This window comes from Clostridium sp. (genome assembly GCF_051278035.1).
In the GTDB taxonomy this organism is placed as follows: Bacteria; Bacillota; Clostridia; order Clostridiales; family Clostridiaceae; genus Clostridium_AD.
The window spans coordinates 1-57,671 of the sequence record NZ_JBNMNU010000004.1 but is presented as its reverse complement, the minus strand read 5'-3'; the positions used below and the strand labels follow the sequence as shown (position 1 = coordinate 57,671).

General features: G+C 32.7%; 53 protein-coding genes and 3 pseudogenes (1 of these 56 running past the window's edge). 23 read left to right on the top strand and 33 right to left on the bottom strand.

The features are described 5' to 3' along the window. Positions 1-66, top strand: the final stretch of a protein-coding gene (locus ACJAX4_RS01650) for a M15 family metallopeptidase (protein ID WP_435787710.1). The gene continues 675 nt to the left of window position 1, outside the view; only the last 66 of its 741 coding nucleotides appear in the window; its start codon lies off the left edge, out of view; it ends in the stop codon at positions 64-66. Between the two features lie 121 nt (positions 67-187). Next, positions 188-769, top strand: a complete 582-nt coding sequence (locus tag ACJAX4_RS01645; protein WP_435787709.1) for a hypothetical protein — start codon at positions 188-190, stop codon at positions 767-769. Positions 770-863: 94 nt separating this feature from the next. Here the strand turns inward: ACJAX4_RS01645 and gltS are convergent, their stop codons facing one another. After that, entirely contained in the window at positions 864-2,063 is a 1,200-nt protein-coding gene (gene gltS / locus ACJAX4_RS01640; RefSeq protein ID WP_435787708.1) for a sodium/glutamate symporter, read from the bottom strand. A gap of 415 nt (positions 2,064-2,478) precedes the next feature. Between gltS and ACJAX4_RS01635 the strand changes: the two genes are divergently transcribed. After that, positions 2,479-3,132 (top strand): pentapeptide repeat-containing protein, encoded by a 654-nt coding sequence (locus tag ACJAX4_RS01635; RefSeq protein ID WP_435787707.1) that lies wholly within the window; start codon positions 2,479-2,481, stop codon positions 3,130-3,132. A 40-nt stretch (positions 3,133-3,172) separates the two neighbouring features. Here the strand turns inward: ACJAX4_RS01635 and hydG are convergent, their stop codons facing one another. From hydG to ACJAX4_RS01610, 5 genes and pseudogenes are all read right to left on the bottom strand, one after another. Then, a complete protein-coding gene (hydG, locus tag ACJAX4_RS01630) occupies positions 3,173-4,588 on the bottom strand; it encodes a [FeFe] hydrogenase H-cluster radical SAM maturase HydG (protein ID WP_435787706.1) in 1,416 nt (471 codons plus the stop codon). A 135-nt stretch (positions 4,589-4,723) separates the two neighbouring features. Then, positions 4,724-5,497: an ABC transporter permease gene (locus tag ACJAX4_RS01625; RefSeq protein ID WP_435787705.1), complete on the bottom strand. Its 774-nt coding sequence runs from the start codon at positions 5,495-5,497 to the stop codon at positions 4,724-4,726. Positions 5,498-5,522: 25 nt separating this feature from the next. Beyond that, positions 5,523-5,891, bottom strand: coding sequence for a hypothetical protein (locus tag ACJAX4_RS01620; RefSeq protein WP_435787704.1), 369 nt, complete (start codon positions 5,889-5,891; stop codon positions 5,523-5,525). After that, the gene (locus tag ACJAX4_RS01615) at positions 5,878-6,228 is read right to left on the bottom strand and encodes an ABC transporter permease (RefSeq protein WP_435787703.1); all 351 of its coding nucleotides are present in this window, start codon (positions 6,226-6,228) and stop codon (positions 5,878-5,880) included. The genes ACJAX4_RS01620 and ACJAX4_RS01615 overlap by 14 nt, the downstream gene beginning before the upstream one ends. Before the next feature lie 52 nt (positions 6,229-6,280). Beyond that, positions 6,281-6,679, bottom strand: a pseudogene (locus ACJAX4_RS01610) (ATP-binding cassette domain-containing protein); the annotation flags it as partial. A 73-nt stretch (positions 6,680-6,752) separates the two neighbouring features. Here ACJAX4_RS01610 and ACJAX4_RS01605 point away from each other — a divergent pair. Further along, the gene (locus ACJAX4_RS01605; protein WP_435787715.1) at positions 6,753-7,487 is read left to right on the top strand and encodes a sensor histidine kinase; all 735 of its coding nucleotides are present in this window, start codon (positions 6,753-6,755) and stop codon (positions 7,485-7,487) included. Then, positions 7,484-8,104, top strand: a complete 621-nt coding sequence (locus tag ACJAX4_RS01600; RefSeq protein ID WP_435787702.1) for a response regulator — start codon at positions 7,484-7,486, stop codon at positions 8,102-8,104. The genes ACJAX4_RS01605 and ACJAX4_RS01600 overlap by 4 nt, the downstream gene beginning before the upstream one ends. A gap of 47 nt (positions 8,105-8,151) precedes the next feature. On the opposite strand, the gene ACJAX4_RS01595 is transcribed toward ACJAX4_RS01600, so the two are convergent. Beyond that, positions 8,152-9,564 carry an ATP-binding protein gene (locus tag ACJAX4_RS01595; RefSeq protein ID WP_435787701.1) on the bottom strand — a complete coding sequence of 471 codons (1,413 nt, stop codon included), beginning with the start codon at positions 9,562-9,564 and terminating at the stop codon, positions 8,152-8,154. Between the two features lie 243 nt (positions 9,565-9,807). On the opposite strand from ACJAX4_RS01595, the gene ACJAX4_RS01590 reads away from it, so the two are divergent. Both ACJAX4_RS01590 and ACJAX4_RS01585 read left to right on the top strand, forming a co-directional pair. Beyond that, positions 9,808-10,983, top strand: a complete 1,176-nt coding sequence (locus ACJAX4_RS01590; protein WP_435787700.1) for an exonuclease SbcCD subunit D — start codon at positions 9,808-9,810, stop codon at positions 10,981-10,983. Between the two features lie 2 nt (positions 10,984-10,985). Then, on the top strand, positions 10,986-14,120 hold the full coding sequence (locus ACJAX4_RS01585) for an AAA family ATPase (RefSeq protein WP_435787699.1): 3,135 nt from the start codon (positions 10,986-10,988) through the stop codon (positions 14,118-14,120). Between the two features lie 71 nt (positions 14,121-14,191). Here the strand turns inward: ACJAX4_RS01585 and ACJAX4_RS01580 are convergent, their stop codons facing one another. Both ACJAX4_RS01580 and ACJAX4_RS01575 read right to left on the bottom strand, forming a co-directional pair. Next, positions 14,192-14,851 (bottom strand): hypothetical protein, encoded by a 660-nt coding sequence (locus ACJAX4_RS01580; protein WP_435787698.1) that lies wholly within the window; start codon positions 14,849-14,851, stop codon positions 14,192-14,194. A gap of 29 nt (positions 14,852-14,880) precedes the next feature. Then, positions 14,881-15,435 carry a hemerythrin domain-containing protein gene (locus ACJAX4_RS01575; protein ID WP_435787697.1) on the bottom strand — a complete coding sequence of 185 codons (555 nt, stop codon included), beginning with the start codon at positions 15,433-15,435 and terminating at the stop codon, positions 14,881-14,883. Between the two features lie 217 nt (positions 15,436-15,652). Between ACJAX4_RS01575 and ACJAX4_RS01570 the strand changes: the two are divergent. Continuing rightward, positions 15,653-16,156, top strand: a pseudogene (locus ACJAX4_RS01570) (3-deoxy-7-phosphoheptulonate synthase); the annotation flags it as partial. A gap of 42 nt (positions 16,157-16,198) precedes the next feature. Here the strand turns inward: ACJAX4_RS01570 and ACJAX4_RS01565 are convergent. Beyond that, positions 16,199-17,845: a GGDEF domain-containing protein gene (locus ACJAX4_RS01565; RefSeq protein ID WP_435787696.1), complete on the bottom strand. Its 1,647-nt coding sequence runs from the start codon at positions 17,843-17,845 to the stop codon at positions 16,199-16,201. 225 nt (positions 17,846-18,070) lie between these two features. Here ACJAX4_RS01565 and ACJAX4_RS01560 point away from each other — a divergent pair, with 225 nt between their 5' ends. Beyond that, entirely contained in the window at positions 18,071-18,577 is a 507-nt protein-coding gene (locus ACJAX4_RS01560) for a hypothetical protein (RefSeq protein ID WP_435787695.1), read from the top strand. After that, positions 18,561-19,337: a protein-glutamine gamma-glutamyltransferase gene (locus tag ACJAX4_RS01555; protein ID WP_435787694.1), complete on the top strand. Its 777-nt coding sequence runs from the start codon at positions 18,561-18,563 to the stop codon at positions 19,335-19,337. The genes ACJAX4_RS01560 and ACJAX4_RS01555 overlap by 17 nt, the downstream gene beginning before the upstream one ends. Before the next feature lie 66 nt (positions 19,338-19,403). Here ACJAX4_RS01555 and ACJAX4_RS01550 read toward each other — a convergent pair whose 3' ends face one another. From ACJAX4_RS01550 to ACJAX4_RS01515, 8 genes are all read right to left on the bottom strand, one after another. Continuing rightward, a complete protein-coding gene (locus ACJAX4_RS01550; protein WP_435787693.1) occupies positions 19,404-19,751 on the bottom strand; it encodes a hypothetical protein in 348 nt (115 codons plus the stop codon). A 112-nt stretch (positions 19,752-19,863) separates the two neighbouring features. After that, a complete protein-coding gene (dapB, locus tag ACJAX4_RS01545; protein ID WP_435787692.1) occupies positions 19,864-20,679 on the bottom strand; it encodes a 4-hydroxy-tetrahydrodipicolinate reductase in 816 nt (271 codons plus the stop codon). Positions 20,680-20,733: 54 nt separating this feature from the next. Next, complete coding sequence (locus ACJAX4_RS01540; RefSeq protein WP_435787691.1) at positions 20,734-21,942, bottom strand: NAD(P)/FAD-dependent oxidoreductase; 1,209 nt, start codon at positions 21,940-21,942, stop codon at positions 20,734-20,736. Then, positions 21,923-22,195, bottom strand: a complete 273-nt coding sequence (locus ACJAX4_RS01535) for a (2Fe-2S)-binding protein (protein ID WP_435787690.1) — start codon at positions 22,193-22,195, stop codon at positions 21,923-21,925. Before ACJAX4_RS01535 ends, ACJAX4_RS01540 begins: the two co-directional genes overlap by 20 nt. A gap of 13 nt (positions 22,196-22,208) precedes the next feature. Further along, the gene (locus tag ACJAX4_RS01530) at positions 22,209-22,661 is read right to left on the bottom strand and encodes a 4Fe-4S dicluster domain-containing protein (RefSeq protein ID WP_435787689.1); all 453 of its coding nucleotides are present in this window, start codon (positions 22,659-22,661) and stop codon (positions 22,209-22,211) included. Next, positions 22,661-23,707, bottom strand: a complete 1,047-nt coding sequence (locus ACJAX4_RS01525; RefSeq protein ID WP_435787688.1) for an NAD(P)/FAD-dependent oxidoreductase — start codon at positions 23,705-23,707, stop codon at positions 22,661-22,663. Before ACJAX4_RS01525 ends, ACJAX4_RS01530 begins: the two co-directional genes overlap by 1 nt. Beyond that, positions 23,700-24,020 (bottom strand): (2Fe-2S)-binding protein, encoded by a 321-nt coding sequence (locus ACJAX4_RS01520; RefSeq protein ID WP_435787687.1) that lies wholly within the window; start codon positions 24,018-24,020, stop codon positions 23,700-23,702. The genes ACJAX4_RS01525 and ACJAX4_RS01520 overlap by 8 nt, the downstream gene beginning before the upstream one ends. 144 nt (positions 24,021-24,164) lie before the next feature. After that, positions 24,165-25,019 (bottom strand): pirin family protein, encoded by an 855-nt coding sequence (locus ACJAX4_RS01515; RefSeq protein WP_435787686.1) that lies wholly within the window; start codon positions 25,017-25,019, stop codon positions 24,165-24,167. Positions 25,020-25,572: 553 nt separating this feature from the next. Between ACJAX4_RS01515 and ACJAX4_RS01510 the strand changes: the two genes are divergently transcribed. The 3 genes from ACJAX4_RS01510 (at position 25,573) to ACJAX4_RS01500 (ending at position 29,199) form a co-directional block, all read left to right on the top strand. After that, positions 25,573-26,571 carry a TAXI family TRAP transporter solute-binding subunit gene (locus ACJAX4_RS01510; RefSeq protein ID WP_435787685.1) on the top strand — a complete coding sequence of 333 codons (999 nt, stop codon included), beginning with the start codon at positions 25,573-25,575 and terminating at the stop codon, positions 26,569-26,571. Positions 26,572-26,586: 15 nt separating this feature from the next. Then, entirely contained in the window at positions 26,587-27,111 is a 525-nt protein-coding gene (locus ACJAX4_RS01505) for a DUF1850 domain-containing protein (RefSeq protein WP_435787684.1), read from the top strand. A 123-nt stretch (positions 27,112-27,234) separates the two neighbouring features. After that, positions 27,235-29,199, top strand: a complete 1,965-nt coding sequence (locus tag ACJAX4_RS01500; protein ID WP_435787683.1) for a TRAP transporter permease — start codon at positions 27,235-27,237, stop codon at positions 29,197-29,199. 82 nt (positions 29,200-29,281) lie between these two features. Here the strand turns inward: ACJAX4_RS01500 and ACJAX4_RS01495 are convergent, their stop codons facing one another. The 4 genes from ACJAX4_RS01495 to ACJAX4_RS01480 are packed head-to-tail and all read right to left on the bottom strand — an operon-like array spanning position 29,282 to position 31,957. Next, positions 29,282-29,800: a 2-oxoacid:acceptor oxidoreductase family protein gene (locus ACJAX4_RS01495; RefSeq protein ID WP_435787682.1), complete on the bottom strand. Its 519-nt coding sequence runs from the start codon at positions 29,798-29,800 to the stop codon at positions 29,282-29,284. After that, positions 29,800-30,615 (bottom strand): 2-oxoacid:ferredoxin oxidoreductase subunit beta, encoded by an 816-nt coding sequence (locus ACJAX4_RS01490; protein WP_435787681.1) that lies wholly within the window; start codon positions 30,613-30,615, stop codon positions 29,800-29,802. Before ACJAX4_RS01490 ends, ACJAX4_RS01495 begins: the two co-directional genes overlap by 1 nt. Further along, a complete protein-coding gene (locus tag ACJAX4_RS01485) occupies positions 30,612-31,760 on the bottom strand; it encodes a 2-oxoacid:acceptor oxidoreductase subunit alpha (RefSeq protein WP_435787680.1) in 1,149 nt (382 codons plus the stop codon). The genes ACJAX4_RS01490 and ACJAX4_RS01485 overlap by 4 nt, the downstream gene beginning before the upstream one ends. Further along, complete coding sequence (locus tag ACJAX4_RS01480; protein WP_435787679.1) at positions 31,757-31,957, bottom strand: 4Fe-4S binding protein; 201 nt, start codon at positions 31,955-31,957, stop codon at positions 31,757-31,759. The genes ACJAX4_RS01485 and ACJAX4_RS01480 overlap by 4 nt, the downstream gene beginning before the upstream one ends. Before the next feature lie 239 nt (positions 31,958-32,196). Between ACJAX4_RS01480 and sigK the strand changes: the two genes are divergently transcribed. The 5 genes from sigK (at position 32,197) to ACJAX4_RS01455 (ending at position 38,462) form a co-directional block, all read left to right on the top strand. Further along, positions 32,197-32,904 carry an RNA polymerase sporulation sigma factor SigK gene (gene sigK, locus ACJAX4_RS01475; RefSeq protein ID WP_435787678.1) on the top strand — a complete coding sequence of 236 codons (708 nt, stop codon included), beginning with the start codon at positions 32,197-32,199 and terminating at the stop codon, positions 32,902-32,904. Between the two features lie 240 nt (positions 32,905-33,144). Beyond that, complete coding sequence (locus ACJAX4_RS01470) at positions 33,145-34,590, top strand: ATP-binding protein (protein ID WP_435787677.1); 1,446 nt, start codon at positions 33,145-33,147, stop codon at positions 34,588-34,590. A 187-nt stretch (positions 34,591-34,777) separates the two neighbouring features. Continuing rightward, positions 34,778-37,384: a CheR family methyltransferase gene (locus ACJAX4_RS01465; RefSeq protein WP_435787676.1), complete on the top strand. Its 2,607-nt coding sequence runs from the start codon at positions 34,778-34,780 to the stop codon at positions 37,382-37,384. Positions 37,385-37,469: 85 nt separating this feature from the next. Then, the gene (locus tag ACJAX4_RS01460; protein WP_435787675.1) at positions 37,470-38,120 is read left to right on the top strand and encodes a hypothetical protein; all 651 of its coding nucleotides are present in this window, start codon (positions 37,470-37,472) and stop codon (positions 38,118-38,120) included. Positions 38,121-38,189: 69 nt separating this feature from the next. Beyond that, positions 38,190-38,462 carry a hypothetical protein gene (locus ACJAX4_RS01455; RefSeq protein ID WP_435787674.1) on the top strand — a complete coding sequence of 91 codons (273 nt, stop codon included), beginning with the start codon at positions 38,190-38,192 and terminating at the stop codon, positions 38,460-38,462. A 44-nt stretch (positions 38,463-38,506) separates the two neighbouring features. Here the strand turns inward: ACJAX4_RS01455 and pyk are convergent. Together pyk and ACJAX4_RS01445 are read right to left on the bottom strand one after the other, a co-directional pair. Beyond that, a pseudogene (gene pyk / locus ACJAX4_RS01450) lies at positions 38,507-39,923 on the bottom strand (pyruvate kinase). Between the two features lie 212 nt (positions 39,924-40,135). Beyond that, positions 40,136-41,428, bottom strand: coding sequence for a 2-hydroxycarboxylate transporter family protein (locus tag ACJAX4_RS01445; protein ID WP_435787673.1), 1,293 nt, complete (start codon positions 41,426-41,428; stop codon positions 40,136-40,138). Positions 41,429-41,642: 214 nt separating this feature from the next. On the opposite strand from ACJAX4_RS01445, the gene ACJAX4_RS01440 reads away from it, so the two are divergent. Both ACJAX4_RS01440 and ACJAX4_RS01435 read left to right on the top strand, forming a co-directional pair. After that, positions 41,643-41,828, top strand: a complete 186-nt coding sequence (locus tag ACJAX4_RS01440; protein ID WP_435787672.1) for an alpha/beta-type small acid-soluble spore protein — start codon at positions 41,643-41,645, stop codon at positions 41,826-41,828. A 258-nt stretch (positions 41,829-42,086) separates the two neighbouring features. Continuing rightward, on the top strand, positions 42,087-43,124 hold the full coding sequence (locus ACJAX4_RS01435) for an HD-GYP domain-containing protein (protein WP_435787671.1): 1,038 nt from the start codon (positions 42,087-42,089) through the stop codon (positions 43,122-43,124). 31 nt (positions 43,125-43,155) lie between these two features. On the opposite strand, the gene ACJAX4_RS01430 is transcribed toward ACJAX4_RS01435, so the two are convergent. From ACJAX4_RS01430 to ACJAX4_RS01410, 5 genes are all read right to left on the bottom strand, one after another. Continuing rightward, entirely contained in the window at positions 43,156-43,515 is a 360-nt protein-coding gene (locus ACJAX4_RS01430) for an Hpt domain-containing protein (protein WP_435787670.1), read from the bottom strand. Further along, a complete protein-coding gene (locus tag ACJAX4_RS01425) occupies positions 43,496-45,868 on the bottom strand; it encodes an ATP-binding protein (RefSeq protein ID WP_435787669.1) in 2,373 nt (790 codons plus the stop codon). The genes ACJAX4_RS01430 and ACJAX4_RS01425 overlap by 20 nt, the downstream gene beginning before the upstream one ends. Positions 45,869-45,884: 16 nt before the next feature. Then, entirely contained in the window at positions 45,885-46,862 is a 978-nt protein-coding gene (locus ACJAX4_RS01420) for a substrate-binding domain-containing protein (protein WP_435787668.1), read from the bottom strand. Positions 46,863-47,129: 267 nt separating this feature from the next. Next, entirely contained in the window at positions 47,130-48,215 is a 1,086-nt protein-coding gene (locus ACJAX4_RS01415) for a hypothetical protein (RefSeq protein WP_435787667.1), read from the bottom strand. A gap of 16 nt (positions 48,216-48,231) precedes the next feature. Continuing rightward, positions 48,232-49,305 (bottom strand): hypothetical protein, encoded by a 1,074-nt coding sequence (locus ACJAX4_RS01410; protein WP_435787666.1) that lies wholly within the window; start codon positions 49,303-49,305, stop codon positions 48,232-48,234. Positions 49,306-49,977: 672 nt separating this feature from the next. Between ACJAX4_RS01410 and arcA the strand changes: the two genes are divergently transcribed. Both arcA and ACJAX4_RS01400 read left to right on the top strand, forming a co-directional pair. Then, positions 49,978-51,201 (top strand): arginine deiminase, encoded by a 1,224-nt coding sequence (arcA, locus tag ACJAX4_RS01405; protein WP_435787665.1) that lies wholly within the window; start codon positions 49,978-49,980, stop codon positions 51,199-51,201. A gap of 268 nt (positions 51,202-51,469) precedes the next feature. Continuing rightward, positions 51,470-51,673: a DUF6440 family protein gene (locus ACJAX4_RS01400; protein WP_435787664.1), complete on the top strand. Its 204-nt coding sequence runs from the start codon at positions 51,470-51,472 to the stop codon at positions 51,671-51,673. A gap of 224 nt (positions 51,674-51,897) precedes the next feature. Here the strand turns inward: ACJAX4_RS01400 and ACJAX4_RS01395 are convergent, their stop codons facing one another. The 4 genes from ACJAX4_RS01395 to ftsH form a co-directional block, all read right to left on the bottom strand. Continuing rightward, positions 51,898-53,340 carry a TrkH family potassium uptake protein gene (locus ACJAX4_RS01395; protein ID WP_435787663.1) on the bottom strand — a complete coding sequence of 481 codons (1,443 nt, stop codon included), beginning with the start codon at positions 53,338-53,340 and terminating at the stop codon, positions 51,898-51,900. A 1-nt stretch (position 53,341) separates the two neighbouring features. After that, positions 53,342-54,694 (bottom strand): Trk system potassium transporter TrkA, encoded by a 1,353-nt coding sequence (trkA, locus tag ACJAX4_RS01390; protein ID WP_435787662.1) that lies wholly within the window; start codon positions 54,692-54,694, stop codon positions 53,342-53,344. A gap of 19 nt (positions 54,695-54,713) precedes the next feature. Then, the gene (locus ACJAX4_RS01385; protein WP_435787661.1) at positions 54,714-55,175 is read right to left on the bottom strand and encodes a hypothetical protein; all 462 of its coding nucleotides are present in this window, start codon (positions 55,173-55,175) and stop codon (positions 54,714-54,716) included. 225 nt (positions 55,176-55,400) lie between these two features. Then, complete coding sequence (gene ftsH, locus ACJAX4_RS01380; protein ID WP_435787714.1) at positions 55,401-57,203, bottom strand: ATP-dependent zinc metalloprotease FtsH; 1,803 nt, start codon at positions 57,201-57,203, stop codon at positions 55,401-55,403. 264 nt (positions 57,204-57,467) lie between these two features. Here ftsH and ACJAX4_RS01375 point away from each other — a divergent pair. Continuing rightward, a partial coding sequence (locus tag ACJAX4_RS01375) for a Gfo/Idh/MocA family oxidoreductase (RefSeq protein ID WP_435787660.1) occupies positions 57,468-57,671 on the top strand: 204 nt, incomplete at its 3' end.

The window sequence follows — 57,671 nt, the reverse complement described above, 5'->3', positions numbered from 1 at the left end:
AGTCAAATTGCGTGCAATGGGATTACATTAGAGGAATATTTAAATATAAGTATTGCAAATAAATAAAAAAAATTTGGTGCACTGCTAAATAAATTTTAGCAGTTTTTTTTATTTTTTGTCAATATGATAAATTGTACTTTTGATGAATATTATAGTAATGGAATTATAAGGGAGGATTGAATGTTTTATGAGTTCTATTTTAGATAAACACAAAGTAAAGGTTATAATTGTACTAGCTGTAATAGCTTTGGTGGTTATTTTAGGAGTAACTGCTAATTTTATAAAAATTAATGGGGCACAAAATTTTACCGAAACTGATCAAAATCATAAAAAAAATATAAAAATGCAAGTTATTGTTAAGTCGAAGCCAATAGTAAAATCAAAGCAAATTGGTTATATAGCTAAGGTATATGAAGAAGACGGAAAGAAATATTTGAAATTTGACGATGTACAATTTCTGATGGGCAAAGAAGCTATTGAAGCAGCTAAAAAAAATGGAGATGCAGAATATGAGAATGGCGAATACTTTGTATATGATGATTACTATATTGTTAATAGCAACCAAGAGAGAAAGAGCTATATTATAGCTGATAATGCCTCACTAAATATTCTAGGATGTTGGATAGATCCATTTAACGGTGATGGTTATAACCATTCTGTTTCTTATAATGATTTTAAAAATATTTCTAGTGAGAATGAGAATATGTTATGTTATATCTATGCTGAAAATAATGTTGTTGTAAAAGTAGAAGGACAATATACACCTTAAGAAATATAAAAGATATTAATAAAGGTATAGACTTAAAAGCCTATACCTTTGTTAATAGAAAAATATATGTTAGTAATATTTACTCATGTACTATTTAGCCAAAGAAATTCATAAACGTTGTTATAATACCAGCGTTGAAGAAATCTATGAATAAACTTCCTACTAGTGGAACAATAAAGAACGCCCTTGGTGCAATACCATAGTTTTTTGTAAGAGCTTCCATATTTGCCATAGCATTAGGTGTAGCACCCATACCAAATCCGCAAGTACCACCAGACATTACTGCTGCTTCATAATCTCTTCCCATAACATTAAATGTTATAAAGTAAGCAACAAGTGCAATTATTAATGCTTGAGCTGCGAGCATCACTATAAGTGGTAATGCTAAATCAGCTAATTGCCATAATTTTAATCCCATTAAAGCCATAGATAAGAATATAGATAATGATACATTTCCTATAATATCAATTTCATCTGCATAAATCTTAAATATATTTGTTGAATCTGAGAAGTTTCTTATAATTGCAGCTGCAAACATTGCCCCAATATATGCAGGGAATGTAACCCCTGTTTTTTCTAAAAAATAAGATATTATTGTTCCAATACCCATAGCTATAAAAAGCTGAGTTGTAGCATGCATAAAGTTATCGGGTACCAATTTCTTAGAATTAATTTCTTTCGTTGCGGCAACTTCTGATTCGGATTTAATCGATTGCATTGAAGGCGCAAGATTATGTTTTTCAATTAGTTTCTTAGCTATTGGACCTCCAAGCATACTACCCATTATTAATCCAAATGTAGCTGAGGCCATTGCTACTGTATTTGCTCCTACAGCACCTGCTTTTTCAAATACTGGACCAAATGCACCTGCAGTTCCGTGTCCACCAACCATAGGTACTGAACCAGTAGAAAGTCCTATAAGTGGATTTAAGCCGAATATCTTAGCAAATACAACACCTGTAATGTCTTGACAAATTACAAGAAATACAGCTATTCCTAGGAAAATGAAAACTTGTTTTCCGCCTTTTTTTAGAAGTGTAAAGCTTGCTGTAAACCCAATTGTTGTAAAGAACGCAGTCATAAAGAATTTTTGCAGTGCAACATCAAATGCAAAAACCAATACGTCGGTTTGTTTTAATATGAGTGTCATAATGGCAAAAAGTACTCCGCCGATTACTGGTGCAGGTATACAGTATTTATTTAAGAACGTTAATTTATTTTTTAACATTTGACCTATAAATAAAACTACAACTGCTAAGGCCGCAGATTGAACCATATCTAATTCTAAAATCATTTTCTTTTCCCCCTCAAAATTTTTATTAAGTAAAAAAGCTAATATTAATTGCCGGTTTCAATATAAAACGTTTTCATTTATCCGTAAAAAAATATTTAATATGTAGCTTCTTCTATTAACTCTTTTATATAGCAACCGCTACATGTTAATAGCTTATTAATGAAAACAGATTTTTTCTATTTTCATTAGTAAGCTATTATATTTTAAGTGGAAACTTCACACACTTGAGTTAGACTTCAAGTTTAAAAGTGAGTATTTATGGTATAATATACATTATACGGTCAGGTTACAATTAACTACAAAATACTACGCAAATATACAAATAAAAAATTAATAATAGGGGTAATAATTGAAGTTATGATAATTGGTTAATATTTAAAATATTTTATTTAAGATTAAATGGGGGTAAGATAATATGGAAGTAAGACAAATAAAAACAAAAGTTTTAAGGCCTAAATTTGATAGCGATTTAGATATAATAGACATTTCTAAAGAAAATATTGAGGATGAAAGCATTTTTTCTTTTGGAACAATTAGTGATTGTTCTTTAGAAAACCATGAAGCAGACAGAATTGCGTTTAAACAAGTAATATTTAAAAATGTTATTTTTAATAAGATAAAATTCAGGCGAATAGAAATGATGGATGTGAGATTTGAAAATTGTGACTTATCAAATGTAGACTTTAATGAGGCATCCTTACATAAAGTAGAATTTGTGAATTGTAAAATCATTGGTATTAATTTAAATGAAGGCACCTTTAGAAATGTAATATTTGAGAATTGTAATGGTGAATTCGCTTTTTTCAGTTATTCTAACTCTAAGGAAGTTGCATTTCTAAGGTGTCAATTACGTTCCTCAGATTTCCAAAATTCAAAGTTTGTAAAAGTTGAATTTAAAGAATCTAATTTAAATCAGTCTCAGATGAATTTCACAAGCCTTAAGGGAATAGATTTTACTAGTTGCGAGATTGAAGGAATTGGAGTGAATATTGCTGACGTAAAAGGTGCAAAAGTTACTACTATGCAAGCAGTTTCTCTTTCTTCTATACTAGGTCTTATTATAAAATAAAGTAAAAGGTGCCACCAACGTGGCACCTTTTACTTTATCCTTAAAATCTCAAATCTCTTTCTCCAGCTTCAATTCTCTTAAGCTTTTCTATAGCGGCTTTTCTTGCTACATCCTTTGGAATATCCTTAAGTCCTTGTTCTATAACCTTTTCTCCTAATTCTTTTAGTTCATCATCAGCATAATCTAAAAGGTATTCTTTGAAGGTTAAGAGAGCATTAGGTTGGCAAATGTTATGGATTTGTCCAGACTTAGCAAGAGGCATAAATCTATCCCCTGTTCTTCCTTCTCTATAACAGGCGGTACAATAGCTTGGAACATATCCACTTTCACATAACTCTTTTACTACTTCCATAGGTGAACGGTGATCTCCGATCTCAAACTGTGGCTTCTCATCTGATTTACTGATACCATGTTCTTCAGAGTATGCACCAACTCCGGTGCATGAGCCAGCACTTAATTGTGAAATACCAAGTGCAAGTACTTCTTCTCTATAGCCAGGTTCTTCTCTAGTTGATAACATCATTCCTGTATAGGGAACTGCCATTCTTAAGACTGCGACTAATTTCTTGAATTGTTCATCATTTACTAAGTGTGGGAAATCCTTAATATCCACGCCTTCTGCAGCTCTAAGCCTAGGCACTGAAAGTGTGTGGGGTCCAACACCGAAAGCTTCTTCTAGATGTTCTGCATGCATTAGCATACCTATAGTTTCATATTGATAATCGTATAATCCGTATAGTACACCTATTCCTACATCGCCAATACCGGCCTCCATTGCTCTATCCATTGCAGTAGTGTGATAATTGTAATTATGCTTTGGTCCCTTAGGATGGTATTTCTCATAAATTTCTTTATTATAACTCTCTTGAAATAGAACATAGGTGCCAATGTCAGCAGCTTTTAATCTTTTATAATTTTCTACGGTTGTAGCTGCAATATTTATATTAATTCTTCTTATACTTCCATTATCAAATTTAACAGAATAAATTTTGTTTAAACATTCAATGAGATAATCTAAAGAACAATTAGTTAGGTCTTCTCCTGCTTCTATAACTATTCTTTTATGTCCCATTCCTTCTAAAACTATTATTTCTTTTTCAATTTCATCCATAGTTAATTTTTTTCTTGTAAAGGAATTATTAGAACATTTATAACCACAATAAGTACATCCATTTACACAATAACTACTTACATAAAGAGGTGCAAATAAAACAATTCTCTTGCCATAAATAGTTTCCTTTATGATTTTTGCAGTTGAATACATTTCCTCAAGAATTTCTTTATCCTCAATATTTAATAGTATTGCAGCCTCTCTATGTGTAAGACCTACACAAGTTTTAGCTTTATCTAAAATTTTTCTTACATTCTCTGAATCTTTTACTTTTTCAAGACCCTCCGCCATAGAAGCTCTTATTTCTTCTTCTACTATAAATTCACTTGCTAAATATTCTTTCATTTAAAATATCCTCCTTCTCTTTTTGCTTAGAAAAACTCCTTGCAATTGGGTAACAGTTTTAATTTTATATGTCTCATAAGACAGAAAATCTAACTTATAAGATATATATAATTTTAAAACTTAGCAGGGCTATTGTCAACTATTAGTTACTCTTTTTTGTTTACTTACAACTAAAGGTACTGAGAAAACAGCAATAGCAAAACCTAGTTCTATTAGCATATATGAGAATACTTCTGAAAGATTATCAATGCTGAAATTTGAAAGGGTTCCTATGACATTGTTAGCTTTTACATACCAGTAGGTTGGAGTAAGGCTAGCTATAGTTAAAGCTTTATCACTCAATAGAAATTGTGGTACAAATACCCCGCTTATGAAGGAAAATCCTAATGATAGGATATTGGCAATGGAGGATTGCGCATTTCTATTTTTTATTAAAAGTCCTACAAGGTAACTTGTACTTAATGCTGCTACAGTAAACACTAAAGCATTAATACAAAATAACAAGCCATTATAAGACATCATATTTTTAATATTGACGATGAAACCCAAACCTGTCATAAGCCCATAAAAAACAAGAGCAAAAACTAGATTTCCCATAATCAATTGCAAGTTAAAGGTTCTATTTTTCATTGGGGAGCATAGGTTTCTACGTTTTAAATTTTTATCATTAAATACCATTAAAATTGAACTGACCCCAAGTATTAGTATTCCAAATAGTGAATAAGCAAGATAATTAAAATAGGTTACAGCAAAGGCAGTATTCTGTTTTTTATCTCCAAAGGTTTGTAATTGTACTTGCGATTCAGAGGTTGCTGCCTTAGATACTTCCATTACTAAATTTTCCTCTGTTATTCCTGGGATATTATTAACATATACTCTTGCCAAATTTAAATATTTATTAATTGCCATATCAACGTACATTTTAGTAGTAGAGCTAGGTACTACAGTTTTTTAGCTGTACGGATTTTCCCTGTAAAAAATCATCAGTAAAATTTTTAGGTATAGTTACTATATACTCCACATCCCTAAAAAAGAGCGCATCTTGTAATTTTCCCTTATCATTTTCAATGTCAATAAAGTTTACATGTTTTGATAAATACTCCTTAAATCCTTTTGTTAGAGTAGTGTTTTCTCCTAAATTTATGAAGGCTATATTTGTCTTAGTTTGAGAGAAGAGTTCTCCACTTTTCGGTGCTGATGACTTAGAAATTGCAAAGGACAACGCTAAGAAGAATACTAAATATATACTCATTTGTCCCATATTTGCTTTGATGATTTTAAAATAAACTTTAAAGACTGGCATACCTTTGCCTCCTTATAACGAAATAGGTTACTGTACAAAACACTATGGATAAAACAGTTAGGAGAGAAATATTTATAAAAAATCTTTGGTGGGTATTATAATAATATAAGGTGTAAAATCCATCGGTAATAAGTGCTGCTGGATTAATATATGACAATATTGGCATGCTTTTTTCTACAATATACTTCATATCTACATACATCATCCCTGCTAAGAAAGATCCTGTCATAAAAATACCTATTAATATTGCAGTTTTTAAACCTTCGCCTTTTTTTACTAATGCACCAACCATAGTGCCTAAGGAAATTCCTGTTGAACATCCTACAAAACAAAGCACTAGAATATAAGGTAGTTGATTACCGAAATCAATTTTTAAAGCGAAAATTAAATATCTCGACAGTGATTTTTTCGCCGATATTTATCATGGATTTTAATTCCTCTTTAGTTCCAAGAGCCACAGTTTTACCTTTGTCTAGTATTGCTATTCGATCACAAAGTTGCTCTACTTCTTCCATATAATGAGTAGTGTATATAATTGTAGCCCCATTTTGATTTAGTTTTTTGATTCCGGATAGAATATTATTTCTACTTTGAGGATCTACTGCAACAGTCGGCTCATCAAGGATTAGGAGTTTAGGTTTATGAGCTATACCACAAGCTATGTTGAGCCGACGCAAAAGTCCGCCGCTTAATTTCTTTGGATAAAACTTTTTATAGTCATTTAGTGCAACGAAATCTATAGCTTCCTCTACAAGTACTTTCCTCTTGTGTTTATCCGTTATATATATATTTGCGCCTATACCAATTATAATTAATATAGGGAATATAACTAATACAACTATTTTAATTACCTTTTCATTTATGGCGTTAACTATACTTCTAAATCTACGTACTAGTTCTACCTCTAAGCTTAAATGTGAGTATATTAATTTTAGAGATAAATCATCGGAGTTATCTACAGTACTAGAGGAACAAAACGCGACATTAATATCTAGTAAAGATTATGAAATAAATCTTGCCACTTTAAGTGAGCGAAATAGGATAGCGCGAGAAATACACGATAACCTAGGTCATATTTTATCACGGTGTCTTTTACAAATTGGAGCATTAATAGTTATTAATAAGGATTCAAATATGAAAGAAAGCCTTGAGCGGGTTAAGAATACAATATCACAAGGCATGGATAGTGTTAGGACGAGTGTACATGACCTTCATGGTGATTCTATAGATCTCCATGATCAAATCTATGCTCTTACAAAAGAATTCACCTTTTGCCCTATTAAGCTTAACTATGACATTAGTGAAAATCCTTGTAAAAGAGTGAAATATTCATTTGTATCAATAGTTAAGGAAGCGACATCTAACATAATCAAGCATTCTAATGCCACAGATGTTACAATAACCATTAATGAGCACCCCAGTTTTTATCAGCTAATTATTGAAGACAACGGAGTTGTGAAAAACTATAACACTGAAAATGGTATAGGTGTTAGGAATATACTAGATAGAGTTGCCGCACTTAACGGTAATATTAATATAAACACTGATAATGGTTTCAAAATATTTATATCTATTCCAAAGGAGGCTCTAAAATGAGGGTTTTAATTATAGATGATGATAAATTAGTTTGTGTCTCCTTAAAAGTCATATTAGAAGAAGATGCTGATATAGAAGTGGTAGCACTAGGCTATAACGGTAAGATGGCAGTAGAACTATATGAAACACTAAAACCTGACATACTACTAATGGATATACGAATGGATACAATGACAGGTCTTAGTGGAGCGGAAATAATTCTAAAAAACCACAAGGATGCTAAGATATTATTTCTTACTACAGTTTTGGATGATGAATACATTATAAAAGCTTTAAATATAGGATCTAAGGGTTATCTTTTGAAGCAAAACTTTGAAAGTATAGTTACTTGTCTAAAAGCAGTACAAATGGGTCAAACAGTCTTCGGCGAGGAAATAATAACAAAAATACCATCTTTAATTACAGAAAAAAATAAACTTAAATTCTCAGACTTTGATATAAACGAAAAGGAATTTGAAATTATAGTTAAAGTGGCTAGCGGACTCAACAATAAAGAAATTGCTGAGAAATTATTCTTAAGCGAGGGTACTATAAGAAATTATATTAGTTCTATTCTAGAAAAGCTTAATATTCGTGATCGAACTCAAATGGCGATTTTTTATTATAAAAACAAATAAAATCTATAATATAAAAGAACGGGTATCCAAAATTGATATAGAATAATTTAAGTTTTTGCCAATAAGTCAGAAAGCTCTATATTAATTTTCTCATATATAAAATTTTCAGTTTCTATAGTTTTATCTACATCTTGACTTATCTCAACATTTTCCGTGAAAAATTCTATTGTGAATTTACTGCCCTTCCCATACTCGCTGAGTAAAGATATGCTTCCTCCATTCATCTCAACTAGCGATTTAACTAGTGATAACCCTATGCCACTGCCTTCATGATTTCTAGTAAAAGATTTATCTACCTGTCTGAATCTGTCAAATATTAAATCTAGATGATCTTTTTTAATGCCTATTCCAGTGTCTTTTACTGAAATCTTTACGCTATTATCTTCAACAATAACATTAACAAATATGGTACCGCCTTTTGGTGTGAATTTTATAGCATTTGATAATAAATTCAACATAATTCTTTCTATACTATCTACATCACAACTGATTATTTTCTCTTCTATATTTGTATCGAAAATAATGTTAAGGCCATTACTTTCTACATAATTTATAACTGAAAGAGCACTATCCTCGACTATAGATATTATATTATACTTACCAGTACGGATGCTAAAATATCCAGCATCTATTTTTGTAATATCTAATAAATTATTAACTAATTTTAATAATCGGTAACAATTTTGCTTAATTACTTTATAAATTTTATCTAAGTCACTTTCTTGTGATTTAGAGTTTATTTCAAGTAGTTGTATAGTTCCTAAAATTATGGTTAAAGGTGTTCTAAGTTCATGAGATAAATTTGCAAAAAAATCTTCCTTTAATTTATCCAGTTCTATACTAGCTCTCAATTTTTTCTCTTCGAGTTCAATTTTTTTTTCTAGTTCTGCAATTCGTTTTTTTTCAGTAATATTTTTACACAAATTCAATACACATATTATGTTATTTATTTTAATAGGTGTTGAAAGTATTTCCAGTTCAATCTTTCGTCCATTTTTCATGAAAAGCACTTCTTCTACTAAGGGTTCAAATTCTGTTTCATTAAGGGCATTCTCGAGTCGTGCAGGCCCTATTACATCTTTATTTAAATTAATGAAATCTTCCACTGGATTCCCTATTAGCTCAGAAGAATCTTCTAAATCGAAAAGCTCTTTTACTTTGCTATTTGCATAAATGAATTTAAGCTTTCTATGAATAAAAATAGCGTTAGGGGAGGCTTCTATAATTGCTTCATACATTTCAAGTGTATATTCTCGTTCTTTTATGGAATTCTTATTAGTTATTGCTATTACTAATGCCGTTAAATTTATAATTAACAATAATGTAATTATAAATATCATAGTAACATAACTTAGTTTAATTTTTTCACTGTATAAAAATAACCATATAAATACCATAAAACAATTTATACAGCTTAAAATAATAGTATAATGTACAGGACTTATCTTTGATAATTTCATAAAGTTTCCTCCAGAAGTTTCGGATAGATACTGACTTCATTATACAAGTATTCTACAAATATGTCTATATTTATTTAAGTCTCTACGAGGCTACTAATCTAGAATTTGCCTTAGAGAAACAGATTGCTTCAACTATTTGAGGGCTTTTCAAAAATGATTAGGGGATATATAATAATAGTAAGATTTAGATGGAATTAATGACCTTTATCTAAAAATATAAGATATATCCGGAGGTGTAAATTTATGAAGATTTTCCATACAGGGGATTGGCATATAGGTAAATCTGTTAATGGATTTTATATGACTGAGGACCAAGAAGTTATAATGAAGCAACTTTATGAAGAGATTAAAAAGGAAAAACCAGATGTTGTATTAATAGCCGGTGATTTATATGATAGATCAGTTCCACCTGTACAAGCTATAGAATTACTTAACAAGGTATTAGGTAAAATAGTTAAGGAGTTAAAGACCCCGATAATAGCGATAGCTGGAAATCATGATAGTAATGAAAGAATAGATTTTGCCAGCGAACTTTTAAGGGAAAGTGGTTTATATATTAGTGGAACTTTAAAAAGTGAAATACAAAAGATTACTATTAATGATGAACATGGTCCAGTAAACTTTTACCCTATTCCTTATGCAGACCCACCAGTAGTTAGAGATTTGTTTGAGGATGAAAGTATCAGAAATCATGACGATGCTATGAAGAAGATAGTAGATTCTATTGTTAATAATATAAATAAAGATGAGAGAAATGTGGCAATCGCACATGGATATGTTTCATATATGAAAAATGATGGTGAGGTAACTGCACCGCTCGAGGAATGCGAATCAGAGAAGCCATTATCAATTGGGGGAACAGAACTTATTAATGCAGCTTATTTTCATACTTTTAGTTATACTGCCCTTGGTCATTTACATGGACCGCAAAAGGTTGGAACAAACAAGATGCGATATGCTGGGTCGCCTTTAAAATACTCTTTCTCAGAAACCAAACAAAAAAAGGGCATAACTATTGTAAATTTAGATGATAAGGGCGAAGTGGAAATAGACTTTCATGAGTTTAAGCCGAGAAGAGATTTTAGAATTATTACAGGAGAATTAAAAGAACTAATAAAGAATGATGTAAGCAGTTTAGATAATAAAGAGGACTACATAAAGGTAGTGTTAAAAGATAAGGGAGAAATTTTAGATCCTATGTCAAAGCTAAGAAGTGTTTATCCGAATGTTATGGAACTTACAAGAGAAGATAGGATAAAAATAACAAGTACAGGAACAGTAGCAATTAATGTACGAGAAAAATCTAAGCTTGGCCTTTTTGATAACTTTTATGAGGACATAATAGGTGAAAAGTGTTCTGAAGAGGAGACCGAGGTTATGGTGAAAATCATAGAAAAGGCTGAAAAAGGAGGTTTATAGTAATGAAGATTCGTAAGCTTATAATAAATGGATTTGGACCCTATGCAACAAAACAAGAATTAGATTTCGAAAAAAATCTGCAAGATAAAAACATGTTTGTTATTACAGGAAACACTGGAGCCGGGAAAACAACAATTTTTGATGCTATAAACTTTGCACTGTATGGTGAGGCAAATGGTTGTGATAGGGAGCCAAAATCACTTAGAAGTGACTTTGCAGACCTTAAGACGCCTACTGAGGTTGAACTTTGGTTTTCATTAAGAGAAAAGGAATACTATGTAAAAAGAACACCATCATATATAAAGCCTAAACAAAGAGGGGATGGCTTTGTAGAAAACAAACCTAGTGCTGAGATTAAACTTTCTAAGGATAAAACAGTAACAGGTGTAAATCAAGTAACTAAAGAAGTAGAAAATATTCTTGGTATAACCACAGAACAATTTAAACAATTAGTAATGATACCACAGGGAGAGTTCAAGAGACTTTTAAATGCGAAAAGTGATGAAAAAGAAGATATATTTAGAAAAATATTTGGAACAGAAATTTTTCAAAGTATCCAAAATAACATAAAGGAACAATCAAATAAACTAAAAAGAAGCATTGAACAGGTTGAGAGAGATAGATCGAATAAAATAAGAAGTTTTATTTGCAGTGGAGTGGATGATGGATTATTTAGGCTAATAAATGCTGATAAACACAATATAGAACTTGTAATGAGCTGTTTTTATAAATTTATCGAAGGGGATAGGGAGAAAGAAAAGAAGTTAGAAGAAAAAATAGAAGAAACCCGTAAGCTTATAGATAAAATATCAAGTGAAAAGACTCTTGGTGAAGCTAATAATAAGAGGTTTTACAACTTAGAAAAAAACAAGGGAGAACTAGACAAGCTTAATCAACAGGTTGAACAGTTTAAAAATAAAGGCAGTGTGCTTTTTAGAGGTAAGAAAGCTCTAACTGCTAAAAGGTATGAAGATAAGTATAATGACAAAAATAAGGAAATCAAGGAATTAAAAAAAGAAATAGAAGAAATAAATAAAAAAATAGAGATATATACTGAAAGTTATAAAAAAGCTGAGAAGAAGTTTAAAGATGAGCAAGGCAAGGAAAACGAAAAAAGTCAGTTGATTAAGGATATGGATGAAAACCAAAGACTAAAGGATAAGGCCAATGCATACGAAAAAAACAAGGTTATCCTAGAGAGTTTAGATAAAAAAGTTAAAGAAATAAAAGACAGAATAAAGGCAATAGGGTTAAACAGCGCCCAAAATGATAAAAAAATAGAGCTAATTAATAATGAGTTAGAAGAGATTAAAAAAGCTAAAGAGGAAAATGGAACCTTAAAAATTAAACAAATAAATGAAAGCAACAAAAAAGATAAATTAGACAGACTTCGTAGTGATATTAATTTATGGATTAATGAGGATGGAAAACATAAAAAAGCCACAGAGAATTTCAAAGAAATAGATGGAAGATTTAAAGTGTTAAAGGAAGAATTTGAACTCTTAGAAGATACATTTAGAAAAAACCAAGCTGGAATACTTGCAAGTAACTTACAAGAAGGAGCATCATGCCCGGTTTGTGGATCAATTCATCATCCGAACCTTGCTAAATTAGAAAATAGTGAAATAACTGAAGAGGCTGTAAAAATCAGTAAAGAATCTCTAGAACAGGTTAGAGATCAAAGGGATAAAAATTTAAATGAATTAACGAATATTAACTCTTCATTAAAATCTATAAATGAAAATTCTATTACACCTGGTGTTAAAGAGCTACTAAATAAAGGGGACAATTATCAAGTTATGGATATCAGCGCTGAGGTAAATGTGCTAGTTACAAGTAATACTGCCATACTATTAGAGCTTAAAAATAAAATGCAAATCTTAAGTACTATGATTAATAAAGAAAGTGAAAAAATACAAGCCAGGGATATTACCCAAAAAAACAATGAGAACTTAAGAAGTGAACTTGAACTAAAGAATGAAGAACATGTTTTAGAAGATGGGAATTTACGTGCGGCAAAAAATACCTTAGATAGTATAAAAAATGATTTTAAGGGTGAAATGAAAAATGTAGGAAAACTAGTTCAAATTGGAATAGATTTAAGTGAGAGGCAAAAGGCTCTTAAAAAAACATATGAAGATGCAGAAAGTGCCTTTAGCAAAATAAAGGGTAACCTGGACCAAGAGATGGGAAGAAATAAAAGAACAAACGAAATGAAAGAAAATGCAGATGAAGAATTTAAGAAAGCAGTAAGTGTATTCAAAGAAAATGTATTAGAACTAGGGTTTAGTGGATACGACGATTATAAGAGCAGTAGTTTAACTGAAGAAAAAATTGAGAATCTTGACGTGGAAATAAATGAGTTTAATATTAATTTATCTGGTGTGAAAAAATTGTATGAAGCATCATTAAAGGAAATTGAAGGGTTAATAAGAGTTGATTTGGAAATATTAAAAGACAAATTAGTAAGCGAAGATATTATATTCAAATCATTAAACAAAGAACAAATGGAGCTATTCGCGAGAATAAGAAATAATAGTTTAATGCTTGAAGATTGTGAAGAGTATAGTAAAAAGATAGAAATTGATGAAAAGAAGTATGAAATAGTAGGCAAATTATCAAACATTATTAATGGTGATAACTCTAAGAAAATAAGCTTTGAAAGATATGTGCTAGCTGCATATTTTGAGGATATTATTATGGCTGCAAACATCAGGTTCAATAAAATGACCTCAGGTAGATTCGAATTATTAAGAAAGCAAGAAATTGGTGATAAAAGAAAAGGCCAAGGCTTAGAACTGGAGGTATTTGATAATTACACAGGAAAAGCAAGAGATGTGAAGACACTATCAGGTGGAGAAGGTTTTAAAGCTTCATTATCTATGGCGTTAGGCTTGGCTGATGTAGTTCAAGCTTATGCTGGTGGCATACAATTAGATACTATGTTCATAGATGAGGGATTTGGAACTCTAGACCCAGAATCCCTAGATAATGCAATAGAATGTCTTATGGATTTGCAAAAGGACTCAAGATTAGTTGGTATAATATCTCATGTACCAGAACTTAAAGAAAGAATAGATGCAAGACTTGAGGTAAGTTCTACAAGTAAGGGTAGCATGGCAGAATTTAAAGTTTGATTATATAAAGATGCCACTTGACATGTGGTGGAATCATAAGCTTTTAAAGAAGTAAAAAAAAAGAAAAACCTTTAGTTTTTCTTTTTTCTTACAATTTGATGAACAAAAATAGTTCCTTCTGGTTTCACTATATGAGTAAACTCAGGATTAATTGACTCTATGAAAGTTTTAAACCATGAAAATCTAAGAGAATATAAAGTCTCTACGTTTGCGCCTCCGATTTCCCAATAACCTTTGTGTAAGCATTTCATATTCTTCCATTCTAGTATATCAACTTCTTTTATAGTCACAACATTTACATTATCACAAGGCATACCTTCTAGTATATATGCGTTAAGTGCTGCATAAATATTAGGAGCAGTATCACTTTCATAAGTCCCTTTTGCTATATTTGCAAGTTCACTAGCCTGATTATTAAATACGTTAAATGCAATGGTCTCTGCCTTTTCACCGAATTTTTTAATTAAATCACCTAAGAGTTTAGCCTGACGAGTTTCAGCTCGTGCTATTTTATCCTGTAGCCATCCATGTATATTATCTGAATCAATCAAATCTTCGATAAGGCCATTCCCTATTGGGCTACCATATTTTTCATTGATATTACGTACAAGAGTATTCACTTTTTCTCCATAAATCTCACCATATGAACTTATTAAATCCTTTTCTAAATCCTCTGTTACCTTAATTTTATTGAATAAAAATCCGTGAATTGGTGCTAAAAATCTGCTCATTATAAATTCCTCCTTAATATTTTAAATTACTATAAATACTTCTTTTCCAGCTCTTCTAAAACTCTTATATATCCATTTTGCAGCTGATTTTTAGTTGCCTCGAGTTCAATATCTTCACAACTTACATTTACACCTTCCATGTCATCAGCGCTTAATGCTCTTCTAGCAAAGCTATATATAAGAGTATCTTCTTTATCAATATGCCTTGTTAGAAGATCAGCATAGCATACGGAATTTGCTATTATATCCACTCGTGAATCTAAGTCTCCATTTTTAACTCTTAAAAGAGCTTCCTCCAAAAGCCTAATATGTTGTCTTCCCAAATCATGTTCTATATACATTCCGGATAAAGGTCCTTTTACCATCTTCTGTCCAAGCTTATTTTCCATCTGCTTAAAAAGAACAACTTCTTCCTTATTGTGATGATGTTTATCGGCATAATTTCTAACAAATAGAATCATTTTTTCGTATGAAACAAAATCAACAGTGTTGGTATTTAATATTTCTAAGCTTAATTTTCTGAATAATGTTAACCCTCGCATAATATATTTATGTTCATCCATCATTAAATCTATAGCATTCATAATTAACCCTCCTAATTTATTGATTCAATATTTATTTTATATAATAATTATATTATTTACTTCCATACCAATATAATACTAGTTATTATAATATAAGACGGTAACCTATGTTACAATTAGATAATAAATTTTATTATGACATTTTTTATATGTTATAATGTTGATTTAGAATGATAGTTTAGAGGAGTTTAATTACTTGAACCATAATACGTAAAGAATACCTGTAGGCATGAAAAATCCTACTGGTGGAGATCTAAATGTAATGCTGAATTCTATTAAAGCCGCTCAGATTGATCATACCTTTATATATAATGGATTGGAAGTTAAAACAGAGGGAAATCCTCTTGCACATGCTATTTTAAGGGTATCTGTAGATTCTTATGGTAGAAACATTCCAAACTATCATTATGAAGATTTGATTAGGATTGCTAGGGAATATGAAAAACAGAAGCTTTTAAACCCTTCTATTATTGTGGATACTAGTCATGCGAACTCAATGAAGCTTTATGAAGAACAACCAAGAATAGCTAGAGAAGTGTTAATGAGTAGGAAATATGATCCTTTACTTAAAAAAATGGTAAAAGGATTTATGATAGAAAGTTACCTCGAAGAAGGTAAGCAAGATGTAGGTAGTGGCGTTTATGGAAAATCCATAACCGATGCATGTCTAGGATGGGGAAACACAGAAAAATTGATTTATTATATTGCTGAAAATTTATAGAGGTAAGCGTGCTAATTATAATGTTAATTAGCACGCTTACCTTTAAAGTATTTTTTGATGTCTTAAAAAAACATGGTTTCGACCCGCATTTTTGGCCCTATAAAGTTCTTCATCAGCAATTAAGTACATATCCTGAGAACTTATAAAATCTGAAACATAGCCATATATTCCACCTATACTAATTGTTACTGGATGACATTCATCATTCCAAATATAATTAAGGTTTAGTTCCTCAATAGAAATTCGAAGTAGTTCTGCAAAGGCTAAAACATCCTTATACTCAGCGGCTTTTATAAAACATATAAATTCTTCTCCACCCAATCTTCCAAGTATTCCAGAGCGGGTTCCAAACATATTATTTAAACAAGATGCAATTTTCTTAAGACAATTATCACCTTCAAGATGTCCATGATAATCATTATAACGTTTAAAATAATCAATATCTATCATTAAAAGGGATGAATTTATTGACTTTATTTCACTTTTACTCCACACCTTAGAAAGATAATTATTAACCCCTCTCCTGTTGGGTATATTAGTAAGTTCATCAGAAATCACCTCTACATTTAAATTTCTATTTGTTTTTTCCATTGTATCTAGTAGTGCGTTTTTATTCCCAATATCCGTCTCCAATTGCTTATTTAACTTTGTAATCTTTTGGACTTCCTCACCGCTAAAGAGTTTGCTAAGCTCAATTTTTATTATTTCAAGCTTATGGGATATTACTGCAGTTTCTATTTCCTGTTCCATTAAATGATATTTTTTATAAAACACAAGTGATAATTTGAAGTCTTCTTTTCTTTCATAAAATCCAGTTATGATTTTATAAATCTTACTTAACTTCTTTCTTGCATTTATTTGTTCTCCATATTTAATTGCCTTATTAAGATGCTCTAAAAATATATCTTCATTATCAAGCGCTTCAAGTTGTGCGAGGTTTATAAGTACATCTATTATAAAATATTTATTTCCTATTCCCTCTAACCTAGTAAGAGCATTATAATAACATTCCCTCGCCGTGTCATATTCTTTCTGGAGAAAATAAATTTTTCCGATGCTATTTTCAACCTCTGATAGAGCAGTTATATCATCGTGCACAATTAAAATATCATAACTTTTTTTATAATATTCAAAGCTAGATGTATAATCTTTATTTATAAAATATATCTCGCCTATATTTCCTAATATAACTGCTATGCTACTTATATAGTTATATTTTTCGCATAGTGTTAGGGCTTTATTATAATAAATTAATGATTCTGAAGCATTGCCAACTTCTTTATAAACCTCACCTATATTGTTAAGGATTTTACTTAGTGTAAGATATTCTTCTGTTTCTTCTAGAAGATGTAATGCTTTTAAAAAATTCTCGAGTGCTCGCTCATACATGGCATTATAAAAATGCGCAATTCCTATGAGGTTTAAAGTGCCAGCTAAATCTAAGGGATTATCATACATCTTAAATAGCTTAAAAGCATCTAAAGCATAATTAAAACAATCATTTATCTTTGTCATCGACCTACAAGCTAATGCCATGGCAAAGAGAGCATAAGCCTCTTCTAACTTTAACTTATTCTTCTTTGCGGTATTATAAGCTTCCACGCTCATAGCAAAAGCAATGATTGGCTGCGTAAACGATATTTTCTTTGATTCTTTAATTTTATTCATTATCATTTCTGAAATATTCACTATAAGTATCTCCCTACTTTTGTATAATTAGTCTGTTGCATTTATATATTTATAATTCTACATAATATATTTTTCCCCTCTATATTTAAAATAAATGATTAATTTAAAATATCTTGTCGTAACTCTTCTTATTTTACATTAAATATTTACTAAGAAAAATTTGCGTTACATTTTACTCGCAAAAGAATATATTGAAATATAATAATAAAATGAAGAAGGGCATATATGAATAACATAGATTATCGGTCAATTAAAGGAATGTTCGACGGATGTATAGCTCGGCATGGGTTAAGTGAGGAAAAAGATGAGCTTTTGGATATTACGGCAGCACTTCTAATAAAAACTCATAAGGACAATTCAATTTTACCTATAATAGTAGATACTATTTTTTTCAGAAATAGAGAAGGTCTTTTTAACCATGATTTAATATGGTCATTTTTTGAAGCACGAGATCCATATAGCTTAATGTTAATCGCGAATTATTTACATTCAGATGACACGCGTGATACTGAATTAGCATATAAACTTTTAGACTTTGTACCTTCCATAAATATGAGAAATGGAAGAGAAGATAAAAATCAATATACGAATTTATTCTACTGGATTCAAGAGAATTACCGTTTTCTATATTTTACGGGAGAAAGTTTTCAAAGAACTAGTAACCCTACACCTTATAAAATAGATTTAGATGCAAAATATGATAGGGGGCTCGTAAATGATTATAGTTTCTAATAATTTATTTAAAGCTTATGATTATATAAATGAATACAAACCCAATAATATTGAAAGAGAAATTATTACTAAGATGGATATAAGTAAAGAAAGGTATGAGTATAATTCATTAGAACAATTGCAGTTTGAGTTAACATTAAGAAAAAATATTGTTATTGCATCAGTAGATGTTAATGAAAGTGATATGTCATTTAAAGTTTTTCGTAAATCAATATGCAATAAGAAGTATTGGGAACGAACTGATGAAGGTGGATTTTTACTTAAAAAAGGAATAAAACCCAGTGTAGCGATTAAAGATATTTCTATAAATAGTTCTAAATATGGTACTGAATGTGCTACCGCAATGATAATAGTTTATTATCAGGCGTTACTTAATACTTTCCCTGAAAAGCTTTTTAATGAGTCATTTACCAAAATACATTTAATGAATTGGCATTATATAGACAATTTGCTTTATGAAGCGGGTTATATAGAAAAACAAAGTGATTATCTACCTGGAGATAGAAGATATGTTTATAATCCTGATGTAAATCCATCAACTCCTGAGTGGCAAGGGGAAAACATTATAGACCTTGGTGGTGGACGTTATTATGGGCATGGGATAGGCATTGGGAGCGTTTATGAAGTAATTAGTGAACTAAATGAACAGAGAAAAGATAATGCCACCGTGTCAGCTTATTTATTAGATTCAGCTGCACGCCTGGATTTCAAAAATTTAGCCAATATATACTATAAATTCAAAGGAGCATCTACCATTTAAAGGAGATAATAATTCTTGTGAAACTATGTATGAGAAAATCCAGTACTAATTAGCACTGGATTTTAATTATTTGAATTTTTTAGTTATATCAATGTATTCATCAGTATCAAGCTGTCTTATATATTCATATTCTTTTAAATACATAAACCTGATTTTTGATTCTTCTTTTGGTAGATTTTGATATTCTAATTTATTACTTGAGGTTTCGATTATATCTGCCTCCATTAGCCTATCATCATCCATATTGAGTCTGAGTTTATATGTATTCGCAATGTTTTTATTAAAGGATTCAAGATGTACCGTTTGCATTATCATATTTTCACATTTTGAGCACTTTATAAACAATTGTTCTCCAACCTTTTTAATTGTTACCTTATTGTTATCACACTCTTTACATACGATAGTTCTATTCATATTATAAACACCTCTTCTACCTATATGTAATGAATTTAAAAAATATGACGGAAAAACTAGTGCCATTTTACAAAAGCTACCCATGGTTTTATACATGGGCAGCTTTTTAAGTTTATAATACAATATCGTTTGAATCATTAATATAATCTGAAAGAACTTGATTAAGATTTAGAACATTACTCATTTCGAAGTAACCAGATTTTTTGTGAATAAAGTTTACTGCTTTAACTGCACCCATTGCAAATACTTTTCTTGAAAATGATTCATGTGAAATCTCAATTTTGTCATCTTCACCAACTATCAAAACTTCATGTTTACCAATTACGCCACCTACCCTATGTGAAGTTATAGGGATTTTTTTAAAATCTATACTATCATTTCCTAAAGCTTTTTCAATCTCTTTACCTAGCTTTAATGCAGTGCCAGAGGGTGAGTCTTTTTTATGTTTATGATGTGTTTCAATAATTTGAAAATCATAATTATTTAAAATGCTTGCAGCAATATTAGCCAAAAGCATCATAGTATTTACGCCTACTGTAATGTTTGGAGCGAATACTATACCATTATGATATTTTTGTGAAAGTGTATGGAGCCCTTTAATGTTGTCTTCACTAAATCCAGTGGTGCCAATTACCATATTGACTTTCATCTTAGAAAAAATTACCGCACATTTCATAGTTGCCTCATAGTTTGAAAAATCAATAACAACATCAGGCTTTAATGTAAATATAACTTCCTCCAGGTCATCTACAGAGTAGATTTTTATACCTAGGGTACTTTTGCTCAGTAAAGTACCGAGGTCCATACCTATTTTGCTACTTAAAGGACTACAAATTGCACCTACAAGTTTAATGTTTTCTTGTTCAAGTAATACATTGGCTATTTGTTGTCCTGTTCGTCCAATTCCGAGTAAACATACCTTGATCATTAATATTCCCTCCTTATTACGCTTACTATAAAAAAATGTAATATAATAACTTAATTATAATATATAGGATGTATTAATGCAAGACGATTTAAATCTATCTAAACTCAATTTCTTCATATCGACAATATCACATTTTCCCATCACCACAAGCTCAGACATTATCTTTCCTACAATTGGTGAAAGACTAACGCCATCCCCACCTAGTCCTGTTGCAACATAAAATCCAGATACTTTCGTACTGCATAATAGGGGCAAGTTATCAGGTACTGTAGGACGAAGACCAGCAAAAGTCCTAATAACAGAAATATTGTTAAAAAATGGGAAGAAGTCTACGGCATTTTTAAGTATTTCTCTCACTGTATTGAAGCTAGTATTAGTATTATATGAAGCATTTTCACGACAACCACCTATAATTAAATTCCCCGTAGGTGCTTGGCTTAAAGTTAATCCTATATTGAGTTTAGATGTAATGCTATCTTGGTCTAGAAGCCCAGGCTGATGTTTAGCAACAATAAATTTTGCATCCATAATTTGGTGATGAATTACAAAGGGTATTTGCTCAGTAATTATTATTTGACCTCTTACAGGTAAGACAGGGATTTCTATTTCCAGCATTTTGCCTATTGTATCAGCACGGTATCCAGCTGCATTAATAACAATTGGTGTATATATTTCATGCTCATTCGTAATAACCTGGGTGATTTTACCATTTTGCGTAATTAACTTTATTACTTTATTATGGGGTAAAAATTTTGACCCAAGTTTTTGCGCGGCCTTTGTATATCCTAAAGTAAGTTTAAAAGGATATACGCTGCAGTCCTCTTTATTATAGGCACTGGCAATAACATTTTTAGCAAGTCCTGGCTGGTTATTATGTGTATCTTTATAATCAAGCATAGATATATTAAGACCCTGTTCATTTTGCTTTTCTACGAAGCTCTTTATTACAGGTACATATTTCTCTTCATTTATTAAAATCATTCCCCCTACATTACGGTAGCCAATATCATATTCCAAGGCCTTAGGAAGATTCTTATATAGCTCAGCACTTTTTGTTACCATATTAAGCATGATCCCTGATTTTTTTGATTGTAGAATTATTCCTTCATCGCAAGAACCAGAAGCACCCGCATTTAAGTTTTTCTCTTCAACTAGCACCGGTTTCATCCCAAGTGTTGATAGATAGTACATAATGGCAGTACCAATAACTCCGCCACCGATGACAACAGCATCAGCATAAAGCCTACTCATTTGTGGTTTCACTAATATATTCCTGAATTTTTACCGGTCGTGCAGGAGAGCGACTATGGGGAGGAGTAGAGGTTTTAGGGTCATAGCCTTTTGCAGCTAGTAGCTTTATAATAAGAGTGCTACATATACGACCTTGGCATAAGCCCATCCCAGCTCTAGTTAGCTTTTTGATTTCATCTAAAGTAATTGAACCACTACTAATAGCATCTTCTATTTCATGCAATGAAATTTCTTCACATCTGCATATAATAAAATCATCTTGCATTTTAACACTTCCTTCAAACTTTAATATTTCTAACTTCCATTGCAAATTTTTTTTGAATTTCTACTTCTATAACATAGGTCTTATTATGGCTAGGTGTTATTCTAACTTGATGTATTTTTCCGAGTGTAACCACTTCACCTAATCTATTTAAACACTGAACTTCTGAGCCTTCTATTGGAATAGGAAAAAACTCATAGGGAATTTTAACTAAGGACGTTTTAGGAGTAAAGTTCATATCTACAACAAATATTGCAAGTCCTGGGCAGTGCGAAATGCATAGGCCGCAGCCTTTGCATTTTAGAGTATCAAGAATAGGTTTATTACTAATGCTTTCTCCAATAGTTATGGCACCGAAGGGACAAGATTGTTCACAAGGATTACAGGGGATACACTCAAAACATTCAATAACTGCCAGAGGCTTTTTATTAAGGTCATCTAGAGAAGGTATGCCGTATCCTGGGTTCACTATTTATTCCTCCCTTTGGATCTTAATTGTTTTAGACCACTTCGAATATCATTAAGTATCTTTTTCGTTGCTTGAGTATCAATACAATATCCAAGGTCCGCTGCACAGCAAAGACCTGCTAAACGACCTTCCTCCATAGCGATACTGGCTTCTTCGATTCCAATCATATCTCCAGCTGCATAAATATTTTTAATAGATGTTTCCATATTTTCATTTACTACAGGTATATACCCACATAAGGTAGAGTTGTAATCTAGAGTGCAGTCTATCATTCTTACCAGTTCGGTAGAAGGGGCTAGACCTACTGCGAGGCATAGGGTGTCTGCATCGAATTGTATTTCAGTAGACGGAATTTTGTCGAAATTTTCATCTACCTTTATTAACTCTATTTTTTCAAGATGATCTTTACCTAGCGCCCTATTTATCGTATATCCTAGCATAAATGGAATCCCGGATCGTCTAAGCTTTGCAGCATGAACACTGTAGCCGGTTATTTCTTTAGAAGCTTCAATAATAGCTTTTACGTGAGCGCCGGCTTGAAGTAAATGATAACTTACAATGAGACCTACATTACCGGAGCCTATCATATATATTTCCTTACCAGGAATTACTCTATGAATATTTACCATGGTTTGTGCAGCGCCGGCACCCATTACACCAGGAAGCGTCCAACCAGGAAATGCTAGGGGCTTTTCGGTGGCACCACAGCATAAGATAATTTTTTTTGGATTTATTTCTTGGTAAACTCCATTTCTTATAACCGCCAAAGTATTATGTTCATCTATGCCGATAACCCTTGTATTAAGCATTATTGAAACGCTGCTTTTTTTTGCTAGAGTTAAGAGCTTTTCTCCAATTTCATAACCTCTAAAGCCTGCCATTTGCTCTTTTGAACCGAAAAATTTATGAATCTGTTTGAAGAGTTGGCCTCCAGGTAATGTATTTTCATCAATAACAAGAGTTTTAACACCATGAATCGAAGCTTCAATAGAGGCAGAGAGACCAGCAGGGCCTGCGCCAATGATAACAAGATCAAAATTATTCATGTAAGCCCTCCCATGTACCGTTTCCTACCTGGGTTTTTATTTGCATCCCGTCGCGGACATAAGTGACACATGTTCGTACATTGGGGATGCCATCTACAATCATTAAGCAGTCATTACATCTTCCTATAGCGCAGAAAAGCCCGCGGGGCTCATGTCGTTTTCTTGTGTACCTGCATACTTTTATACCATTCGCTAAAAGTGCTGAGGCAATAGTATCACTTTCTAGGGCTACTAACTTTCTATCATCAACATAAATGGTTATTTTATTATGGTTTTTCAATTTTCCTAAAATGGGATGGGTTATGACTCTCACTAATTATCACCTCTTTTATATGTTAACTAATCTTTACTATATTCTATGAGAATGAATATTAAATGTGTACTTTGTTAATTATTTTTTAGAATATAGTTAACAAAAGAACTGATGTAATTAAATTACATCAGTTCTTTTGATTTACTATTTATGATAATTTTTATTTGTAAAGGTTCCATCAGAAATATCTTGAAAAGCCTCTTTAAGTTCCTTTTGGGTATTCATAACAATTGGTCCGCCCCATGCAATAGGTTCTTCTAATTTTATTCCTGAAAAAACAAGGAAACGAAGCCCTTTATCTGATGCTGCACTAAATAATTCTTCACCATTATTAAAAAGCACTGCTCTTTTACTAGAAATTAAATTCTCATATGAATGCTCAAACCAACCTTCACCTTCTACGATATAAATAAATAACGTGGCGTCTTGGTTAGTTTTAAATTGCCATTTTGCGCCGGCTTTCATGTCCACGTCCAAAAATAACATTTTCACATGATCGCCTTGGACAGCTCCTGGGGTACCCATATAATCACCTGAAATAATTCCTATTTCACAACCGTTCTCATGAATTTTAGGTACCATATCTGAGGTTATATCTCTGTACTTTGGATCTGTCATTTTATTCTTTTTAGGTAAATTAAGCCACAATTGAACACCTAGCATTCTCTCGGATAATTTAGGCATTTCTTCATGAAGGATTCCTCCGCCGGCTGTCATCCATTGGCATCCACCATCAGATATGTTTCCCTTGTTTCCTAAACTATCTTTATGCTCTATGTTCCCATTTATAAGATAGGTAACCGTCTCAATTCCCCTATGAGGGTGCAATGGAAAACCTTTTAGATAATCAGCTGAGTCATAGGAATCAAAGGCATCTAACATTAAAAATGGATCGAATTCCTTAACATCTGGGTAACTAATTACTCGAGTTAGTTTAACTCCGGCCCCATCATACTGATTGGTTCCAGTTACTACTTTACGTATCGTCCTAGTTTGCATAATATTATACCTCCATTTTTTAGATATATAAGTGTAGTATAATTCATTTCGTTAATTATTTATACAAAAAAAGGTGTGAAGAATTTTTATATGGTTAAAACTTAATCCATATTAGAGAGTATGTCAAAAAATAGCTTGACTATGTAATAAAAAAACAGTAAAATGAAAAATATAAATACAATAACAGAAAAATGACTAGAATGTTATAATAAAATTCAATTTTCAACAATACATGATCAATTTAAAATTATTTTTAATCTATTAGAATAAGCAACTACAAGGTTAAAATATAATATATGAAAATAAATTATAAAATAATGTATTAGCTTAAAATGAATCATTTAAACTTAAAAATTCATTTGCACTTAATGTTATAAAATTTTACAGTAATTCTATATGGTAAATATATATATATATGTATACAATAATAAAAAATTAAATTAATTTATTGCGAGTGGTAGAATCAAATGTTATAATATAGAAGTATATTCTAATTTTTGAAAAATATAAGTTTTATGGTTAAAAAGGTAAGATAAAAAAAGGGGGATATAAAATGAAGAAAAATGTTAAAGTGTTAATTGCTGCTGTAATGGTTATGGGGTTATTTGTAGGATGTGCGAATAAGCCGGCAGAAAAAGCGCCTGGTGATGAGCCAGAAAAAAAAGCAGAACAGGTTTTTATTAATCTAGGAACAGGTGGAACCGCTGGAACATATTTCCCATTAGGTGGAGCTTTTGCAGAAATATGGAACAATTCAATTGACGGTATCAATGCCACAGCTCAAAGCACGGGGGCATCAGTAGCGAATATTAACTTATTGAAAGATAAAAAAATCGAAGTGGCCATCGTACAAAATGATGTTGCCTGGTATACAGAAAATGGGGGAGAAATGTTTAAAGATGCTAAGTATCCCGATATAAGAGGCTTAGTTACCTTATATTCTGAACCTCTTCAAATTATTACCACAGACCCAAGCATTAAAACAATAATGGACTTAAAAGGTAAGCGAATTGCAGTTGGAGCTATTGGTAGCGGTGTTGAAGCCAATGCTAGACAAATCATAGCAGCTGCTGGACTCGATTTCGAAGAAGATATCGATGCAAAATTTCTTTCGTTTTCTGAGGCATCATCAGGATTAAAGGATAAACAAGTAGATGTTGCATTCCTTACAGCAGGAATTCCTACGGCGGCTCTTCAAGATCTTGGCGCGCAAAATGATATAACTGTAGTACCTGTAGACGGTGCCATTGCAGAAAAATTAATGGCAGACTATAAATTCTTCACGGAATTTACAATACCTGCTAATACTTATAATGGACAAACTGAGGATGTTAAAACATTAACTGTTAAAGCGATGTTAGTTGTAAACGCAGATTTGGACGAAGATATAGCTTATCAAATGGTAAAATCTATATACGATAACCAGGACAGAATAATAGCAGCCCATAACGTAGGTAAAAATATTACAAAGGAAACAGCTTTAGATGGAATGTCTGTTAAAGTACATTCAGGAGCTGCAAAGTACTTTAAAGAAGAAGGAGTCGCAAAATAAGGAGATTGAAATTCAATGACCTACTTTAATGGTAAGGGCACCTTGGGGAAAAAAATATTTATTGTACTAGTTGTACTTATGGTGTTATTATCAATAAAAATTGTTACCCATGGAAAAGTACTGATTGTGGAAGATCTAGAGGGGCAGGCTAAAACTGAGTTTTATCTGCCAGATAAAACCTTTACTTTGGGATATATTCATTCTGTGGAGTTAACACCGGCAGAAGAATTGTTTAGAGTAGGACAAGACAATACACTCATGCTTTATGAAACCATCTATGAATCCTATGGGGTAGGCCTGCCCTTCTTAAAAGAGGAAGGGGAGCTTGATATAAAGGATGGGAAGTTTATATTGAAAATACAAAGGTCTATGGATTCAATTAAACTAAGAGTATCACCAATTCCAAAGCACTGGCTAAGTATAGGAGATGAGCGCTTTGAGCTCATACAATTAATAGAAAAGCCAAAGGATTTAGTTGAAATATATGCTGTGGATAGATGGGGATTAAAAGTTTTTGGTAAATTCTATAAAATTTATTAATGGGTAGTTATTCTTAAACCTCTTTATATACAAAGGGGTTTAAGAACCATTTTAATTGTTCACAAAGTTCCACATAATATTTATTAGAATAATAATAAGAAGATATCGGGAAAGGGGACAAAAATGAATAAAGATAAACAGCCTGTAGCTGTTGGAGTGAATTCAGAAGAAGCCAATGATTTGCTGAAAAAATATGATAAAGGTTCGAACTTTCGTGAACTTAAGGGTGTTTCAGGTAAAATATTATCCGCCATCTTAATATGTTTTACCCTTTTTCAATTATACACTGCAATTTTTGGGATAATGGATGCCATGTTACAAAGGGCAATTCACTTGGCCTTTGGACTTAGTTTAGTCTATCTATTTTATCCAACTAAGGGATCGTGGTCTAGGAAAAAAATGCATCCCGTAGATATAGGGCTTGCGATTACAGCGGCAACGACATGCATCTATGTAGTTGTTTTTTATAAAGATTTGGTATATAGAGCGGGCAGGGTAACTACCATGGATATGATTGTTGGATCCATAGCAATTTTATTAGTGCTTGAAGCTGCAAGGCGGGTAATCGGATGGCCTATGGTAATTATTGCACTAGCATTCATCGCATACGCCCTACTTGGCCGTTATGTTCCAGGAAAGTTAGCCCATAGAGGGGTTGATATAGAGAATTTGGTTCAACAATTATTCTTTACTACGGAAGGAATATTTGGAATACCCATAGGTGTTTCATCCACTTTCATTTTTATGTTCTTGTTATTTGGAGCTTATCTTGAAAAAACAGGAATGGGTGAATTCTTTATAGACTCAGCCAATGCCATTGCAGGTTTTGCACCAGGAGGTCCAGCAAAGGTTGCTGTACTATCCAGTGCATGCATGGGTACACTTACTGGAAGTTCAGTTGCAAATGTTGTTGGAACAGGAAGTTTTACAATTCCAATGATGAAGAGATTAGGTTACAAAAGTGAATTTGCGGGAGCGGTTGAAGCCACAGCGTCCACAGGGGGACAATTAATGCCTCCAATTATGGGAGCAGCAGCATTTTTAATGGCTGAATTTACCAACACTCCTTATATAAAGGTTATTAGCGCGGCTGCCATTCCAGCTTTATTATATTATTTTGGTGTTTGGGCTGGCGTTCACTTTGAAGCAAAAAAACTGGGACTTAAGGGAATACCTAAGAATGAATTGCCTAAATTCTCTCATGTTATGAAGACAAGAGGCCACCTTATAATTCCAATTATTACTGTTATGTATTTATTAGTGGCGGGATATACCCCTCTTAGAGCTGCATTAGGTGCAATTCTTACGGCTATTGTAGTAGCTAGCATAAAGAAAGAGACAAGACTAAGTTTTAAAGATATTGTTAGTGGACTTGAAAAAGGAGCGAAAAGTGCTTTAACAGTTATTGCCGCATGTGCTTGTGCAGGAATTATAATCGGAGTGGTTACCCAAACAGGTCTAGGACTTAAAATGGGATCTATTTTGGTAGGTATGGCAGATGGTAAGCTTATACTAACATTATTTTTCACCATGTTAACTTCCTTGGTACTAGGCATCGGTGTACCTACTACTGCTAATTATGTTATAACAGCCACCATAGCGGCACCAGCATTGGTGATGTTAAACGTTCCTGTGCTAGCAGCGCATATGTTTGCCTTTTACTTTGGAATCATTGCTGATGTAACGCCACCTGTGTGTCTAGCGGCTGTGGCAGCGGCAGGTGTGGCAAAGTCAGAGCCTATGAGGACGGGGGTGCAGGCGGCCAGATTAGCCATAGCTGCATTCATCATACCTTTTATTTTTGTATATAGTCCCCAATTGCTATTAATTGATGTGACACCATTTCATTTGGTTGTAATTGTAGTAACAGCAATAATTGGGATCATATGTATTGCATCTTCCCTAACTGGTTATTTTAAGACGAAAATGTCTATTATTGAACGTATTATGTTCTTAATAGGTGGGGTTTTATTGGTTACAACTAATTTAGCAGCAAATTTAGTTGGCATAGTCTTATTAGCAGGGGTATATATGCTTCAAAGATCTAAGGATAAAAGGAATTTTGATAAAAATAGTTTGGTAGTATGAAAAATATGATTTTGAATTATCACCACAATAGGAAAAGGTATAACAAAATTTTGTTATACCTTTTCCTATAAAAGATGATAATTTATATTGAATCATAACCAATCTGTAAAGCCTTCATATTTTTTTCTATGGTTGCTTTAGGAACTCTTTTTGCAACTGCATTTTGAATGGATTCAAGAGAAACTACACCTGTCACTTTTACTAAAAGGCCTAAAGCAACAATATTTGTAAATAAATTTTTTCCAAGCTCCTCCACAGCCAAACGAGTCATTGGTACTTTGACTACATTTGCGTGAGTGGGAGAATTAGGAACTAAGTCTTCATCAATAATAAGAACTCCTTGATCACAAAGACCTGCAGAATATTTGTCGGCAGCCTGTTGTGTTAGAGCTAGTACTATATCTGGTTTAGTTACTTTAGGATGATAGATGGATTTTTGGTCTATTATCACTTCCGACTTTGAAGCGCCACCGCGTGCTTCTGGACCATAAGACTGAGATTGTACCACCTGAGAACCTTCCATAACAGCTGCTTCCGCTAGGATAATCGCTGCTGTAATTACACCTTGACCACCGGAACCACATAATCGTATTTGTAGCATTATTTTTCCTCCTTGGCCATTTTAATGACTCTAGCATATTCTGCGGTATATTCAGGTGCCTCTTTCTTATATAAAATACCAATTGGATACTTGTCACACTTTTGGTCATCTGATAATTTTTCATAAGCTGCTAGGTTTACTGCATTTTCTTTCATAGACTTCAACATTTCTGATGCATCACCCATTTTATTTCTTCTACCATAAGCAACAGGGCACTGCGTGATAGCTTCTACTAGGGAAAATCCGTTACTTAAAATACCTTGAGCAATTAGATCAACTAGTGGTTTTGCATGATAAGCAGTACCACGAGCAATATAAGTAGCACCAGCACCTTTGGCAAGTTCACAAGGATCAAATGGTCGATCTATTGCTCCAAAAGGCGCGGTTGTAGCCTTTTTACCAACAGGTGTAAGACAAGATTCCTGTCCTCCAGTCATTCCATAAATACTGTTATTAAATAGTATTACTGTTAAATCAACATTTCTTCTAGCTGCATGTATAAAATGGTTACCACCTATTGCAGTACAATCGCCATCACCAGTTATTACAATGACTTTCAATTTAGGATTAGCAAGTTTAATACCAGTTGCAAAAGGTATTGCTCTGCCATGGGCTGTATGCAACGTATCAAAATCCATGTAACCAGAAGCCCTAGAAGAGCAACCAATACCAGACACAATGACTGTATTATCTTGGTCAAGTCCTAATTTTTCTGCTGCTTTAGCAATGGATTTCATTACAATTCCATTGCCACAACCTGGACACCACATATGTGGTAGATGCTCTTCGCGAAGATATTTTTCATAATTCCTCATTTTGCCACCTCCACTGTAAGTGCTTCAATTGCAACGCATATTTCCTCAGGAGTAAATATTTTTGAATTATATTTTGGAAGAGAAATTACCTGTGCCTGTCCAACGGCAGCACGAGTTACTTCTAAAACCAGTTGTCCATAATTCATTTCAGGTACAAGAATCTTCTTAACTTTTTGCGCTAAATCATTGACTACCGTGTCAGCAAAAGGCCAGATAGTCATTAATCGAATCATACCGACTTTAATTCCCTTTTGGCGAGCTATTTCTACGGCCGCGTAAGCAGTACGAGATGTTCCACCATATGCTAATACTGCGTACTCCGCATCTTCCATAAAAAATTCATCGTAATGAGTAATTTCGTCCTGAACTCTACTTATTTTTTCATGCAATCGTTTAATTGTAGATTCTGTTACGTCTGCACTAGATGTTGGAAAACCAGTTTCATCATGGATAAGTCCAGTAACATGAAAGCGATGACCAGTTCCGAAGTTAGGAACGTTTGGAACAAGATCATCCATAGGAGCATATGGCTTGTATCCCTCTTCTTTTGTGCATGTTGGCATGCGCCTTGGGTACACTTCTATATCCGACGTTTCAGGTAAAATAACACTTTCACGCATGTGACCAACTACTTCATCTAGTAGTATAATAACAGGGGTACGGAACCTCTCTGCATAATTTACGGCAAGTACGGCCACATCAAAAGATTCTCTAACTGTCCAAGGAGATAGTGCAATCATGGGATGGTCGCCATGAGTTCCCCAACGAGCCTGCATTACATCTCCTTGTGCAGGGGAAGTAGGCTGACCTGTAGATGGACCTGAACGTTGAACGTTTACAATTACGAGTGGTATCTCGGCGATACATCCATAACCGATTAATTCCTGTTTAAGAGAAAAACCTGGTCCTGAAGTAGCCGTAAGACCTTTTCTTCCAGCTAAGACTGCACCGAGTACCACTGCAATTCCAGCAATCTCATCTTCCATTTGAATAAAAGTACCTCCTAAAGCAGGAAGCTCTTTAGACATAATTTCGGCGATTTCTGTAGAAGGAGTAATTGGATATCCTCCAAAAAAATTCACACCAGCAGCTAATGCACCCTCTGCACAAGCTTCATTTCCTTGCATTAATCTAGCTTCATTCATATTTTCACCCTCTTTTCTACATAAATTGCATAATCAGGACAAAGAAGTTCACACTGTCCGCAGTTTATGCACTCTGGTTCATCAATCACATATACCTTTCCTAAGGTATCTAACGCTAAAATATGTTTAGGACAAAATGCGACACAAATGCCACATCCTTTACACCTATCTAGTTTCAAGGTGAAATTAACTTCCATAATGATCCTCCTAGTTGTTCAAGTATAGTTATTTTAAATCCAATTGAATCAGAATCAGTGTATGTCAGTATTAGATTTAATATTGTTAATATTATAACAATAGTACCGACATATATTAAAAATAGCATAGTTAGATTTGATTTGCAATAGAATATTAGTATAAATTTAAATTTTATGTACAGGCATTTTTAATAATTTAAAGCATATTATTTTAAGAAGCTCTATTAGGAGGTACATCTTTGTTTTTCATAAATTGTATATTAGAAATAATTGGAAATATTACATTATTAACAGCTTACGTAACTGGTAGTAGTTCGTTCCCTCAGCCATTAAGTGAAGAAGAAGAAAAATCCTATTTAACAAAGTTTAAGGAGGGAGATTTACTAGCTAAAGGAATACTTGTTGAACGAAATTTAAGATTAGTTGCACATATAGTAAAAAAATATTCTTACCAAGGTAAAGATGTAGATGACCTCATATCTATTGGAACCGTGGGGCTAATTAAAGCAATTGAAGCTTTTGATGTAGGTAAGGGAGTAAGGCTAGCAACCTATGCGGCAAGGTGTATAGAAAATGAGATTCTCATGCTTATTAGAAGTAATAAGAAGACAAAAGGGGATGTGTATCTACAGGATCCTATTGGTACTGATAAAGAGGGAAATGAGATATCCCTATTGAGTGTATTAAGTAGTGATGAAGATACTATCTTTGAGATAGTAGAAAATAAAATACAAATTCAAAAGCTTTATGATAAAATAAACTCTACTTTAATAGATAGAGAAAAAACAATAATTCAAATGCGCTATGGATTACTTGATGGTAATCCTAGAACGCAAAGAGAACTTGCATTATTTTTAGGAATTTCTAGATCCTATGTTTCTAGAATTGAAAAGAGAGCATTAAAGAGGCTTAATAAGGAATTAGATAGTACTAGTAAAAACATTTAGTTAGTAAATTAAAGTATATACTTTAAACATAAGGCTACATTCCTTGCAATATCAAGTGTAGCCTTATCTTGCGTTTATAAATGCAGAGTTTAGCGAAAGTTGCGAACGAATTATAGTTATAAAGACAATAAAATTAGAGGGAAGTTATGGATATTTGTAGAATTACATATGTAGTAGAAACAGATAGAATAATATTTAATTGAAGACAATATTAAAAAAAAACAAGAGGAGATATGCATTATGAAGAATATAATGCCAAATATAAGTATGAATTATAAGAACAATAATGCAGTTGAAAATGAATATTTTAACAGACATGATTTAGAAAAAAAGTTAAATGAAAGAATTCTACATCTTGAGGAGGAGCTTCAGTATACCAAGGAATGCCTCCAAACATCACATGAGGAGCATCTTGTGTATAATGAAGAACTAATAAGTACAAACGAGGAAATTAAAGCGATAAATGATGAACTTTTAAAAACGAACATCCAGTATCAATTTAAGATTCGAGAATTGGATGAGTCATATAATGATATGAAAAATTATTTAAACAGCACAGATATTGGAACAATTTTTTTAGATGAAAAGCTTTGTATCAGAAAGTTTACACCGAGCATTACTAAAGAAATAAACCTTAAGATGCAGGATATTGGTCGTCCACTTTCGCACATAGTAAGTAATATTTTGGATTATGATATTAACTTGGGTGCAAGTGAAGTATTAAGCCGATGTACGTCATCTGAGAAGGAAGTTCAAAGTAAAAATGGAAGCTGGTATTTACTTAAATGCACTCCATATTGTACAGTTGAAAATATAACTCATGGTGTCGTCTTATCACTTGTGGATATAACTAACAAGAAATTATTAGACGAAACAATTTTATTAGAAAGTTTAAAGACTGAGTTCTTCAGTAACCTTTCACATGAACTGAGAACGCCTCTAAATGTAATTTTATCTGCCTTACAACTTTTAGACACCTATGAAAATAGTAGTGATGTTATTGATAAAGAAAAAAAGATTAAAAAGTATACCAACATAATGAAACAAAATTGTTACAGACAATTAAGACTAGTTAATAATATACTTGATATTACAAAACTTGATGCAGGTTTTTTGGAGTTAACACAACAAAAATGTAATATCGTAAGTATTGTTGAGAGCGTTACCATGTCAGTAGCAGAATATATAAAATCCAAATCTATTGAACTTATTTTTGATACTGATATAGAGGACTGTATAATGTCTTGTGATCCAGAAGAAATTGAAAGAGTGATACTAAATCTACTTGCTAATTCAATAAAATTCACAAAACCAGGCGGAGATATATCAGTAAATATGTATGATAAAGGAGAAAACATTATAATATCAATAAAAGATACAGGTATAGGCATTCCAAAGGAAAAGTTAGATATTATTTTTGATCGATTTAGACAGGTAGATAGGTCGCTTACACGAAAACAGGAGGGCAGTGGTATTGGACTTTCTATTGTAAAATCACTTGTCGAGCTACATGGCGGTACAATTTCAGTTTTAAGCGAATATGGCAAAGGAACAGAGTTTATCATTGTGTTTCCAGTATCAGTACTTTCTAAGGAATCCGAAATATGTAAAAAATTAGAAGGCGGTCCTCAAGAAAGAATTGAGAGAATACATATTGAGTTTTCGGATATTTACTCCTTAAATTAGATATTAATTATTAAAGAAGGAACATCTTTCACTAAAAGAAGTGGGGATGTTCCTTCTTTAATGCCGTTAATGTAGTTTTTTTAAAAAAATTCAAGGATTTAAATACTATTATACCCCGGTTACAAATAATTTGTTATAATAAGAGTATAGAGTGATATGTTCATCAATTTGTGAATGGAGGGGTATGATGAAAGAGAATAAGATAACGGATACTGTAAAAATGGATTTTTCAATTGTCGGCATAGGGGCATCCGCAGGAGGACTCGATGCACTGTCATCTTTCCTTAATAATGTTCCTGAAAATAGTGGGTTGGCTTTTGTTATTGTTCAACACATGGAGAAAAACAGTAAGGGTATTTTGGTGAATTTACTTCAGAATGATACTAGTATGGAAGTTGTACAGGCATATGAGAACTTAGTTGTTCACCCAGACGTTGTCTATGTAATTCCGCCAGATAAAAATATGTCTATTAACAATAATGTGATACATATTTTTGATTATAATAAGACTGACAATCTTAGCATGCCCATAGATTTCTTTTTTCGATCACTTGCTAATGACAAGCAGGAGATGAGTATTGGAGTTATACTCTCAGGAATGGCTACCGACGGTACAGAGGGAGTCAGAGAAATCAAGCAAAATGGAGGAGGTATTTTTATCCAAGAACCGTCCTCTGCTAAATTTAATAGCATGCCTCGTAGCGCAATTGAAGCGGATATAGCGGATGGTGTATCCATAGCAGAGAAATTACCTTCAAAGATTATTTCCTATATTGAACATAAACCTAAAATGCTTCTTTCAGGAAATGAAAGTGTAGAGATGAATAAGAATTACTTCGACAGTATTATAGGGATGATACGAGCACATACAGGTCATGATTTTTCTTCATATAAAAAAAACACTATACAACGTAGGATTGAGAGATGCATGGGTATGCATCAAATAGACAATATAGACACATATGTTACTTATTTAAAGGATAATCCTCAAGAACTTAATTTGTTATTCAAAGAATTTTTGATTGGGGTCACCAGTTTTTTTCGCGAACCGTTGGAGTGGGAACTTCTAAGGGACAAAGTTATACCTAAACTTTTAGAAGAACGTTCCCCCACTGATACGATTCGTGTTTGGATATCTGGCTGTTCTAGTGGTGAAGAGGCTTATTCCTTAGCGATTGTCTTCAAAGACGTGATGGATAAATCAAAGACCAATAATGGGTTTTCTGTTCAGATTTTTGCTACAGATCTAGACAATGGAGCCATTGATAAGGCTCGTGAGGGTATATTTTCGAACAATATTGAAAAAGAAATGTCCACCGAGCATCTGAAAAAGTATTTCGCCAAGATGGATCGTGGATATCAGGTTGACAAGGGAATTCGTGATATGGTCATCTTTGCTCAGCAAAACATGATTAAGGATCCGCCATTTACTAAGGTGGATATAATGATTTGTCGTAATCTACTTATCTACTTGACACCAGAAATTCAGAAAAAGCTTATTCCTCTTTTTCACTATAGTCTTAATAGTAACGGATTTCTATTTTTAGGAAGTGCGGAGTCAGTAGGGAACTTTACTGAGCTTTTTAAACCACTTAATCTTAAATCGCGAATATATCAGAGGCTTAGGCCACTAATTCAGAAGGAACCTATAGAATTTCCAAACTCCTTTGCACCGTACCAGTCTGAGGTTAATGAGCCGTCGGATGATGTTCAAAATATGCAGACGCTGGCGGATAAACTGGTTTTGCAAAAGTATTCACCGGCCGCAGTGCTTGTCAATATTAAAGGGGACATTCTCTACATTACCGGAAGGACGGGCAAGTACCTGGAACCTGCTTCCGGTAAGGTTAATTGGAATATTTTTGCCATGGCCCGTGAAGGGATAAACTATAAACTGAGTGACGCCTTCTACAAGGCAGTTCGGCGAAAAGAAGCGGTTATTGCTAAGAATGCAGTTGTGTTAAACGAAGCTGGACCTCAGATGGTTGATATCACAGTCACTCATCTAAAAGAGCCAGAGGCTCTGAAAGGGATGGTAATGATTATTTTTACCGACGTAATTGTTTCAAATCCAAGCGAAATAATAAATACAACTGGAAAAATACATGATAGTAATGGACGGGAGAAAGCTCTTGAGAGAGAACTACTAGAAACTCGACAAATGTGGCAAGTTGCAGGTGCAGAAATGCAGATATCACAAGAGGAATTTAAATCAAGTAATGAGGAATTGCAGTCATGCAATGAAGAACTCCAGTCCACAAATGAGGAACTGACCACAACTAAGGAAGAAGTACAGTCCTCAAATGAAGAGCTAAAGACTATCAATTTAGAACTTCAGGTCAAGTTATATGACCTGTCACTAGTCACAAGCGATATGAAGAATCTAATGGATAGCACGAAAATTGCCACCTTATTTTTGGATAATACTTTGCTAGTTAAGCACTTCACAAGTCAAATGACAGTAGTCTCAAGGCTTATTTCCAGTGATGTGGGAAGGCCTATAACTGATATCGCTTCAGATCTTATTTATCCGGAACTGACAGAGGATGTTATGGAGGTGCAACGTACGCTGATTACTTTTGAAAAACAGGTAATGTCTCGAAATGGGGGTTGGTTTAACGCACGCATTCTGCCTTACCATACGCTAGAGGGGAAAACAGATGGGGTGGTTATAACTTTTGTGAATATAACTAAAACAAAGGAACTAGAGGCAGAGCTGTTACTGCTAAATGATAGGCTGCAAAGTAAAGGAGAAAAAGCTCATAAGGAGATCGCTGCAGCTAAAGAGAACTGACTCGGTAAGTTATAAGTATTTCATTCCTCAAGGTATATGTAAAAGTTATTCAGTACATACTAATAACAACATTTACAATTGAGGGGTGAAAATATTGGATTTAAAAGATATAGTAAAGAAAGTTCATAAAAGAGAAGAGAGCTTAGATATTCAGGAGGCATTTAATATATATAGTCTTCTAAGAGCAAGATATGTTAGTACCCAAACAGTTCAATTATTTAAGAACTTTGTTCATGATGTAGGTTGGCAAGTAATTTTAGATAAATTTCAGAAAAATTTTGAAGAACAAATAGATAATTTAGAAGAATTAGGAGAAAAATTTCGTATTATTATGCCAAACAGATCTCCGATAGATGTGAAGTTTGTAACACGTGTTAATGATATAACAGATGATTACATCTATAAAAAGATATACAATGATCTGGTAGCGCAGCTGATGTCTCTTACCCACGCAGTTCGTTCAACCAGTACGAATGATAATTTAAGACATACTATCATACAAGATTTAATAGTTCATTTTGAAGATTTTGATACTCTTTATAAGTTTGGTAAATTGAAAGGCTGGGAGGAGACTTATCCTACTTACAAGACGTCCATTTCTCAGACAAAAGAACAACTTTCCACATCTGAAGCGTTTCATATTTGGGATCATATTGTTATGAGATATGAACAAATTGAACTCATAGGTATATTCGGTAGTTTTGCTCATGATACTGAGTTTAAGGTAATACTTTAACAGGGGGCATATATTTATAACAAGCAGGTTAAAAAGCTTGAAGCGTTAGCACTAAAGCTTAATATACCCATGCCTAATAGATCGCCATTACCAGTAACATCACCCATCGATCCTGAAATAATCACGGATAGATTTATGTATAGGATTATTTTAAGTTGGGAATTAGCTTCAATAGATGCTCATGTTAGAGCAACCATTGAGACCATTAAGAATGAAGAATTGCGTAAGTTATGGACCGGGCTACTTAATGCAGAGCTTGAGTATTATGATAAATATTTGAAGTATGGAAAAATGAAAGGTTGGACAAGAGTAGCCCCAATTTATGGCGAACCAATTACATAATTAAACGAGAAAAAATCTCTATATAGAGATTTTTTCTCGTTTAATTATATAGTAGTTACTGTTTGAACTTTTAGTAGATTAGTTGTTCCAGCTGTTCCTACTGGACCGCCAGCCGTTATTATAATAGTATCGCCTTGTTTGACTAGCTTAATATCTAAGGCTTTTTTAACTCCAATATCAAACATTTCTTCGACATTTAACGCTTCTCTAACTAGTAATGGAACTACCCCCAGGAAATACATAACTGCCTTTGAACTCTTGGGTTGGATGTAGTTGCTATTATGGGACAATATGCTCTAAATCTAGAAATCATTCTAGCGGTTTGTCCAGATTGAGTTGAAGAAATAATTGCAGCAGCTTTTAACTGTCGTGCAATAGAGCAAGTTGCATAGCTTATAGCATTAGTAACATTTTCAACCAGGTTAAATTGCATTTTAACTAACTTGCTTCCATAATCAATAGATTTTTCTGCCATTTGAGCAATTCTCACCATAGTTTTTACACTTTCAATAGGATATATTCCAATAGCAGTATCACCGGAAAGCATAATTGCACTAGTTCCATCATAAACAGCATTTGCTACATCACTAGATTCGGCTCTAGTAGGTCTTGGATTTTTAATCATTGAATCTAGCATTTGAGTTGCTGTTATTACTGGTTTACCACTTTGATAGCATTTTTTAATTATCATCTTTTGAACAATAGGCACTTCCTCTGGAGGTATTTCTACCCCTAAATCTCCTCTAGCTACCATAATACCATCGGAAACCTTTAATATTTCATCGAAATTATTTACGCCTTCCCTATTTTCGATTTTAGAAATTATCATCATATTCTAACCGCCGTATTTCTTTAATATTTCTCTCACTTCAGTTACATCTGAAGCTTTCCTTACAAAAGAACAAGCAATAAAATCAAATTCATTTTCTATAGCAAACTCTATATCTTTAATATCTTGTTCCGTTATTGCAGGCAAATGGGTGTCTGTTTCAGGAATATTTACTCCTTTGTTATTACTTACGGCTCCACCATTTAATACTTTGCAGTGGATGTCCTTGTCCACTACTTTTTGTACTTCTACTGCTACAAGTCCATCATTTATTAATATTTTTGTGCCAAGTTTAACATCTTTATATAACTGCTTATGGGTAATAGTTGATCTATGTTCAGTTCCTAAAATATTTTCATTTACAAGTACAAACTCATTTTTTTCTTTTAAAATTACTTCACCTTTTTCAAATTTACCTAATCTAATTTCAGGCCCTTTAGTATCGAGTAATAATGAAATAGGGATGTTTAATTTTTCTCTAACTTTTTTACTCTATCTGCTCTTTCCTTTTGCTCAGCATGAGTACCATGAGAAAAATTTAATCTTGCTACATCCATACCTGCAAGTATTAATTGTTCTAACAAATTATCATCATCTACTGCAGGTCCTAAGGTACATACTATTTTGGTCATCCTCATCGTCGTTTATCACCTTTTATTATATTGAATATTATGACAATATAACTTTATTATACCATAATATTTTTACACTTATAGTTTATTTTGTATTAATTTTATTTAAATTCATATTAACTTTTATATTATGAATAAGGCACTGCCTTTTACAGCAATGCCTTAACCAAACATATTTATACTGGGATTATTACTAAAAAATTGCTAATTGTTCACATAAATAGTTTTAATAAGGAACTGGCCAGTATTAAAACCAGGGCTCCACCTATACGAGAGGATATTTGTGCAAAGGGCATAAGATCCATCCGCTTCGCAGCTGTTAATACAGCTACATCTCCTGTGCCACCCATATTGGCCATGCAGAGACCTGCTGTTAGTGCTGCTTCTATTGGATAGAAACCAATGAATTTTCCACCAATAAATGCGCCTATTGTAGCGCCTATTATTACTGCTAATACAAGAACTACATACTGCCAACTAAAAGCCGCTGCAACTTCTGCAAGATTAGTATATGCGACCCCTATTCCTACTAAAAGCACTCCAGTAAAATTTGTCATTACAAATTCAAACCATTGCTTTGCTGCAAGCTCCATAAACCTTGGCATAAATCCAATCATTTTTACTATAGCTACTGATATTATCATCCATGCATATGAGTGAACGCCGGGGATAGCTTTTCCTATAATTGATCCCACAACGAAGAATGTTAAAGCTAGTAATAATCCCATCCCCATAGTTTTTAAGTCTATTTTATCATTTTCAGGTTCTTCTGCTGTATTCATTTTATCATCTATCTTCATTAATTTACCATTACCCGTTAAGTAGGGTTTAGCTCTACCTAATCTATCAAGTAATCCGCCCATAACAATGGCCATAGCATTTCCAAGCGCTACTGCGGGTACCATTACTGATAACATTTTTGTTGGGTCTACTCCCATTGATTGACCAAATATTTTGGACAATGGGACAGCACCTGCACCCATTCCGCCACCCATGATAGGAATGCCTATAAAAAATATTGCGTTTTTTGCACCATAGCCTATAAGTGCTCCAACTAAAGCTACAAGGCCGAGGGAGACTGCAAGGCCGCATATGATTACTGGTAAATATCTAACGGCTGATTTTATTAATAATTTTCTACTCATACCAAGAATACTGCCCGTTATAAGTGCTGCAATATAAAAATCTAGAAATCCTCCACCTTTCATAAATGTTGTCATATTTTCAACTGCTGCGGTGGGAAGTATGTTGTACGTTACAAGTGCAGCGCTCGCAAAGATAATTACGATGGGACCACCACCTAAGAAGGTACTAATAATAGGGGTTCTATTTCCTATTTCATTAAATATTGCACCTAATATTAACATTAATGCAAACGCACCTATCATTCCTCCCGGCAATGAACCATTAAATGTTGCGAATAAAATGACTATTGAAATAATTGCAAAACCTACCACTGGAAGACCTAGAATTTTATAGCCTTGATTCTCGATTGTATTTTTCATATCTAATTATCTCCTCTATTAATAATTTTCTTATTATATGTATATTACTAGAGGGGAACGCTAGAACTCAAAAAAAATGTATTTTTAACATAATAATACTATTTTATTTTTTTATATTAAAACAGGCACTAATTACTATGAGTATTTTTTATAATAATGCACAATATAATGTCACGAATGAAAGTCATTATCAAATAAAAGGGAGGTAATTTAAATGTCAAAGAAAGTATTGGTACCACAGGCTAAGGCTGGATTAAACAAATTTAAAATGGAAGCTGCCAGTGAAGTAGGCGTAAAACTTTCAGAAGGTTACAATGGAGATTTAACTTCAAGAGAAAACGGTTCTGTAGGCGGACAAATGGTTAAAAAAATGGTTGAGGCTTACGAAAAGAATTTATAATTAAAAGGTAAGTAATAAAAAGGGTACTTATAGGCTAGACACACATTTTATTTTATATGGTGTTTTCCTATAGGTACTCTTTTGTATTATTCTAAATATAATTAATAATGTTTTTTTGACGAAATATTACATTATTTAAAGGTATATGCAAATTAATGTAGAATTATAATTTACTTAAGCTTAAATAATTAGAGGGGCTTTATAATATGTGAGTTGAAATTTTAACATATTATACTGGATGATAGGGGTGTACTTATATTGAATAAATTAAAAGCTATTTCTATAGATGATAATAATATAAATCTTTTGCTTATTGAGAAGTATGCAAGAAAGTTACCAATTGACATTGTAAACTATACGGATCCCATAAAAGCGCTTTTGGATGCTTTCGAAAATGAGCCTGATATCATCTTTATTGACTATGTGATGCCTGAAATGAATGGTATAGAATTTATAAGAGAATTTAGAAAGCAAAATACCAACACACCAATAATTATGGTTACTGCGATTTCTGATGACCAAAAAATAAAAATTGATGCATTAGAAGCAGGAGTGACTGATTTTTTAATTAAGCCAATTCATTCAACAGAATTTATTGCAAGAACAAGAAACTTATTAGAAATGAGAAAGTCTCAAATAATAATTCAAGATAAAGCTTTACTTCTACAAGAAGAAGTGAATAAAGCTACTCAAAAGATTCTTGAAAGAGAAGAAGAGACTATAATGGTTCTCGGAAAAATTTCTGAGCTCAAAGATATTGAAACAGGACATCATATACTGAGAGTAGCTCACTATTCAAAGCTTTTAGCTACAGAGATGGGTATGAGTGAGGAGGAAATACAAATTTTATTTTATGCCTCTCAGCTTCACGATATCGGTAAAGTGGGAACTCCAGAAAGAATTCTCTTAAAGCCTGGTAAATTAACTTTTGATGAGTTTGAAATAATGAAGCAACATGCTGTGAATGGATATGATATATTAAAGAATACTTCTGGTAAGTATTTAAAGGCTGGTTCTATTGTGGCATTATCACACCATGAATGGTTCAATGGCACTGGTTATCCTAAAGGCCAAAGAAATAAACAAATACCGATATATGGAAGGGTATTAGCGATAGTAGATTGTTTTGATGCTCTGCTTTCTAAAAGGCCATACAAGGAGCCTTGGTCTTTTGATGAAGCTATGAAATACATAATTCATGAAAAGGGTATACATTTTGACCCGGAACTAGTTGATATATTTATAGTGAAAAAAGAAGAGGTAAGGAAAATCGCTGAATTATTAAAGGACATTTAATTCAACTTTATTATCGCTACTAAACCTTTATTTATAATATGATTTTTACCTGTGCAAAACTTTGAATTATTTTATTTTTAGAATTAATCAATAGATTAGAAAGAGCTTCCACATGTTCATTTGAACCCAGAAAATCACCACATGTTAATAACTTTTCGAATGAATCGGCCTCTTCAAATACATCTTTAAGTAGTAGATTTGCAGATACTCCTTTTACGTTATGAACCTCGCTTCTGAGTTCAATAAAATCCTTTTTACTAAAGGTTTCCTTAATCTTATGACAATGATCGGCTATATCATCTATATAAGAAACATATAAATCAGTAATATCCTCACATTCCAGTTCTAGGTCTTTAGATAGTCCTACAATATCATAAATTTCGCTCACCATTCTTAGCATCTCCTCTGTTAGTATATTCAATCCATTTTTTAGTTTTTTCATGTATTTCACTCACTTTTACAGGTTTACTGATATAGTCATCCATTCCAGCCTCAAGGCACTTTTTTTTATCTCCTTGCATAGCATTTGCTGTCATAGCAATAATAGGGACGTGGCCACCTGTAACTTTTTCAATTTCCCTTATTATTTTAGCAGCTTCAAAGCCGTCTAAAACTGGCATTTGACAGTCCATTATAACCAAAGAAAAGTAATTGCTAGATACCGCATCCACTGCCTCTTGTCCGTTTGAGGCAAGTTTTATTATAAGCCCCAATTTCTTTAGCTGAAGTAATGCTAGTTTCTGGTTTGTTACATTATCCTCTACAAGTAAAATTGTTGTACCTTTTGTTATTTTAAAGTCAGTGTTAAAATCATTTTTCATATCAGCATTATTATCATCTTCTAATTTTAAAGTTGACTGGGCTTTTTCAAATATAGCTGTAAAGGAAAAGGTTGAACCTTCACCAATTTTACTTCTTAAAGATATCCTTCCATTAAGCATTTCTACCAGTTTCTTAGATATTGAAAGTCCAAGGCCTGTACCACCGTATTTCCTTGTAGTAGAACTGTCTGCTTGTATAAAAGGATTGAAAAGCATGTTCTGAGCTTCCTTAGATATACCAATGCCAAGGTCTGTAACCTCAATAAGTAAAGTTACGGTATTAATATTTACTTCTTTAATATTTGCGCAAACTGTAATATACCCATTGTCTGTGAATTTAATGGCATTAGAAGTTAAATTCATTAGAATTTGGCTTAGTTTATCTGCATCTCCATAGAGAAGTGGAATTTCAGGATCTACATAGATTTTTATTGGTATCATTTTTTCTTTGGATTTTACAGAAAGTATCTCAGTGATGTTTAAAATTACTTGATTTACACTAAACTCGTATGGACTTAAAATCATTTTTCCAGCTTCAATTTTAGAAAAATCTAATATATCATTTATTACACTTAATAACAAATGACCAGCATCACGTACAACTAATGCATTGCTTTTTTGTTCAATATCTAGTGGTGTATCTATGAGAAGCTCTGTCATGCCAATTATAGCATTAAGTGGAGTCCTTATTTCATGGCTCATATTGGCTAAAAAGTTACTTTTAGCGCTATTAGCAGATATAGCCTCTTCTCTGGCTTTAATCAGTTCTTCTTCTGTTTTCTTTTTATCTGCAAGACTTTCAATAAAGGTGTTAAACCACTTAACCAGTTCTCCAATTTCATCATCAGTGTCTACTTTTAAACGTAAATCAAAATCAATGGTACCGGCCTTGATATCCTTAAAAAGGTTAGTGATTTTATTTACTGGTTGCAAAACCTGCTTAGAAGTCATAAAAGCAGTTAAGGCAGCTAATACTAAACAGAGACTCAAGGTTATAAATATAATATTTCTAATTTGTAATGTTTTCATGGTAATAGTATTAATCGGAAGGAAATTAATTAAGGTCCAGTCACTTTTTTCGAATTTCTCATAGGTAACTAGCATCTTACCTTTAATCAATTCATCTACATTTAGGTTATCAGTAAAGCTGCTATTATTTTCAGATAGTTTACTTAGAAGCTTTTTGTCGTCTATAACTTTACCGATATAATTAATATTAGGGTGAGAAATTATTCTGTTTTTACTATCAATAGCCATATAAAAAGAGTTGTTTTGGTTTAGATTAAAATGAGTATAAAGTACATTTACATCATAGCTAACTAGAATTAATCCTATAGGTTTTTCTTCCATAGTTGCAGAGTCTATAGTTTTAAGTACTTTTGTTATTGTAATAACTTTTTTATAGGTAGAGGTAGTATTTACATTATCCTCTATACCGAGCCAGGTAACCGTTTTTGAAGATTCAAGAGCTTCATTATAAATCCTATCCTTTAAAGAAGTGTCAACTTGTTGGAAGTCTAGGGTATCGCCAATATGGTAATGAGCGCCTAAATCAGAAAAAATATCAATAGATATTAACCCCTTTAAATTAATATAACCGCTAAGTATATTACCTATTTGAGCCTGAGTCACTAGTTTATTATAGTTATTAGTTTCAGCAGGTTTAATAAGCATACTTTTCTTTATGTCTTCAATACCTGAAAGGTTTGCAATAAGGCTTTCAACTTCCTCCATAATTAAATCTGTATACTGTTTTTCAAGGGTTAAAGTTTGCTTTGAAGCAATCTTCGCGTTCTCTGTAATTATTGAATTAGATGTAGTATAAGATATTGACCCCAGTATTATAAGTGGTAATATACTTATAAGAAAAATATATATTAAAAATTTATACTTAATTGAAAGGTGAGAAAATATCTTGAACACAAAAACAGCCCCCATTTTATTTTATATTATTTGCATCAAGTACCTTTACATCTACGAGATTAATTAAATTTGCTGGTTTTTTTCCATTAATTAAATCTACAGCCAATTTGACTCCAGTATAACCCTGAAGGGAGGCTTGTTGAGCTATCGTATTACTCATTTTACCTTGAGCTATTGCGCTTTTTGCTTCAGAAAGAGCGTCGAAACCAGCTACTAATATATCTTTTCCCTTAGACTTGTCCAAATATTGTATAACTCCTAAAGCCATCATATCATTAGCACAAAAAACAGCTCCAATATCAGAATTAGTTTCGAATAGCTTTTTTGCTACATCATAAGCTTCAGCTATATTCCAATTTGCAGTCTCTGTCGCAACTAGGGTAATGTTTTTATTTTCAGCAAAAGCTTTAATTGCTCCTTCCTTCCTTTGATCAGCGTTATTAGCACCACGAATACCTTCAATGATGACTGCCTTTGTTGGACTAGTAATTTTATCGCTTATACATTTTGCAGAAAGGTAGCCACCATTTTTATTATCAACGCTAATGAAAGGAACATCTATTAGGCCTTTAGTTTTGGACAAAACAGGGTCTAATCTGTTATCTATATTTACTATAGGGATTTTAGCATCCTGAGCCTTTTTTAATACTGGAATTAATTCTATTGAACTGCCGGGTGCAATTACAATAGCATCTACCTTAGAAGCAATAGCATCCTCAACTATGGCGATTTGTTGCTCTATTGAGGTTTCTTTCGCACCGGTCTTTACTGTTAGCTTTATGCCAGTTTCACTTTCAGCGTGCCTAGCACCTCTCTCCATCTCAATAAAAAAAGGATTAGTGAGCGTTTTCATTATTAATAAAACATTTTTCTTTTGAGGTAGAGTAGCTTTTAAGTTAGTTGCTGTTTTACTATTAGAACCTTTGAAACACCCTACTAAGATAGTTGAAATAAACACAAAAAAAATAATCGTATATAGTAGTTTTTTATACATGATGTGGCACCTTCCTTTATTACTTAAAACAATTAGTTATTATTTCGTTTAAACATAGCATTTTTTATTCTAATTGGAGTTATTCTACAAATATGCTGTGATTCCTTCAATTTTTATTGTTTTATCACTATTTTTTACAATTAATGCACTTATGAATAAGATAAAGGAAGTTTATTACTATTTAGATGCTGTAATAATATATACAACTAAAAGAACTGGTTAGATTAAACCAGTTCTTTTAGTTGTACTATATAATTTTAATAACGATTATTTGATTAATCCTTCAGCCACATTAATTATAAAGTCTTGGATATTTGTAACTAATGTCTTAACTTCTAACGTTCCTCTATCAGATAATTTGTTAACAGAGAATTCCTGTATATCTATAGAATATATATACACTGGTCTAACAACCCCGTCCTTTACTGTGTAAGATGGAGTCATATTTCCTGCAGCTATGGTATGAAGTACTGAAGATAAGCATATAAGCATAGTTGCATTCCTAGTATGTTTTCTCATAGCATCTTGAGCGTCATACACATTATCATATGTATTTGGTAGTGCATACCTATCTCTTATACTACCTGCAAGTACTACAGGTACATCATTTTCGGCGCAAGCTTTTAATATACCATCTTTAATTTTCCCTGAATTTATGAGTTCGGCAAGGGACCCTGCACGTCGTGCCTCATTTATAGTTGAAACATAGTTATAATGGGCATTTTCACGGGACTCAAAAGTTTCCTGACCCGAAACTGTATTGAACCTAGCATTTTCTAAATCATAAGTACCAAGGGTATTTCCAGATAAAACAGCTTGAGCATACCCATTTTCGACGAGTGAGGTAAAAGCATCTCTTGATTTATCATCTAATGCAATTGCGGGTCCTAAAACCCAAACTATTTTTCCGTTATGTTCTTTTTCATATTGCATAATTTTGTATAACTCATCGTAATCTTTAGAGAAAGCTGTTTCTCTTGATCTACCACTTCTAAATGCAAAGGTATCAGCATCTCCATCATCATTAAGAAAACCAGTAGTATACATGTATATACCGTCACTTCCATCTTCAGTTCTTCCTACGACAACTTTATCTCCAACTTTTAAATTCCTGAATTCCACGACTTCTATGTGATCATCTGGAGTAACAATTGCAACGCTATCCATACGGCTTTCAGTAGCTATTACCCATTTCCCTTTAATCTTAAAATATTCAGGATATATTGATAATGCATGATACTCTTTATGAGCAACACCTTCTTTAATTACTTCTTCGAGTTTACAGTCAGGAGCATTAACAAGAACATCTTGCGAGAAATCAGGCGGCGTAAACTTTGGTAATTTAAAACTCATTTAAAATCTCCTCCTATCAACATAAGTTTTTTTTGACATTAACTACAAAATCTTGAACATTAGTAACTATTGTTTTAACACTTGCAGATCCTCTAGCAACTGATACTTGATTTACTGCATATTCTGCAATGTCTACAGAATAAAAATATACGGGTCTTACTTTTTCATCTACAACTCTGTATGATGAAGCTAAGTTTGCAGCTGCTACTGAGTGCAGAACCGTAGCAAGACAAATTATAACTGTTGCTTTATCGGTTTCTTCTTTCATAGCATCGAGTCCAGAAGATATATCATGATAAACGGGTGGGAGTGGACCATCATCCCTTATAGATCCAGCAAGAACTACAGGTATATCCATCTCTATGCAGGTTTTCATAAATCCATCTTTTATATTTCCTTCATTGATTAATGCTTCTATAGAACCTGCGCGGCGTGCCTCATTTATTAGATCTAAATGGTTATAATGTCCCATTATAACAGATTCTTGAGTATATATATTTTGTCCGAGCGATGTTCCTAGTAGCCCTCCTTCTAGATCATGGGTTGCCATGGCATTCCCAGCCAAAAGAGCATTTACATACCCATTTTCAGCAAGCGCTGATAGTGCAGCTCTAGTATCATAATCAAAAACCACAGCTGGCCCTAGAACCCAAACTATATGTCCATTGTTTTGTTTTTCATATTCTAGTAATTCATATAATTCTTTAGAATCTCCTGAAAATGAAGATTCAACAGATCTTCCTGATTCTACATTTGGTAAGTCATCAAATCCACAAGTATACTCGTATATACCTTCACTTCCATCTTTAGATCTTCCTAAAATGACTTTATCTGAAACTTTAAGGTTTCTAAATTCCACAACTTCTACAGTGTTGTTATCGCGAACGACAGCAGTACATTCTATAGATGTTTGGGTTGGAAGCACCCACTGTTGATTAATTTTAAAATACTCAGGTAATATAGATGTCATTGAGAAGCCTTTAGGAGCAATCCCGTCTTTTTCAACTTCACTGGTTCTAACATCCGGTGCGCACATAAAAAAATCTTTTGTAAAGTCTGGTGATACAAACTTTGGTAATTGAAAACTCATGTAAAATTTCCTCCTTTAGAGTAATGTATTTTTATTATTTAACCTCAAAAAACATCCTCATAATATTTGTTATGAGGATGTTTTTTGTGAGGTTATTGTAGCTATTTATAAGTTGCTGCAAAACCTTACACTAGTAAAAACATCCTTATTTATGGTAGGTTAACGCAAATTCACGATAAGTTTAATATAATTACATTATACAGGAACTTATTTATATGTCAAATTTGAAATAATTTAAGGAACAGTTATTTTAAAAAGCAAAGTTGCTAAAGAGGTTATAATAATTGAAGTTATAAGAGACTTTTACTTAGAATCATATGAAAATGAGCTTGATCCATAAAGTGATATCTTAAAAAATGAACATTTTGTAAATTATTAAAAAAAATGATGTTTTTATGTTGAATATTTATGCCCTATTTTTATTGTTATACATAACAAATGAAATGTTTGTGAATAAATATACAATTAATTAGAAAAATTTAATATACTAGCTAAGATACATATAGTATTACTTATTATAGTAGACCTTAAGAGAGTTAAAACGTTGTAAATAAGTATAAATAGTTGTAGATGCTAAATATGAATGGTTACATCTATATATGAGGTTTTAGTTCTGAAAACGTATAACCTATAATGAGGGTACAGGCAGCAAACAATATAGGGGGTAACGAAATGAAGTCATTTATAAATATAACTTCCGAAATAGGAAAATTAAATAAAGTAATGTTACATAGACCCGGTAGAGAAATAGAAAATTTATCGCCAGCACTTCTTGAAAGGTTACTTTTTGATGATATTCCATATTTAGAGGTGGCAAGAAAAGAGCATGATAGATTTGCTCAAATACTAAATGAAAATAATGTAGAGGTTCTTTACTTAGAAGATCTTGTTACTGAATCTTTACATGAGGATAAAATAAAAAGAATATTTTTAGAACAGTTCTTAAAAGAAAGTCACATTAGCAATAATGAAATATACGATTCTCTTTATGGCTATTTAATATCAAAAACTACAAGAGAAATGATTGATATACTTATGGCTGGAGTTAGGAAAAATGAAATAGAAGTTAGAGGCGTAGATGCGCTAAGAGGACTCATGAGAAACCAGTATCCTTTCTATTTAGACCCAATGCCTAATCTTTACTTTACACGCGATCCGGGTGCATCAATTGGAAATGGTATCACTATAAATACCATGCAAACAGAGGCTAGAAGACGTGAAACTATGTTTTTAAAGTTTATTCATTCGTATCATAGTTCTTTCAATGAGTATGAAGTGCCACTTTGGTATGATAGGACCCTTGCTAATAATATTGAAGGTGGGGATGAGCATGTATTATCTGCAACAACTATTGCAATAGGATGTAGCCAAAGGACTTCACCTGAGGCTATAGAGACTGTAGCAAAGAATATCTTCAAAAAACATGCATCTTTTGATAGAGTGCTGGTACTAGAAATTCCATCTAGCAGAGCATTTATGCATCTTGACACTGTATTTACTATGGTTGATTATGATAAATTTACAATACACCCAGAGATTGAAGGTCCACTTAATGTTTTTGAAATAACAAAAGGAATTAACGGAGAATTAAATATTAAACAAGAAAAAGATGTACTACAGAATATATTAAAGGCCGCCTTAAAGGTGCCTTCAGTTGAATTAATAAGATGTGGTGGCGGTGACTCTATTGTAGCTGCAAGAGAACAATGGAATGATGGGTCAAATACTCTGGCTATTTCACCAGGAAAGGTTATAACTTACGAACGTAACTATGTTACAAATGATATTTTATCAAAACGTGGAATAACAGTTATAACAATGGCGAGCGCTGAACTATCAAGAGGAAGAGGCGGGCCAAGGTGTATGAGTATGCCTTTAAATAGAGATGACTTATAAAAAAACAATTATAACCTCCCTTGAGAAAGCTAAGGAGGCAATAGCTGGAACAGCTGGAACAGTGATAGTAAATTAATACTGAGGATATAAGCAGTTATTAATATATGATTTACAAAAATTGAAAGGTGCCTTGCACCTTTCAATTTTTGTTTTCCCGAATAATATCTTTACAATTTGGCTATATTTAAGAGAGTTGTTGAAACTTTAGGATATAATATATCGGAAAGATTTATATACTAATATAGTATGGTGAATATAGGAGGGGAAAATGTTTAATATGAGTGATAAGAGTCAAAAAAAAATATTTAAAACTGTATGTGATCGTGCTGGTTTAATAGCAGTTCATTGTAAAATGATTGTGGGCACAAGAATAGGAGTAAACTATTTAATCAATATTGAAGATTATGCTGGACGAATAACAGTGCTGTTAGATAAGGATGGAAATCCTATGCTTTCACAAGTGAAATTGTAATAACTGTTAATGTTTATATTAGTTTTAATTAAGTCTTGCAATAGTAACTAAGAACATAGATGAAGTTAAATCTTTGTTTGATAATGGTGGTCTAACCGATAGATTTGGAATCAAATGGAAATTTAGCTATGATAACAGAAAAATGGAAAACTATAATCCATATTGTAGACAACATGGATTATAGTTTTCTAACTTGCATAGAGCAACGTATATATTATGTATTACTACTTCTTCCAAAAATCAGGAAGAGCTAAAAGTAATATTGGGTATATTTCAAGTCTTCCTACGAGCATACAAAAGGATAAAACCATTTTGCTTAAATTCGTGAACCCTGAAAAATTACCTGTTGGCCCAACCATGCCAAGGCCGGGTCCTATATTTCCTATAGTAGCCGCCACAGCAGTCACCGTTGTTACAAGGTCTTTTCCCTCAATAGATACTATAAGTATAGCTCCACAGAGAACCATCATATACATAAAGAAAAATCCAAGTATTTCAGACAAAACCCTTTCATTGACAGCTTTTCCACCAATTCTTACAGAATAAATTGCTTTAGGGTGTATTATCCTCATAAGATCTCTCTTAGCAGTTTTAAATAGCAGTAAAATTCTAATGTTTTTTATTGAACCACCAGTTGAACCAGCGCAACCTCCCACAAACATTAGAAAAAACAATATGACCTTACTAAACACTGGCCAAAGATTAAAATCAGCTGTAGCATATCCTGTAGTTGTTGTTATAGATACTACTTGAAAGGCTGAATATCTAATTGATTGTCCTATTCCATTATATATTGTTCCATATATATTTATACCTATGAGTACTGTTGCAGTGATAACAATAAAAGCATATAATCGAAATTCCTCGTCTTTAAAGAATGCTTTTAAATTACCCCTAAACATTTGATAATATAAAGCGAAATTTGATCCAGCTAAAAACATAAAGACAGTTATAATAATTTCAATATAAATATTATTATATGCGCCAACACTCAAATTCATATTTGAAAATCCACCAGTACCTACTGTTCCAAAGGTGTGTACAAATGCATCATACCATGGCATTCCAGCAACCTTTAATAGAATAATTTCAATTAAAGTCATTAGTAAATAAATTCCATATAGTATTTTTGCAGTTTCTTTAACCCTAGGAACTAACTTTCCCGGGCTAGGACCTGGGCTTTCCGCCTTCATTATTTTAAGTGCACCGGTGCCGGTAGAGGGGAGAATTGCCATAGTTAGTACAAGTACACCCATACCACCAACCCAATGAGTAAAGCTCCTCCAAAATAAGATGCCTTGAGGTAATCCTTGTATATGTTGTAATATACTCGCACCTGTAGTTGTAAAACCTGAACTTGCTTCAAAAAAACTATCTACAAAAGATGGAATTTCTCCACTGAAATAAAATGGAAAAGCTCCAAAAAAGGATACTGAAATCCAAGCTAATGCTACGATAGCAAATCCATCTTTTATAAATAAATTTGCGTATTTAGGCTTTATAAACGACACAGGAATACCTATCATAAATAGTAATAATATAGTGCAAAAAAATGCCCACGAACTACTTTCACCATATAAAAGTGCTACTATCAGAGATGGTAGCATAGCTATACCCTCACAAATCAGTACTATTCCTAAGTTTTTCAATACCATTTTATAATTCACGTTATAATCCTCCAGTTATTACAGTTTCCAAACCCTTTAAATCTGATATATTTTTGTGTTTGGTTATAACGATTATTCTATCGCCCCTTTTTATTACGTCATCCCCGTGAGGTACGACTACCTCATGCTTTCTTACTATGGTAGCAATTAAAGTATTGTCCACAATTCCAATATTTTTTATTGCTTTATTAATAAGGTTACTATTCTTATCAACGATAAATTCAAGTATCTCTACATTACCTCCTGCTATTTTAAGCAGTGACTCAACTGCATTTCCTCTAGCATACTTAAGAATTTGATTAGTAGTTATAAATTTAGGGGTTATAATACAATCTATACCCAAATCCCTTACAATATCTATGTAATTTGTACGACTTATTTTTGTTACAACTTTTTTTACTCCCATTTTTCTTGCTATAAGAGATGACATCAAGTTTTGTTCATCGATACCAGTAACTGCTACAAAACTGTCCATATTTTGTATGTTTTCAGAAAGTAACACCTCTTCTTCTGTTCCATCACTGTTAATTATAAGAGCATTATGTAGTGCTTCAGAAAGGTCGTAACATCTTTCTTTATTTATTTCAATAATTTTAATGTTCATGTTCATACTTGTCAAAAGTTTATAAAGATAATAGGCGATTCTTCCGCCTCCCATTATCATTACATTTTTAATCTTTTCAGGATACTTACCACACATTTTACAAAAATTATATACTTTAGATGACTTGCCTATAACATATATTAAGTCATTTTCTTTAATTATTTCATCGCCTTTAGGAACTATGACCTCATCGCCCCTCATTATTAACCCCAATATTATTGATGATGGATGTTTGTCTATATCTTTTACCTTTTTGCCGATAAACTTAACTTCAGAGGTTATTTTTAGTTCTACCATTCTTACTCTACCACTAGCAAACCTTTCTACATTAATAGCCGATGAAAACCCTAAAGTTCTTGCTATTTCTTCAGCTGCTGTGAATTCAGGATTTATTACAAAATCTACACCTAACTGATCTTTAATTAATGAGAGTTCGTCTGCATATTCAGGATCCCTTACTCTTGCAACAGCCTTACGAACTCCTAGCTTTTTAGAAGTAAGACAACATACCATATTAATCACATCACTACCTGTTACGGCAATAAGTAAATCAGTATTTTCTATACCAGCTTCAAGTAGTACGCTAGTGCTTACCCCACTACCTATAACACACATAACCTCTAGATTATCTTCTACCTTTTCAATTGCAACAATACTTTTATCTATAATTGTAACATCATTATTTTCGTCTATTAAATTTTTAGCAAGAGTATATCCAACCTTACCTGCTCCAATAATAATTATCTTCATTTTTTACTCCTACCTCCTTCTAAGCATCCACTATGGGCAGACTGTTATCCCATACTTTTTCAAATGTTTCGTTTATTGAGTTAATAGTGTTGCTGTCATCTGTCTGAACAGCACACTCAAAATTACTTTTTATGCCTAAGTCTTTTAAACACCTAGATGAAAGAGATAAGATAAATACCTGAGTTCCTATAACAATTAAGTTTTTTCGAAACATACTAGTTATACGTATCTTTCCACCTACATTGCTGATTTTATTTATACAAACTCTTGAGAGAATTCCACTGTTACCAACATATGGAATTAAAATTCTACATTTATTAATCTTATTATTGTCCACTAACATTTTTAATAGTTTCTTAAACAAATTATGATCAAATGTTCCAGAAATTAAAATTTCATAATCGTTTTGATTATTAAGTGTAGTTAATATTCTTTGTTCTAAGTCTTCCAAATCAGTGATAAATTGAACTTTACTCCCCATATAAATCCCCCTCATTTATTTACGGTTATTTTGTTATTATACAGTTATTTTATATATTATCAAGTGTTATTTTAATTATCTTTATATAATTTAAATATTAGCAGTTACAACCCTTGGTTCCATGGCCTTAAACAAATTATGTGTGGTAAAGTGAAATGTACCAATGATAGTATTTTATACTAATAAAAAAATCACAGGTTTAGATAACCTGTGATTTTTTATCAATTAGCTTCTTTTAAATATCTCTTGGAATTCTGCTGATTCAAGCTTTTCGCGTACTAAAAGTTCTTCCGCTACAGCATTAAGTTTACTCCTGTTCTCAGTTAAAAGTGTCAATGCTTTTTTATATGCATCATCTATAAGTCTTTTTATTTCTACATCTATTTTGTATGCGGTTTCTTCACTAAAACTTCTATCTTTTCCTATGTCTCTTCCAAGGAATACCTCATCAGCGCTACCCGAACCAAATGCAATTGGTCCAAGGGAATCACTCATTCCGTAGTCCATTACCATCTTTCTTGCAATTTTAGTTGCTCTTTCAATATCATTGCTTGCACCAGTACTTATATCTCCAATAACAAGCTTTTCTGCGACTCTTCCACCTAATAAGCCCACAATTTCCTCTTCAAGTCTTGACCTAGACATATATGATCTATCTTCATCTGGAAGCCTCATAGTATATCCGCCGGCCCTTCCTCTTGGTACTATGCTTATCTGGTGAACAGGATCAGACATTGGAAGTAAATTCATTACAATTGCATGGCCTGCTTCATGATACGCTGTAAGCTGTCTATCTGCTTCAACTATCACTCTGCTTTTCTTTTCAGGTCCGGCAATTATTCTTGTAACTGCTTCTTCAAGTTCAAGCATTCCTATGAGCTTTTTATCTTTTCGAACAGTTAAAAGTGCTGACTCATTCATTAAGTTTTCAATGTCTGCACCTGTAAAGCCCGGTGTCCTTTTGGCAAGTACACTAAGTTTAACTTCTGGATCAAGATGTTTATTTTTTGAATGTACCGCTAAGATTTCTTCTCTACCCTTAACATCAGGAAGACCTACAAGTATTTGTCTATCAAATCTACCTGGTCTTAGTAGTGCGGGGTCAAGTACATCGGATCTATTGGTAGCTGCAATCATTATTATTCCTTCATTTTCTCCAAATCCATCCATCTCAACTAGCAGTTGGTTTAATGTCTGTTCTCGTTCATCATTCCCGCCACCAACGCCGGCACCTCTTTGTCTTCCAACAGCGTCAATTTCGTCTATGAAAATTATACAAGGAGCATTCTTTTTTGCCTGATCAAATAAATCTCTTACTCTAGAAGCTCCAACGCCCACAAACATTTCTACAAAATCTGAACCTGATATGCTGAAAAATGGGACTCCAGCCTCTCCTGAAATGGCTCTTGCAAGAAGTGTCTTACCAGTTCCTGGAGGGCCTATTAGTAAAACACCCTTTGGTATACGAGCACCCATATCCACATATCTTTTAGGGCCCTTTAGGAAATCGACTATCTCTGCAAGCTCAGCTTTTTCTTCATCTGCTCCTGCAACATCATTAAAACTAACTTTTATAGCATTGGGATCAACTAGTTTTGCTTTGCTTTTACCAAACTTCATTACACCACCGCTCCCACCGGCACCTTTTGACTTCTTTAGGAACATAAAACCAAATACTACAAGCATTGATATGAATAATACATTAGGTAAAACCTGTAACCACATATCAAAATTAGATGGTTTTAGGTATGTTTCCTGAACCTCTGAACCTTTTGGATTAGCTTTAAGGAACTGATTTAACCTAGCGGGTGGAACAACTGTATTATATGTAGTTCCATTTTTTAAAGTTCCCGAAATTGATCTCTGATCATCTTCCACGACAAAGCTTTTTATATTATTATTTGTCCAATTGGTTTGAAATTCATTAAAATCAATAATTGTTGACGTTTGATCTGGTTTAGAAAATATAGATACTGCGACAATAACAAGGATTATAGCCAAAATAGCAATATTTGATTTCTTTTTCATCATAGAACACCTCTCTTCTCTTACTCAATAGGTACTTAACCTTTTAAAGGAACCACTTTACCGAAATAACAACTTAGAGCTATTGTTTCGTATCTAATATCATAACATAAATTGGGAGGATATCTATTAGTTTTTGCGATTAAAATGAAAAGAACTATTATTAATATTATAACATAATAAAATGGCTAATTATATTTAATATTTTAAAAAAAACCGCCTTAAATGTTATAATGTATTATAATATTAAAAAGGAGACTGGTAAAGATGAAGATAATACGGTGGGGAATCATTGGATGTGGAAATGTTACCGAAGTTAAGAGTGGACCTGGGTTTCAAGAGGCAAATCATTCGCAATTAGTAGCTGTAATGCGCCGTAATGGTGAGCTTGCTAAGGATTATGCGGTACGCCACAATGTGTCGAAGTGGTATGATAATGCTGATAGCTTAATTAATGACACTGATGTTGAC

Excerpts from the sequence above, each read along its gene's own strand:
- ACJAX4_RS01645 (WP_435787709.1), top strand. The coding sequence starts at position 188 with ATGAGTTCTATTTTAGATAAACACAAAGTAAAGGTTATAATTGTACTA.
- gltS (WP_435787708.1), bottom strand. The coding sequence starts at position 2,063 with ATGATTTTAGAATTAGATATGGTTCAATCTGCGGCCTTAGCAGTTGTA.
- ACJAX4_RS01635 (WP_435787707.1), top strand. The coding sequence starts at position 2,479 with ATGGAAGTAAGACAAATAAAAACAAAAGTTTTAAGGCCTAAATTTGAT.
- hydG (WP_435787706.1), bottom strand. The coding sequence starts at position 4,588 with ATGAAAGAATATTTAGCAAGTGAATTTATAGTAGAAGAAGAAATAAGA.
- ACJAX4_RS01625 (WP_435787705.1), bottom strand. The coding sequence starts at position 5,497 with ATGGCAATTAATAAATATTTAAATTTGGCAAGAGTATATGTTAATAAT.
- ACJAX4_RS01620 (WP_435787704.1), bottom strand. The coding sequence starts at position 5,891 with ATGCCAGTCTTTAAAGTTTATTTTAAAATCATCAAAGCAAATATGGGA.
- ACJAX4_RS01605 (WP_435787715.1), top strand. The coding sequence starts at position 6,753 with ATGGCGTTAACTATACTTCTAAATCTACGTACTAGTTCTACCTCTAAG.
- ACJAX4_RS01600 (WP_435787702.1), top strand. The coding sequence starts at position 7,484 with ATGAGGGTTTTAATTATAGATGATGATAAATTAGTTTGTGTCTCCTTA.
- ACJAX4_RS01595 (WP_435787701.1), bottom strand. The coding sequence starts at position 9,564 with ATGAAATTATCAAAGATAAGTCCTGTACATTATACTATTATTTTAAGC.
- ACJAX4_RS01590 (WP_435787700.1), top strand. The coding sequence starts at position 9,808 with ATGAAGATTTTCCATACAGGGGATTGGCATATAGGTAAATCTGTTAAT.
- ACJAX4_RS01585 (WP_435787699.1), top strand. The coding sequence starts at position 10,986 with ATGAAGATTCGTAAGCTTATAATAAATGGATTTGGACCCTATGCAACA.
- ACJAX4_RS01580 (WP_435787698.1), bottom strand. The coding sequence starts at position 14,851 with ATGAGCAGATTTTTAGCACCAATTCACGGATTTTTATTCAATAAAATT.
- ACJAX4_RS01575 (WP_435787697.1), bottom strand. The coding sequence starts at position 15,435 with ATGAATGCTATAGATTTAATGATGGATGAACATAAATATATTATGCGA.
- ACJAX4_RS01560 (WP_435787695.1), top strand. The coding sequence starts at position 18,071 with ATGAATAACATAGATTATCGGTCAATTAAAGGAATGTTCGACGGATGT.
- ACJAX4_RS01555 (WP_435787694.1), top strand. The coding sequence starts at position 18,561 with ATGATTATAGTTTCTAATAATTTATTTAAAGCTTATGATTATATAAAT.
- ACJAX4_RS01550 (WP_435787693.1), bottom strand. The coding sequence starts at position 19,751 with ATGAATAGAACTATCGTATGTAAAGAGTGTGATAACAATAAGGTAACA.
- dapB (WP_435787692.1), bottom strand. The coding sequence starts at position 20,679 with ATGATCAAGGTATGTTTACTCGGAATTGGACGAACAGGACAACAAATA.
- ACJAX4_RS01535 (WP_435787690.1), bottom strand. The coding sequence starts at position 22,195 with ATGCAAGATGATTTTATTATATGCAGATGTGAAGAAATTTCATTGCAT.
- ACJAX4_RS01525 (WP_435787688.1), bottom strand. The coding sequence starts at position 23,707 with ATGAATAATTTTGATCTTGTTATCATTGGCGCAGGCCCTGCTGGTCTC.
- ACJAX4_RS01515 (WP_435787686.1), bottom strand. The coding sequence starts at position 25,019 with ATGCAAACTAGGACGATACGTAAAGTAGTAACTGGAACCAATCAGTAT.
- ACJAX4_RS01510 (WP_435787685.1), top strand. The coding sequence starts at position 25,573 with ATGAAGAAAAATGTTAAAGTGTTAATTGCTGCTGTAATGGTTATGGGG.
- ACJAX4_RS01505 (WP_435787684.1), top strand. The coding sequence starts at position 26,587 with ATGACCTACTTTAATGGTAAGGGCACCTTGGGGAAAAAAATATTTATT.
- ACJAX4_RS01500 (WP_435787683.1), top strand. The coding sequence starts at position 27,235 with ATGAATAAAGATAAACAGCCTGTAGCTGTTGGAGTGAATTCAGAAGAA.
- ACJAX4_RS01495 (WP_435787682.1), bottom strand. The coding sequence starts at position 29,800 with ATGCTACAAATACGATTATGTGGTTCCGGTGGTCAAGGTGTAATTACA.
- ACJAX4_RS01490 (WP_435787681.1), bottom strand. The coding sequence starts at position 30,615 with ATGAGGAATTATGAAAAATATCTTCGCGAAGAGCATCTACCACATATG.
- ACJAX4_RS01485 (WP_435787680.1), bottom strand. The coding sequence starts at position 31,760 with ATGAATGAAGCTAGATTAATGCAAGGAAATGAAGCTTGTGCAGAGGGT.
- ACJAX4_RS01480 (WP_435787679.1), bottom strand. The coding sequence starts at position 31,957 with ATGGAAGTTAATTTCACCTTGAAACTAGATAGGTGTAAAGGATGTGGC.
- ACJAX4_RS01470 (WP_435787677.1), top strand. The coding sequence starts at position 33,145 with ATGAAGAATATAATGCCAAATATAAGTATGAATTATAAGAACAATAAT.
- ACJAX4_RS01465 (WP_435787676.1), top strand. The coding sequence starts at position 34,778 with ATGAAAGAGAATAAGATAACGGATACTGTAAAAATGGATTTTTCAATT.
- ACJAX4_RS01455 (WP_435787674.1), top strand. The coding sequence starts at position 38,190 with ATGCCTAATAGATCGCCATTACCAGTAACATCACCCATCGATCCTGAA.
- ACJAX4_RS01445 (WP_435787673.1), bottom strand. The coding sequence starts at position 41,428 with ATGAAAAATACAATCGAGAATCAAGGCTATAAAATTCTAGGTCTTCCA.
- ACJAX4_RS01440 (WP_435787672.1), top strand. The coding sequence starts at position 41,643 with ATGTCAAAGAAAGTATTGGTACCACAGGCTAAGGCTGGATTAAACAAA.
- ACJAX4_RS01430 (WP_435787670.1), bottom strand. The coding sequence starts at position 43,515 with ATGGTGAGCGAAATTTATGATATTGTAGGACTATCTAAAGACCTAGAA.
- ACJAX4_RS01420 (WP_435787668.1), bottom strand. The coding sequence starts at position 46,862 with ATGTATAAAAAACTACTATATACGATTATTTTTTTTGTGTTTATTTCA.
- ACJAX4_RS01415 (WP_435787667.1), bottom strand. The coding sequence starts at position 48,215 with ATGAGTTTTAAATTACCAAAGTTTACGCCGCCTGATTTCTCGCAAGAT.
- ACJAX4_RS01410 (WP_435787666.1), bottom strand. The coding sequence starts at position 49,305 with ATGAGTTTTCAATTACCAAAGTTTGTATCACCAGACTTTACAAAAGAT.
- arcA (WP_435787665.1), top strand. The coding sequence starts at position 49,978 with ATGAAGTCATTTATAAATATAACTTCCGAAATAGGAAAATTAAATAAA.
- ACJAX4_RS01400 (WP_435787664.1), top strand. The coding sequence starts at position 51,470 with ATGTTTAATATGAGTGATAAGAGTCAAAAAAAAATATTTAAAACTGTA.
- trkA (WP_435787662.1), bottom strand. The coding sequence starts at position 54,694 with ATGAAGATAATTATTATTGGAGCAGGTAAGGTTGGATATACTCTTGCT.
- ACJAX4_RS01385 (WP_435787661.1), bottom strand. The coding sequence starts at position 55,175 with ATGGGGAGTAAAGTTCAATTTATCACTGATTTGGAAGACTTAGAACAA.
- ftsH (WP_435787714.1), bottom strand. The coding sequence starts at position 57,203 with ATGAAAAAGAAATCAAATATTGCTATTTTGGCTATAATCCTTGTTATT.